The 57,671-nt window shown below is 36.2% G+C and carries 45 protein-coding genes and 1 other annotated feature (2 of these 46 cut by a window edge); of the genes, 7 read left to right on the top strand and 38 right to left on the bottom strand.

The features are described 5' to 3' along the window. On the bottom strand, positions 1-401 hold the 5' portion of the coding sequence (locus C7D97_RS10420) for a J domain-containing protein (RefSeq protein ID WP_105302014.1). 367 nt of this gene lie to the left of the window's left edge; 401 of the gene's 768 nt are visible here — the first part of the coding sequence; the start codon lies at positions 399-401; its stop codon lies off the left edge, out of view. Between the two features lie 378 nt (positions 402-779). Next, positions 780-2,549, bottom strand: a complete 1,770-nt coding sequence (locus tag C7D97_RS10415) for an ABC transporter ATP-binding protein (protein ID WP_105302013.1) — start codon at positions 2,547-2,549, stop codon at positions 780-782. Positions 2,550-2,663: 114 nt separating this feature from the next. Between C7D97_RS10415 and C7D97_RS10410 the strand changes: the two genes are divergently transcribed. Continuing rightward, on the top strand, positions 2,664-3,500 hold the full coding sequence (locus tag C7D97_RS10410; RefSeq protein WP_105302012.1) for a sulfide/dihydroorotate dehydrogenase-like FAD/NAD-binding protein: 837 nt from the start codon (positions 2,664-2,666) through the stop codon (positions 3,498-3,500). Next, entirely contained in the window at positions 3,493-4,884 is a 1,392-nt protein-coding gene (gene gltA, locus C7D97_RS10405) for an NADPH-dependent glutamate synthase (protein WP_105302011.1), read from the top strand. The genes C7D97_RS10410 and gltA overlap by 8 nt, the downstream gene beginning before the upstream one ends. 138 nt (positions 4,885-5,022) lie before the next feature. Here gltA and C7D97_RS10400 read toward each other — a convergent pair whose 3' ends face one another. The 4 genes from C7D97_RS10400 to C7D97_RS10385 all read right to left on the bottom strand — a co-directional run bounded on the left by C7D97_RS10400 (position 5,023) and on the right by C7D97_RS10385 (position 11,106). Next, complete coding sequence (locus C7D97_RS10400; protein WP_105302010.1) at positions 5,023-7,326, bottom strand: YhgE/Pip domain-containing protein; 2,304 nt, start codon at positions 7,324-7,326, stop codon at positions 5,023-5,025. Between the two features lie 9 nt (positions 7,327-7,335). Then, positions 7,336-9,390, bottom strand: a complete 2,055-nt coding sequence (locus C7D97_RS10395) for an efflux RND transporter permease subunit (RefSeq protein ID WP_105302009.1) — start codon at positions 9,388-9,390, stop codon at positions 7,336-7,338. Beyond that, on the bottom strand, positions 9,387-9,983 hold the full coding sequence (locus C7D97_RS10390) for a TetR/AcrR family transcriptional regulator (RefSeq protein ID WP_105302008.1): 597 nt from the start codon (positions 9,981-9,983) through the stop codon (positions 9,387-9,389). Before C7D97_RS10390 ends, C7D97_RS10395 begins: the two co-directional genes overlap by 4 nt. Before the next feature lie 286 nt (positions 9,984-10,269). Further along, the gene (locus C7D97_RS10385; protein WP_105302007.1) at positions 10,270-11,106 is read right to left on the bottom strand and encodes an aldo/keto reductase; all 837 of its coding nucleotides are present in this window, start codon (positions 11,104-11,106) and stop codon (positions 10,270-10,272) included. 80 nt (positions 11,107-11,186) lie between these two features. On the opposite strand from C7D97_RS10385, the gene ymfI reads away from it, so the two are divergent. Continuing rightward, complete coding sequence (ymfI, locus tag C7D97_RS10380; protein WP_105302006.1) at positions 11,187-11,915, top strand: elongation factor P 5-aminopentanone reductase; 729 nt, start codon at positions 11,187-11,189, stop codon at positions 11,913-11,915. A 295-nt stretch (positions 11,916-12,210) separates the two neighbouring features. On the opposite strand, the gene C7D97_RS10375 is transcribed toward ymfI, so the two are convergent. The 18 genes from C7D97_RS10375 to C7D97_RS10290 all read right to left on the bottom strand — a co-directional run bounded on the left by C7D97_RS10375 (position 12,211) and on the right by C7D97_RS10290 (position 28,991). Next, the gene (locus C7D97_RS10375) at positions 12,211-12,672 is read right to left on the bottom strand and encodes an SH3 domain-containing protein (protein ID WP_105302005.1); all 462 of its coding nucleotides are present in this window, start codon (positions 12,670-12,672) and stop codon (positions 12,211-12,213) included. Beyond that, the gene (locus tag C7D97_RS10370; protein WP_105302004.1) at positions 12,669-13,445 is read right to left on the bottom strand and encodes a tyrosine-protein phosphatase; all 777 of its coding nucleotides are present in this window, start codon (positions 13,443-13,445) and stop codon (positions 12,669-12,671) included. Before C7D97_RS10370 ends, C7D97_RS10375 begins: the two co-directional genes overlap by 4 nt. Further along, entirely contained in the window at positions 13,446-14,096 is a 651-nt protein-coding gene (locus C7D97_RS10365; protein ID WP_105302003.1) for a CpsD/CapB family tyrosine-protein kinase, read from the bottom strand. A 1-nt stretch (position 14,097) separates the two neighbouring features. Continuing rightward, positions 14,098-14,796 carry a YveK family protein gene (locus C7D97_RS10360; protein WP_105302002.1) on the bottom strand — a complete coding sequence of 233 codons (699 nt, stop codon included), beginning with the start codon at positions 14,794-14,796 and terminating at the stop codon, positions 14,098-14,100. A gap of 164 nt (positions 14,797-14,960) precedes the next feature. Next, entirely contained in the window at positions 14,961-15,617 is a 657-nt protein-coding gene (locus C7D97_RS10355; RefSeq protein WP_105302001.1) for an NAD(P)H-hydrate epimerase, read from the bottom strand. 2 nt (positions 15,618-15,619) lie between these two features. After that, positions 15,620-16,579, bottom strand: a complete 960-nt coding sequence (locus C7D97_RS10350; RefSeq protein ID WP_105302000.1) for an ATP-binding protein — start codon at positions 16,577-16,579, stop codon at positions 15,620-15,622. Continuing rightward, positions 16,569-17,330: a DnaD domain-containing protein gene (locus C7D97_RS10345; protein WP_105301999.1), complete on the bottom strand. Its 762-nt coding sequence runs from the start codon at positions 17,328-17,330 to the stop codon at positions 16,569-16,571. Before C7D97_RS10345 ends, C7D97_RS10350 begins: the two co-directional genes overlap by 11 nt. Beyond that, complete coding sequence (locus tag C7D97_RS10340) at positions 17,320-17,874, bottom strand: GNAT family N-acetyltransferase (protein ID WP_105301998.1); 555 nt, start codon at positions 17,872-17,874, stop codon at positions 17,320-17,322. Before C7D97_RS10340 ends, C7D97_RS10345 begins: the two co-directional genes overlap by 11 nt. After that, positions 17,867-19,198: a replicative DNA helicase gene (gene dnaB / locus C7D97_RS10335; protein WP_105301997.1), complete on the bottom strand. Its 1,332-nt coding sequence runs from the start codon at positions 19,196-19,198 to the stop codon at positions 17,867-17,869. Before dnaB ends, C7D97_RS10340 begins: the two co-directional genes overlap by 8 nt. Continuing rightward, positions 19,198-19,647 (bottom strand): 50S ribosomal protein L9, encoded by a 450-nt coding sequence (gene rplI, locus C7D97_RS10330; protein WP_105301996.1) that lies wholly within the window; start codon positions 19,645-19,647, stop codon positions 19,198-19,200. The genes dnaB and rplI overlap by 1 nt, the downstream gene beginning before the upstream one ends. Beyond that, a complete protein-coding gene (locus C7D97_RS10325) occupies positions 19,625-21,634 on the bottom strand; it encodes a DHH family phosphoesterase (RefSeq protein ID WP_105301995.1) in 2,010 nt (669 codons plus the stop codon). Before C7D97_RS10325 ends, rplI begins: the two co-directional genes overlap by 23 nt. After that, positions 21,627-22,526, bottom strand: coding sequence for a YybS family protein (locus C7D97_RS10320; protein WP_105301994.1), 900 nt, complete (start codon positions 22,524-22,526; stop codon positions 21,627-21,629). The genes C7D97_RS10325 and C7D97_RS10320 overlap by 8 nt, the downstream gene beginning before the upstream one ends. 110 nt (positions 22,527-22,636) lie before the next feature. Next, a complete protein-coding gene (ccsB, locus tag C7D97_RS10315) occupies positions 22,637-23,461 on the bottom strand; it encodes a c-type cytochrome biogenesis protein CcsB (RefSeq protein ID WP_240308921.1) in 825 nt (274 codons plus the stop codon). Then, on the bottom strand, positions 23,458-24,747 hold the full coding sequence (resB, locus tag C7D97_RS10310) for a cytochrome c biogenesis protein ResB (RefSeq protein WP_105301993.1): 1,290 nt from the start codon (positions 24,745-24,747) through the stop codon (positions 23,458-23,460). Before resB ends, ccsB begins: the two co-directional genes overlap by 4 nt. A gap of 58 nt (positions 24,748-24,805) precedes the next feature. Then, positions 24,806-26,011 carry an ammonia-forming cytochrome c nitrite reductase subunit c552 gene (locus C7D97_RS10305; RefSeq protein WP_105301992.1) on the bottom strand — a complete coding sequence of 402 codons (1,206 nt, stop codon included), beginning with the start codon at positions 26,009-26,011 and terminating at the stop codon, positions 24,806-24,808. A gap of 119 nt (positions 26,012-26,130) precedes the next feature. Continuing rightward, positions 26,131-26,874: an ABC transporter ATP-binding protein gene (locus C7D97_RS10300; protein ID WP_105301991.1), complete on the bottom strand. Its 744-nt coding sequence runs from the start codon at positions 26,872-26,874 to the stop codon at positions 26,131-26,133. Then, a complete protein-coding gene (locus C7D97_RS10295) occupies positions 26,874-27,902 on the bottom strand; it encodes an ABC transporter permease (protein WP_205408079.1) in 1,029 nt (342 codons plus the stop codon). The genes C7D97_RS10300 and C7D97_RS10295 overlap by 1 nt, the downstream gene beginning before the upstream one ends. A gap of 12 nt (positions 27,903-27,914) precedes the next feature. Beyond that, positions 27,915-28,991 carry an ABC transporter substrate-binding protein gene (locus C7D97_RS10290; RefSeq protein WP_105301990.1) on the bottom strand — a complete coding sequence of 359 codons (1,077 nt, stop codon included), beginning with the start codon at positions 28,989-28,991 and terminating at the stop codon, positions 27,915-27,917. A 281-nt stretch (positions 28,992-29,272) separates the two neighbouring features. Further along, positions 29,273-29,484: a binding site (T-box leader), on the bottom strand. A gap of 90 nt (positions 29,485-29,574) precedes the next feature. Between C7D97_RS10290 and C7D97_RS10285 the strand changes: the two genes are divergently transcribed. Further along, a complete protein-coding gene (locus C7D97_RS10285) occupies positions 29,575-31,740 on the top strand; it encodes a metallophosphoesterase family protein (protein WP_105301989.1) in 2,166 nt (721 codons plus the stop codon). Between the two features lie 64 nt (positions 31,741-31,804). Here C7D97_RS10285 and C7D97_RS10280 read toward each other — a convergent pair whose 3' ends face one another. The 8 genes from C7D97_RS10280 to C7D97_RS10245 form a co-directional block, all read right to left on the bottom strand. Next, complete coding sequence (locus C7D97_RS10280; RefSeq protein ID WP_105301988.1) at positions 31,805-35,170, bottom strand: UvrD-helicase domain-containing protein; 3,366 nt, start codon at positions 35,168-35,170, stop codon at positions 31,805-31,807. Continuing rightward, the gene (locus C7D97_RS10275; RefSeq protein WP_105301987.1) at positions 35,163-38,528 is read right to left on the bottom strand and encodes a PD-(D/E)XK nuclease family protein; all 3,366 of its coding nucleotides are present in this window, start codon (positions 38,526-38,528) and stop codon (positions 35,163-35,165) included. The genes C7D97_RS10280 and C7D97_RS10275 overlap by 8 nt, the downstream gene beginning before the upstream one ends. Then, positions 38,525-41,539, bottom strand: coding sequence for an AAA family ATPase (locus C7D97_RS10270; RefSeq protein ID WP_240308920.1), 3,015 nt, complete (start codon positions 41,537-41,539; stop codon positions 38,525-38,527). The genes C7D97_RS10275 and C7D97_RS10270 overlap by 4 nt, the downstream gene beginning before the upstream one ends. 2 nt (positions 41,540-41,541) lie before the next feature. Continuing rightward, positions 41,542-42,657, bottom strand: a complete 1,116-nt coding sequence (locus C7D97_RS10265) for an exonuclease SbcCD subunit D (protein ID WP_105301985.1) — start codon at positions 42,655-42,657, stop codon at positions 41,542-41,544. Continuing rightward, positions 42,654-43,376, bottom strand: a complete 723-nt coding sequence (locus C7D97_RS10260) for a YaaA family protein (protein ID WP_105301984.1) — start codon at positions 43,374-43,376, stop codon at positions 42,654-42,656. Before C7D97_RS10260 ends, C7D97_RS10265 begins: the two co-directional genes overlap by 4 nt. Before the next feature lie 408 nt (positions 43,377-43,784). Beyond that, entirely contained in the window at positions 43,785-44,594 is an 810-nt protein-coding gene (locus C7D97_RS10255; protein WP_105301983.1) for a metal ABC transporter permease, read from the bottom strand. Further along, positions 44,587-45,252: a metal ABC transporter ATP-binding protein gene (locus C7D97_RS10250; protein WP_105301982.1), complete on the bottom strand. Its 666-nt coding sequence runs from the start codon at positions 45,250-45,252 to the stop codon at positions 44,587-44,589. The genes C7D97_RS10255 and C7D97_RS10250 overlap by 8 nt, the downstream gene beginning before the upstream one ends. 59 nt (positions 45,253-45,311) lie before the next feature. Continuing rightward, entirely contained in the window at positions 45,312-46,439 is a 1,128-nt protein-coding gene (locus C7D97_RS10245; protein WP_105301981.1) for a metal ABC transporter solute-binding protein, Zn/Mn family, read from the bottom strand. 98 nt (positions 46,440-46,537) lie between these two features. On the opposite strand from C7D97_RS10245, the gene C7D97_RS10240 reads away from it, so the two are divergent. Further along, positions 46,538-46,966 carry a Fur family transcriptional regulator gene (locus C7D97_RS10240; protein ID WP_105301980.1) on the top strand — a complete coding sequence of 143 codons (429 nt, stop codon included), beginning with the start codon at positions 46,538-46,540 and terminating at the stop codon, positions 46,964-46,966. Positions 46,967-47,048: 82 nt separating this feature from the next. On the opposite strand, the gene C7D97_RS10235 is transcribed toward C7D97_RS10240, so the two are convergent. The 4 genes from C7D97_RS10235 to nadE all read right to left on the bottom strand — a co-directional run bounded on the left by C7D97_RS10235 (position 47,049) and on the right by nadE (position 51,983). Next, the gene (locus C7D97_RS10235; RefSeq protein ID WP_105301979.1) at positions 47,049-48,326 is read right to left on the bottom strand and encodes a dicarboxylate/amino acid:cation symporter; all 1,278 of its coding nucleotides are present in this window, start codon (positions 48,324-48,326) and stop codon (positions 47,049-47,051) included. Then, a complete protein-coding gene (locus tag C7D97_RS10230; RefSeq protein ID WP_105301978.1) occupies positions 48,313-49,176 on the bottom strand; it encodes an SDR family oxidoreductase in 864 nt (287 codons plus the stop codon). Before C7D97_RS10230 ends, C7D97_RS10235 begins: the two co-directional genes overlap by 14 nt. Before the next feature lie 208 nt (positions 49,177-49,384). Beyond that, on the bottom strand, positions 49,385-50,188 hold the full coding sequence (locus C7D97_RS10220) for a metallophosphoesterase (protein ID WP_105301977.1): 804 nt from the start codon (positions 50,186-50,188) through the stop codon (positions 49,385-49,387). Next, on the bottom strand, positions 50,181-51,983 hold the full coding sequence (gene nadE, locus C7D97_RS10215) for an NAD(+) synthase (protein ID WP_105301976.1): 1,803 nt from the start codon (positions 51,981-51,983) through the stop codon (positions 50,181-50,183). The genes C7D97_RS10220 and nadE overlap by 8 nt, the downstream gene beginning before the upstream one ends. An 82-nt stretch (positions 51,984-52,065) precedes the next feature. Between nadE and C7D97_RS10210 the strand changes: the two genes are divergently transcribed. Next, positions 52,066-52,584: a nucleoside 2-deoxyribosyltransferase gene (locus C7D97_RS10210; RefSeq protein ID WP_105301975.1), complete on the top strand. Its 519-nt coding sequence runs from the start codon at positions 52,066-52,068 to the stop codon at positions 52,582-52,584. A gap of 332 nt (positions 52,585-52,916) precedes the next feature. On the opposite strand, the gene C7D97_RS10205 is transcribed toward C7D97_RS10210, so the two are convergent. Continuing rightward, complete coding sequence (locus C7D97_RS10205; RefSeq protein WP_105301974.1) at positions 52,917-54,602, bottom strand: acyl-CoA dehydrogenase family protein; 1,686 nt, start codon at positions 54,600-54,602, stop codon at positions 52,917-52,919. Positions 54,603-54,932: 330 nt separating this feature from the next. Here C7D97_RS10205 and C7D97_RS10200 point away from each other — a divergent pair, with 330 nt between their 5' ends. After that, positions 54,933-56,150, top strand: a complete 1,218-nt coding sequence (locus C7D97_RS10200) for an FprA family A-type flavoprotein (protein WP_105301973.1) — start codon at positions 54,933-54,935, stop codon at positions 56,148-56,150. A 161-nt stretch (positions 56,151-56,311) separates the two neighbouring features. Here the strand turns inward: C7D97_RS10200 and C7D97_RS10195 are convergent, their stop codons facing one another. Further along, on the bottom strand, positions 56,312-57,671 hold the 3' portion of the coding sequence (locus C7D97_RS10195; protein ID WP_105301972.1) for an aldehyde dehydrogenase family protein. Its footprint extends 11 nt past the window's final position; only the last 1,360 of its 1,371 coding nucleotides appear in the window; its start codon lies beyond the right edge, outside the window — the gene reads right to left on this strand; it ends in the stop codon at positions 56,312-56,314.

Below are 57,671 nucleotides of genomic sequence, written 5' to 3'. Positions count from 1 at the left end.
GCCCTTCTTCTTTCTTCTTCTCTTTCAAACTTATACTTGTTAGAATAATCAGAAATAGAATCATAGCCGACTTTTCTTCCTGTCATCAAGGAATCCGCCCTATCATACATCCACTCTGTTAGGGTGTAGTTTCCGTATTTGAGCATGGATATGAACTTTGGGCCAAGGATTGGAATGATTAATATTATAAATATAACCGTCCGCCATTTCCTTGGTATGGCCAGTGCCAAAACTGGAAAGAAGAAAAATGTCGAACAACCAAATAAAAATATAAGCATGAGTAATTGTCTGATTCCCTCAAAAGTCATGGTTATTACATTCATTATGTTTATTAATAAATTAAATATACTGCCTAAAATAGTGGCAAGTAAATGTAAAATCTTACCGAAAAATTTTCCCATATTATCTCCTTATCTATTATAGGATTATACGACTTGAAGCTAATAAAATCATCGCCTTTAAGTAAAGTTTGTTAAGAAACTACTTTACTTAAAAGTCTCCAAATAAAAAGCAGGTCTCCCTGCTGAGAATATAGACAATCTAAAAATCACCCTTATTTCGACCGAACGGAGTGAGCGGAGAAATCTAATGAGATCTCTCCGCGCGTTCGTTTCACTCACACTAAAATCTAATAGTAAATATGACTTAACTATTAGTTTTAGGGTTAAATGTGCCAATTAAGGCACATTTAACTAGTCGAGATAAGGGTAAATTAAATATATAAAATTTTTAATTAAATCTACTTTTTCTACACTATGAACAGATTTTCCTGCTTCTTTTTACCCAAACAAGTCCGTATTGTTTGAATTATATAAATTGTAGTAGACTCCCTTTTTGGCAAGGAGGTCCTTGTGGTTTCCTCTCTCTACAATGCCATCATAAGTTAAGACTAGGATTTCATCTGCATTTATTATTGTAGAAAGTCTGTGGGCTATGGTAAGGGTTGTTCTTCCCTTACTTAGTTTTTCTAGGGATGATTGAACTATCGCCTCGCTCTTGTTATCAAGGGCGCTAGTCGCCTCATCTAGGATTAGGATTGGTGGATTTTTGAGAAATACTCTGGCTATAGATATTCTCTGCTTCTGTCCACCTGAAAGCTTAACCCCACGCTCTCCTATATAGGTATCAAAGCCATATGGTAGGTCCTTGATAAATTCCAAGGCTCCTGCAAGCTCTGCTGCCTTTTCGATTTCTCTATCCGTAGCATCTTCCTTACCGTATTTGATATTATCCTTAATTGTTCCACTGAAAAGATAGACATCTTGTTGGACTATCCCTATATTATCTCTTAAAGAATCTATAGTTAGGTCTTTGATATTAGCCCCATCGATTCTAATAGCACCATTATCTACATCGTAAAATCTTGGGATTAGCTTGGATATAGTGGTCTTTCCTGCACCAGATGGCCCAACTAAGGCTATATTTTCTCCTACATCAATTGTAAAGGACATATCATCTAGGACATAAGGGTCTTCCTCTTTTGTCTCAGGGTATTTGAAATAAACATGGTCAAATTCGATCTTTCCTTGAACGTCCTCTAAATCTCTTGCCTCATCCTTATCATATATATCCCTATCGAGATTCATGATTTGGACAAATCTTTCAATACCAGTTGTTCCTCTCTCATAGGTATCGGTAAAGTTAATTAGCCTTTCGATAGTTGCAACTAACATGTTTAAATACATTGTAAAGGCAATAAGATCTCCTGCAGTTATTGTCTTCTGGATTACAAAAATTCCTCCTACAAGGATTAATACTGCATACATAAAGCCAGAAAAAGCATCCTTGACACAGAAGTATTTGGCCATATTGAAGTATTGATCCTTCTTGATATCAGCAAACTTCTCATTTTCTCTGCCAAACTTTTCCTTTTCTATATTCTCATTGGCGAAACTTTTTACAACATTGATTCCAAGAAGGGTATCCTCGATCCCTGAGTTTATGTCACCAATTTGCTTTCTTGTATTCATAGTCGCCTGTCTAAACTTCTGCCTAGATTTTCTAGAAAATATATACATAATTGGTATTAGAATGTATATAATTAAGGAAAGTTGCCAATTGATAGTTAGAAGGACTACAAAGGATACAGCAAGCTTAATAGCTGCTACTAAGAATTCTTCCGGTACATGGTGGGAGAATTCTGTAATCTCGTTTAAGTCTGTAGTCATCCTTGCCATAAGCTGGCCAATTTTGGCCTCATTGAAAAACTCCGTATCCATTGTCAATAGATGGGAGAAGACGTCCCCTCTCATATCTTTTTCTATAAATGCTCCCATGATGTGGCCATAGGATTGCATGATAAATCTTGACACAACCTCTATAAACTTAGTCGCAAGGTATATTAGAGCGACCTTTCCTAGCCTAGGCATATCGAGAAGGCCTAACTGAGCCCAATCTGTTAAGTAGGATAGCAATAGAGGAAGGACTAGCTGACTTATGGTTGTAAGAGCAGCCGATATCAAATCTATAGTAAGTATTTTCTTGTAAGGTTTATAATAAGGTATAAATCTTTTAAGCAAATACTTGTTAGTGTATTTTTTCTCTGTCATATTTCTCCTTCCTTTCAATAATATCAATAATATATACTCTACTGTTTCCCTATACTTTTGCACCCTTATTGTAAATTAGCTTAGTATTTGATAATATTATATTAGGAGGATCTTATGGCAAGAATTATAGAAAAAACTAATCTAAATGATAATACAATTAAATTTGTCGTCAAGGCACCAGCTATTGCAAAAAAAGCCTTGCCTGGCCAGTTTATTATTCTTAGACTTGATGAGAAAGGCGAAAGAGTTCCCTTTACCATCTCATCAACAGATGATGAAAATGTAACTATTATTGTCCAAATCGTTGGCGGTACTACAATGAGGATGAATGCCTTAAAGGCAGGAGATGGCTTCCTCGACTTTGTAGGTCCACTAGGAAAGCCTACCGAGCTTGATTATCTAAAAGGCAAAAATGTTTGTGTAGTTGGAGGAGGCTTGGGTACAGCTATTGCCTATCCACAAGCCAAATACCTTCATGAAATCGGAGCTAATGTCGATGTGATAATGGGCTTTAAGAATAAGGATATAATAATCCTAGAAGATGAGCTTAAGGCTTCTTCAGATAATTTATACATAACAACAGACGACGGATCTTATGGCAGACAGGGATTTGTAACCCAAGTTCTAGGAGATCTCATAAAAGAAGGAAAAAAATACGACCACGTCCTTACTATTGGTCCAGCAATCATGATGAAAAATGTAGTAAATGTTACGAAACCTCACGATATACCTACAACTGTATCCATGAACTCTATAATGGTTGATGGAACAGGCATGTGCGGGTGTTGTAGGCTTACAGTTGGAGGCGAAATGAAGTTTGCTTGTGTAGATGGCCCAGACTTTGATGGCTTCTTGGTTGATTTCGATGAAGCTATGAATAGATCAAGAAACTACGCCACAGAAGAGCGTGAACATATATGCAAGCTAACAGGGGAGGTAAGAAATGGCTAAGTTTAATATGGCAAAGACGAAAGTTCCAATGCCAGAACAAGACCCTGATGTAAGAAATAAAAATTTCGACGAGGTAAGCCTTGGCTATACCTTGGAAATGGCCAAAGAAGAAGCTAGCAGATGTGTCCAATGTAAAAACAAGCCTTGTGTATCAGGTTGTCCAGTAGGAGTAAAAATCCCAGAGTTTATCCATTTGATTCTTGAAGACGACCTAGACGGGGCTTACAGAAAGATAGCAGAGACCAACAATCTTCCTGCAATCTGCGGTAGGGTCTGCCCACAAGAGGTCCAATGTGAAGGAAAATGTACTAGAGGCATAAAAGACGAGCCTGTTGGAATTGGAAGACTTGAAAGATTCGTTGCAGATTATAGAAATAATAAAAAATACAACAAGCCAGTCGAAATAACTAGCATAAACAAGAAAGTCGCAGTAGTAGGGGCTGGCCCTTCTGGTCTTTCAGCTGCAGCTGACCTTGCCAAAAGGGGATACTCAGTAGTTATGTTCGATGCTTTTCACACAGCTGGAGGAGTCTTAATGTATGGTATACCAGAATTTAGACTTCCTAAAAAGCTCGTCCAAAAGGAGCTTAAAAACGTAATAGGCCTAGGTGTCAAACTTCAGACTAATACGATCGTAGGAAGGACAATTTATATAAAAGACCTCTTCGATCAAGGCTTTGAAGCGATCTACCTTTCTACTGGAGCAGGTCTTCCAAGATTTTTAGGTATTCCTGGAGAAAACTTAAATGGAGTATATTCAGCTAACGAATTTCTAACAAGGATGAACCTCATGAAGGCCTACAAGTTCCCTGAATATGACACGGCAGTCCATATAGGAAAGAAAGTTTGTGTAGTAGGTGGAGGAAATGTGGCGATGGATGCAGCAAGATCTGCCAAGAGAATGGGAGCTGATGTAACTGTTGTCTACAGGAGAAGCTTCGAAGAAATGCCTGCAAGAATCGAAGAAAGCCACCATGCCAGAGAAGAAGGTATCAAGTTTATGAATCTTCACAATCCAGTAGAAATCATAGGAGAAAACGGCTGGGTTAAGAAGGTAAAACTTGAGAAAATGGAATTAGGAGAGCCAGATAGCTCTGGTAGGAGACGTCCTGTAGCTACAGGAGAATTTGAAGAAAGCGAGTTTGAATCTGTAATAATCGCCATAGGCCAATCACCTAATCCACTTATCAAAAACACCAACTCAGATATAGATACAGAAAGCTGGGGTGGAATTATAATAGATGATAGGACCATGACCACAAAGGAAGCTGTCTTTGCTGGAGGAGATGCAGTAAGTGGAGCTGCAACAGTTATTCTTGCCATGGGAGCAGGTAAAAAAGCCGCAGAAAATATAGATAAGTATTTAAGTGAAAAAGATAAGTAAGACAAAAGCTCTTTTAAGCTAATTAAGTCATACACTTTTCATAATAAACAATTATGGATAAGTGAGATTTAATCAAAGCTTAAAGAGCTTTTTTGGATTTTGTCTACGCTCTGACCCACTTTCGTAGGTTCTTGATTATTATTTGATCTTTTGAATTATCCTAGATCTTGTTTCGAAGTCATCGCTTGTGCCTGTAATTGAATTATTCTCTTTAGCAAGCTTACTCATTTTATCTAGGATTTCTGAAATTTCGTTTACTTCAGAAGTTTTATTGGCGATTTCATCTATTCCTTTTGCCTTGTATTCGCTTAGGCCAGATCTAAACTCTTCAAATGAAGCCATGTATTGGTCACTTCCGTCTTTTAGTTCTTTAGTAGATGAGTCTAGCTTCATTATTCCGTCATTTAGTTGGTTAAGACCTGCTGCCATTGGGTTAATAGCTTCTTCATTGATATTTCCTAAGGATGAGAGGGCCTTGCTTCTTTCGGCAAATTGTGCCAATCCTCCTGATAATTCTGAGCTACCTTCTCTTAGTCTTTGAGAATTACCGTCAAGTTCAGATACAGCAGCTGCTAAGTTTTCAACTCCTGCCCTATTTTGGCTAGTTCCTTCTTTAAGTTTAGCTGATCCTTGTTTTAGTTTTCCTGTAGCTTCATCGAGCATTACTATAGATTCTTGTAATTTGGCTAGATTACTCTTATCAAATCCTTGGCTTATTTTTTCAGTTCCTGTGGCAAGACTATTTGAAGCTGTAATCATCTTTTCTGATGATGCTTTTAATTTCTCATCGATATCACTTGCTCCCTTATAAGCTTCGCTAACTCCTCCGCTAAGCTCGCTTGCTCCTTGGGATAGGACCGCAAGAGACTCTGAGATTTGACTATAAGCGAATCCAGCTGTAGCCACGCTTTCACTTTCTTGGTAGAGATTATCTCTAACAGCTCTTAGGCTTTCGATTTGACCAGTAAGATTTCCATCTTCGTTATTTTCTTCTAAGTTTGCTATTACTGCATCAATTGCTTGAGCTTGGGCTGTAAGATCGGCTGAACTTTGATCAAGACTTGGCATGTTTTGAGTGGAAGATTGAAGATTGTTAACTCCCCCACTTAGCTCTCGGCTTGAGTCTTCAAGTTTACTTAATCCTTGGCTAAGCTCACTTACTCCTTGACTTAGTGGAGCAATTCCTGTTGATAGGCTATCAAGTCCTGTCTTTAGTTCAGTCATGGACTCAGTAAATTTGCCCAAATCTTCTTTACCATCAGCCATTCCCACTTTTTCTTTTAGTGTTGATGTTGCATTATCTAGTTTTAAAAGACCATCGTCTAGGTCACTTGCTCCAGCTTCTAGTTGTCTACTAGCTTCAGTAAGCTTTGGCATATTTTCATTAACCTTATTAACTCCGGCAGTGTATTGGTTGATACCTTGATCTAGACTGCTTCCTCCATTATTTAACATGTCAATTGCTGAAGTCATTGTTTCGACTTGGTTAGGTAGGTCCGCAAAGGCATTAGCCATTTGATCGAAAGATGATACGATTTTGCCAGAACCTGCAGAAAGCTCGCTTGCTCCGTTGCTTAACTGACCTATACCATCATTTAATCTATTACCCCCATCTGCCAATTGATTTGATCCATCAACAAGCTTTGCTGCATTTGATTCAAGCTCATCTATTCCCTTATTTAGATCATCTAGGGATGAAATATTAGCGGAATCTTGGAAGAGTTCGTTTGTAATTACTGCATAGACCTCAGTAGGCTTGTAGTCTTTTACATCCATTTCCATCTCGATCTTATCCTTGAACTTATCGAGTTTATCATCTTCAAGGATTTCTTTAAAGTTTTGTCTAAGTCCTGGTGCGAGAACTCCAGCTACAATTTCGTTTTTACCATCTTTTACGACCTTGCCGTCGTCTGTGTTTATATTTGTAACCTTATCTTCATCGAAGTTAATCTCAGCAAGTACTAGATATGGTGAAAATACCTTTTGTTCTTTACCATTTACTGTAGCCATTCCGCTTCTTTTGTTCTTAGCTGATATTTCGATTTTTAGGTGACCAGATTTTCCTTCTAGGTCTTTTGCCTTAATTTCCTTACCATTTAGAAAATATTTTACAGAAATATCTACAGGAAGGTCTTCTTCTGCTTGTCCTTGATAGTAGACATCCTTGCTATCTTCATTCCAGTTTATATATCCATCTTTTGGATTTATCTTTTCATCCGTCTTTAGGTTTTTGATATCTTTAAGATTTGACTTATCCTTAACCTTTACATTCCCATCTGAGTTAATCCAGATTGATGCTGTCTTATCTTTTATTTGATTTTCTTCTTGTGTTACATACACGGTTTCGTTTTTCTTAACTGTCCCATCTGCAAAAACAACATTTGTCACAAGCATTGACCCTGCGAGTGCTACAGATAGGCTTTTTACAAGTTTATTTTTCATATTTTCCTCCTAGTTTAATCCCTTAGTTGTCTTTTTGATAAATGGAAATGTTATGCTGATTATGGCTGGTAGGAAGAGTATTATTGAAAGCATACTTATTATAGCTCCTCTTGCCAAGAACATACATATTGTTGAAACTATTTCCATTTTTGAATACAAGCCTACACCTACTGTCGCAGCCATAAATGATAGGGCTGAAGTTACAATAGATTTTGAAGCTTCCTTTACTGTTAGCTTAAGCGACTTGTTTACATCTCCACTTTTCTTATATTCTGCCAAGAACCTGTCCATCATAAGGATAGAGTAGTCGATTGTAGATCCTAATTGGACAACACCTATTATGATTGATGTTACAAATGGGATTGTCTGACCTAAATAGAATGGGATACCCATGTTGATTTGTATAGCAAGTTCGATAACTGCTATTAAAACTATAGGAATTCCAAGTGATTTGAACACAAATGCTAATATTACAAATACAGTCGCAATTGATGCTATGTTTACCATCTTGAAGTCCCTATCAGATATTGTCGTAAGGTCTTTTGTAAGGACTGCCTCACCTGTAAGATATCCATCAGGATCGTGTTCTTTGATTATTTTGTGAATTTCATCAACTTGTTTATTTACTTCATCAGATGCTGTTTGATACTTAGAATTCATCATAAGCATTTGATAGCCATTTTTGTGGAAATTATCTTTTAGTTTATCTGGTAGAACGCTATCTGGAAGAGTTAGTCCTGTTAATGAATTTAAACCTAAAACATTATTTATTCCATCTACCTTATCAAGTTCATCCACAAGTCCATTGATATTTTGCTTGCTTAAATCATCGCTTACAACAGCAAAGTGGGTTGAAGCCATGTCATAATCTTTTTTCATCTTGTTTAAGGCTACAATCGAATCAAGATCTGCTGGAAGAGATCTATCTAGATTGTAGTAAAGGTCTGTATTATGTGCTCCATAAATAGCTGGTACAAAAAGTATCAAGAAGGCTATGAAAAATGTCTTCTTGTGATTTAGGACAAGATTTGAAGTCTTCTCGAAAGATGGTAGAAATACCCTATGATTAAATCTTTCTACTAGTTTTTCAGATATTAATATCATTGGTGGCAATACTACTACTGTAGAAATTAGTCCAAGAAGTACACCCTTACTCATTACAAGGCCGATATCTTTACCAAGTCCCAGCCTCATCAATATAAGTACTAAAAATCCTGCAAAAGTTGTAAGTGATGAAGCAAAGATTGATGCTATAGTCTTTTGCATAGCCTTATCCATGGCTAGGTTATTTGAATCACGTCTTTTCTTTTCTTCTGCATATCTGTGATATAAGAAGATTGAGTAGTCTGTCGTAACAGCAAGCTGTAAAACTGCCGCTATAGCCTTCGTTATATAAGAAATCTCTCCTAAGAAAACATTAGTTCCAAAGTTATACAAAATCGCATAGCCAATATTTAATAAGAAAAGAAATGGTATAATAGTCGATTCATTTGTAAAACTTAGGACGATCAAGGCGAGCACTACCGCGAGTCCTACATATATAGGTGTTTCGTGATCTATTAAATCCTTTGTATCCTTAACTAAAGAGGATATACCACTCAAAAATTTCTCTTTTGACTCAATAGCCTTAATCTGATCTATAGCTTGCATTGTCGTAAATGAAGAAGAGCTTTCGCTAAACTTAACCATAAGCATGGTCGAATCTTCAGCATAGAAAACATCTCTTAACTCATCAGGTAAAAACTCACTTGGAAAGCTATCTCCTACTATAGAAGATTTTGAAATAACATCTTCTACTCCCTCAATCTTTAGTATCTCTTCCTTAAGTTTGTCTGCATCATAATCATCGCCCTTAAGAATCAGCATACCTGTAGCTGCATTTTTGAAATCTTTATCTAATATCTCCTGGCCCTGGGTACTTTCAAGGTCAGATGGCAAATATGACAAGATATCATAGTTAACACCTGTATTCTTATATCCTATCCAAGATGGTATCAATAATAAAGTCATTATTAATAACACAAGTCTAGGATGGTGTGAAATAAACTTTGTTATCTTTTTCATTGTATCTCTCCTGTTCTATTAAACATTTTTTTAATATTAGCATACAAAACCGGCTTCATCTCTCCAATAGTCAAAATCGACTCATCCATTGTAGCACTCTTACAAGTACTCATTACAATTTCTAGGGTCAAAGAAAGTATATAGAGCTTCTGACTTTCGGAATAATCTCCTGTGAAGAGATTCTCATACTTACTAAGAATAAAATGTAAGGATGATTCCGCTTCTTTGAGTTTTTCATCATTTTCAATCTTAGTGTAGAGGGCCCAGGTGATATTTTTACTCACAAGGTCTAGCTCGAAAGGATGAGCTATGAGATAATCGATGATATAATCGAGAAAGTATATGTATCTTTCGATAGGATCTTCCTGATTACAGCTATCTTCCGCCTTAACAATAATATCCTTGGCTATATTTAGGACTATTTTTTCCTTAAGATCCTTCTTATCGGAATAGTAAAGATAGAAGGTCCCCAAGCCAAAGCCCGCTTCCTTCATCACATCTCTTACGGAAGTATTATCAGCTCCCTTCGATTTGAAAATCCTAAGGGCAGCCTCCATTATAGCTTTTCCCTTGTCGTTCGTAAAACTTACCATATAATCACTCCAATTTTTTCAAAATGAACGCCGTTCATTAATTGCTACAAGTATATGATACGCCCTAATGAACGTTGTTCAACTTTTCTTGTAAATTTTTTATTAAAAAAATACCAAAGAAATAAATTCTCTGGTATTTCTAACTACATATTAAATTTTAGCAAATAAGAACCATCAATCATATATTGCTTTCAAAATGATAAAAATGGACCAAAGTTTTTACAGCAGGACTAATTTTTCTCATATCATCTAACGTATTATTCATCGCTATCAAATTGGAATTTCCTTACATATTTCTAATTTCTTCTAACCAATCTTCATCTAGTGGATCATTGGAGAATCTTTGTCTCCTATCAAGGCTTGCTAGGGCGTGCATATCGCATTCTTCAAGCTCAAAATCAAAAATATCAATATTTTCCTTAAGTCTTTTAGCGTGAACTGACTTTGGAATTATCATTGTTCCTTGATCAATATTCCACCTTAGGGCTATTTGGGCTGGAGTTTTATTGTACTTATCAGACAATTCTTTTAGGATTTCTTCATCAAGTAAGCCTCCCCTAGTCCTTGCAAGTGGGCTCCATGCTTGATGTTTTATATTATTTTCCTTAAGGAAGGCCCTAGTCTCTGGATCTTGTAGGAAGAGGTGACTTTCCAATTGGTCCATTGATGGAGCTTCTCCTAGTTCGAGCAGTTTCACCAACTGTTCTGGCATGAAATTACATACAGCAATTGATTTAACTATTCCTTGGTCTTTGTAATCCATAAAGACCTTCCAAGCCTTATCGAAATCCTTGCCAAACCAGTGGAGGTGGATTACATCTAGATAATCTGTCCTTAGGTCCTTAAGGGATTCATCGATCGATCTTTTGGTCTCATCTATCCCAAAGTCTTTTGGCCAAACCTTTGTTGCTAGCATATAATCTTCTCTTTTAGCTGGAGCATTTTCCAAAGCCTTACCTATGTAGGCCTCATTGTTGTAGTATTTTGCAGTATCAAAATACTCATAACCTAGTTCAAGAGCTGCCTGAATTACTTCTTCCATTAGTTTTTCGTCTTCTATCTTATAAGTTCCCATGCCCATTGCTGGAACTTTTAGTCCGTCATTAAGTGTGTAATATTTCATATCTAATCCTTTCTTCTCTTTCTCTATTGATACCCAAAGAGCCCTATCTTAATTACAAGATTTTGTGATAGAATATAGATATGAAAACAGTATTAGTAACAGGCTCCTCACGTGGTATTGGAGCTGCCATATGTAGGAAGCTTAATAAGAATTATAAAATTATAATAAATTATAATAAAAGCGAGGAAGCTGCTCTTAAGCTTCTTAACGAACTCAGGAAAGAAAATCCCTTTGTGATTGCTGTAAAGGCAGATGTTAGTAAGGAAGATGAAGTAGAGAAAATGTTTGAGATAGGAGAAAGTAACTTCGGCCATATCGATATTTTAATTAATAACGCAGGCATATCCCACTTTTCCCTAATCCAAGATACAAAGTTCGATAAATGGAAGGAGATTCTTGCTACTAACTTAGATTCAGTCTTTCTTACTTCCAAAAGAGCAGTCCCAAAAATGTTAAGTAGAGGAGATGGAGTAATTATTAATATGTCTTCCATCTGGGGAGAAGTAGGAGCGAGTATGGAAAGTGCATATGCAGCAAGTAAGGGTGCTATCAACTCCTTTACCAAATCCCTAGCCAAGGAGCTTAGCCCTATGAATATAAGAGTCAACGCCATAGCATGTGGTATTGTAGATACGAATATGATGAGAAATGACTTCGAGCCTTTTGAATTGGAGGAACTTAAGAAGGAAGTAGGTCTTAATAGGTTCGCAAGTCCAGAAGAGATAGGAGATTTAGTAGAGTTTTTAATCTCTGACAAGGCTAAATATATAACAGGTGAAATCGTAAATATTAATGGGGGATTTTATTAAAATTGAGTAAGCAAAAACCGCTAATTCTAGGGGTCTAGAATGTAGACAAAATCGAAATCACCCTAATTTCGACCAGGTAAATAGCCATTGAATTGGCTATTTACCCCTCTGACTAGTGCGAAGCACGGAAAAGTTACTAAGTAACGAGTCAGAGTACGGAGTGAGTGGAGAAATCTAATGAGATCTCTCCATGCGTTCGTTTCACTCACTTAGTCGAGATAAGGGTAACTTAACTATAAAATAAATTTAAATTAAAGCTACTTCGTCTACTCTCTGAACCGCTAATTCTAGCGGTCTAATTTACTTCATCCAAGAGGTCTTTTCTGATAAAGCCGGTATTTCCTTCAAAGTTTAGTTTAATCCATACACCGTCTTCGGCATTTGTCTCTTCTAAGGCTTCGAATTCCCTTCCTCCTGGAACTGCTACAAGTACGTTATCTTCTTCCGTATTTGGATTAGATCTCATATTTGTAATATCACGTGTCTTGTATTTCTTTTTATTATTTGCTTCTTCTGCCTTCTTATCCTCGTTAGGATTATTTTGATTTTCTCCATTAGGATTCGCTTGATTTTCTCCCGCATTTTCATCTGGATTAGGATTGTTATCATCCTTTGGAGCATCTTTCGGTGTATTTTCAACCTTGTCAAAGACTGACTCAACCTTTACATTCTTAGCTTGGTAATCTTCTTCCTTTTTGTTACAAGAAGCAAGACTTAGGATTATAAGGGCAGAAGAGATTATATATTTTAATTTCATCTTCTTCTCCAAAAATTAAATATACTTTTCTTTTCTTTTTTCTTATTAACTTTAACCTTGTCGTATTCACTAGAGATAAACTGATCATTTATAATAAGAGAAGGATTTGTATAAGATAGCTCTTTGAACTTATCTTCCCCTATAATTTCAATAATCTCTTTTTTATAGCTAGTGATTTCAGGACTTCTCCACTCAGACTGGTGGGCATCAGTTCCTATAAGGTGGACCATATTTCTTTCAAGTAAGGTCTTGGTTATTTCTTTGTGTGACTTGATAGATGAATAGTTAATCTGAATTAGGGCTCCCTTTTTTATAAAGTCTAGAAGCCAATCTATATCTTTTTCTACATAGGGATATCTTTCTGCATGGGCAATGATTGGCACGTATCCTTCAAGTCCTAGAGAATAAAATAGTTCTTCCAAGAAATTCGGTTTATTTACAAAGGATAACTCACACAAAACATATCTAGAATCATTCAAAGTTAAAAGCTCGCCTGACTTTAACTTCTTCTCCATCCCAGCTTCTACCTGTATCTCATGGCCTGGGTGAATCTTAAAGCAAAGTCCCTTAGCCTCTATTGTTTTATTTAAAATCTCAACCTTTTCTCGGATCTCAGAGGGATCTACCATATATCTTGACCTATCGAAATGACTTGTAGCGATTATTTCGGAAAATCCTGCCTTCATATAAAGATCTACCATCTTCATACTTTCATCAAGACTCCTAGATCCATCATCAACTCCATAGATTATGTGGTTATGAATATCTATCATCTAATAATAGTTCCCGTATTTCTTTTCTTTCATTGGCATATGGGTAAGAACTGCTCCTAGGATGTGGGCATCTACCTTTTTTAGATTCTCAAGGGCTAAGGCTATATCTTCCCTCTTAGTATCAGAAGATTTGATAACAAAGATAACACCATCGCTTATAGTTGATACTAGTGATGCATCAGTAAATAGGCCCACTGGAGGTGTATCAATAAATACATAATCGTATTCTTTTGACAAATCCTCTACGAATTCCTTAAATGTATTTGATGCTAATATCTCTGCAGGATTTGGAGGAACAGGTCCTGTGAAGATCATATCGAGATTTGACTGTTCTCTATCTTTGTTAATAGCCCTTTGGATATTGACCTTGCCTGTAAGATAATTTGTAATGCCAACATTGTCGTTAATTCCTGCAATCTCTGAAATAGAAGGAGATCTTAGATCACAGTCTAGAAGTATAACCTTATCTCCATTATCAGCAAAGGACTTGGCAAGTTTATAGATAACTGTGGACTTTCCCTCGGCAGGCTTGGTAGAAGTGATAGATATTACCTTGTTTTTCTTATCCAAACTGCTAAATTGTATATTAGTTCTTACAGAACGAATCGCTTCGTCATACATGGAAGCACTATAATAATTGTTTCTACTCATATTAATTTCCTTGTTCACTATCTGGCACTATACCAATAACTGGTATATCGAAATATTCTGTAACTTCTTCGCTTGACTTGACAGATGAGTCTGCTATTTCCTTAAATAGAACAACGGCTATACCAAGTACAAAACCAAGAATAATACCAATTGCTGTATTTTTCTTGATATTTGGTGAAGAAGCTTCCTCTGGAAGGATTGCCCCATCGAGAATTTGGACATTGTCAACATTCATAATTTCACCAATAGAAGATTTAAAAATATTGGCCGTTTCATTTGCTATATCCATAGCTCTTTCTGGGATTGTATCTACAACTTTTACAGAAATAATTTGGGTATCTTTTACAGGTTCGATTGAAACTTTAGAAGAAAACTCTTCATAGTCCATATCGAGTCCTAGATTATTTATTACTCTTTCAGCAATTCCCTTTGACTTAACTATCTCTGAGTATGTAGATATTAGGGCCTTGTTGGCTTGAATTTGTCCTAGTTCTACGTTAGTTTGCGGATTGTTTGGATCGTTGTTTTGATTTGAATTGCTAACTATCATTGTTGTGTTTGAATCATACTTAGGAGTGATGACAAACTTAGATAGAAGAAAACTTGCCGCTCCTAATATAATAGAACATATAATAATCATAGGAAGATGCTTTACAATCTTCTTAGACAATTCAATCAAATCAATTTCTTGTTCATTCATTTAATTTCTCCTTGTTTATAATAAAATATAAAATCTTCATATTTATATCCATCTTATAGTTTATACTAAAATCCCTAAAATTTCAACATATATTTTACATTTTCCCTACAAATTTAGAAAAGAAAAAAGCTCGCTTAAATATTATATCCAAGCTCGCTCTAAATTTACAAAATCGCTCTAATCGCCTTTTGTGGTATGCCAATATCTTCTACTATGCACTTATCCTTGAAACGGTTCTTTTCATAGACGCCTTTTTTCATTATTTGCATAGAAACTATAAGATCACTATCTACGACTTCTCCCCAATTTCTTCCAGAATCTCCATCAAGACCTGAGGGAATATCGACAGAGATTGTATACTTCATAGTTCTATTTATAAGAGAAATCATGTAGGAATGCATGCCCCCTACGGTCCTGTTTAATCCTGTGCCAAAGATAGCATCAATTATAGTAGAGACTTCCTCTAAATTCTTTTCCATTATAGCAAGGTCTTCTATGCTTTTTGGCTCAAAGATTTTATCTGTAAGACGCTTACAAGAATCTAGATTTAGTTTAAAGTCTTGACTTTGTTTATTAAGATCTCCCACTATATAGATTTCTACATATCTTCCCATAGCTAGGAGGTTTCTTGCAATAGCAAGGCCATCTGCTCCGTTGTTTCCCACTCCTACTACAATAGCAAAGGAGGTCCTTTTTTCGAGATTAATATTTTTAATCACAGCAAGGGCTGCCCTCTCTACTAAGCATATAGAAGGAACCTTAAGTACATCTATGGCATATTGGTCAATTTTTTTCATAGTCTTACTATCTATAACAAGCATTTTTACCTCAATCTTAAATCTTCTCCAAATATTTCAAAAATCCTGCTATTATTGCCCATAATTCTCGAGAAAATCCTAGGCCCGTAAATCTCTTCTAGTCCTTCTTCATCTATATTGGATGAAAATATTATAGGCCTACCATCATTCATCCTCTCGTTAACCACATCAAAGAGATTGGACCTATCTGCTGGACGGGTAGACTCAGCTCCCAAGTCATCTATTATTAGAAGGTCACAATCGAATATCAACCTGTACTTTTCTTCTAGATTCTCTCTCCTATCCTCGAAGGCATAATGATAGTCGTTTAGGAATTTAAAGAGTTTGGTAGAAGTCATATAGACTACAGAAAAGTTCCTATCTAGGATCTCCTTGGCTATGGAATTGATTAGGAAGGTCTTTCCCCTGCCAACATCTCCGTAGATATAAATATTTCTAGTCTCGAAAGCGAAGTTATTTATATATTTTCTAACCTCTCTAATTATATATTCCATATTTTCGTAGGGGCTAACTCCATAGACCCTGTTAGTATTTTTAGAAAATAGGTTGATATTAAAAGACTGGAAGTTTTCCTCGGTGATTTGGCTTTTGATATTGGATTGGTCGTACTTTTGATCGATTATTAATTGTTTCCTACAAGAGCACATCTTAGTTCCAATAAAGCCTGTATCCTTACATTTGTCATGGAAATAACGCATATCCATATAGTCTAGGGGATAGCCATTTTCCTTTAGAATCCTCTTTTTTTCATTAGTTAGATGATCTATTTTATTTTCCAAATCCCTAGTATCGACCCCTTCAGTAATAAGAGAAAGAGTTGTAAAGCCAATTTCTTTTATCTGTTTATCTAAGCTTTTAATCTGTGGGAGTTTCTCATAGACTTCCCTAATTCTTTTTTGCTGATTTCTCTTATCACTCTTCCTTCTTTCTTCGAGTATGGCGCTAGCTTTTTGACTAGGAGTCATTATCCTCACCCCTTTGATTTATAATTCTATTGAATCTTTCTTCTTTTCTTCTTTGGATAAAGGATGAAATCTCGTCATTATCGCTCGCTTCTTTCCTAGCTGATGCTGGATTTCTCCTGTATTTACGAGGAGATCTCTTCCTTACAAGTTTATCTCTTTCCTCTTTCATCCTCAAATCATTTAGGCTTTTGATGTTTTGGTCACGCCAGGTTTTTACAAAACCAATTACATATTTAACATCGACATTACCAGAAGCTTTCGCTTGTCTAAAAGCTTCGGTTACAAGCTCAGGATCAGAATTATATTCTAGTAGTGCTTCTTGAATCCTTGTAATATCTGCAGGTGTTAGACTTCTTTCTATGATGGTTTCGATATTTGAAAACATAATTGACTTTCTTTGGGCAAGGTCGTAGGCGGCTTCTGTAGATTCATTATCCTCACTATCACCAAAATACATTTGTCTTAGGGAAACAATTTCTATAAAATCTGTCCCATTGTCGGCCCTCTTTTGCCTAAATACTCCCATATTAACCCAAAAATCGACAGCCTTATCGAATCTTTCATCAGAAAATCTAAGTTGCCTTTTAATCTTTGCACTATCTACCCTGCGGTAATTGTAGCAATCCTTATAAATCAAAAGGTAGACCTTAAGTTGGTCTCCATCAGCCATTTGTACATAGGTATTTAGAAACATATTCTCTAGAGGAGTAGTTCCCATATCTAGTTTTAAATCTTGCATCTTAAAGTCCATAATAGTCATCCTTTTTTATTTTCATTGTTAGTATTTTCGAATAAATCAGTCCTGATTTGTAAGTGAAATAGCGTGGGTCAAAGTCTATGTTTTGATTTTCAAAAACTTCTGTTAATTCACAATCATCTTTAAAGCCACACTTCTTGTAGGCCTTGTATGCTCTTTCATTAAATAAATTAACATCAAGACTTACTTCTTTTAATTTATAGTCTCTAAAAGCCTTATCTAAAAGTAAATCAATAGCTTCAGACCCGTAGCCCATCGATGTATAGGCACTGTCGAAGACTATACCAAGCTTAGCCTTTTTAGTGATTGGATTAATTTGTTTAAGACCAATAAAACCTATGAATCTATCGTCTTCATATCTTTTGACTGCAAAATACTTCTTCCTCGGTGTTGTGATAGACCCGTACCAGATTTTTATTTCAAAATCAGATAGAGAGGAATAGTTGTAGCCAACTAGCCTCGGATCTTTGAAGTCTGTCCACTCTTTAACCAAAAATGCTGTTTCGATATCAATCTTTTCAAGATATATTCTATTCATTTTTTTCTCTATTGGTGAAGTCTCTGAAGGTTGTACATGGCTTGTTGAAAAATAATTCGACTGTTCCAGTTGCACCGTTTCTGTGCTTGGCAAAAATAAGCTTTGCGACATTTGGATTATCTTCTTCGTCGTAATAATCTTCCCTATATAAGAGCATAACAACATCCGCATCTTGCTCGATTGCACCAGATTCTCTCAAATCTGATAGGATTGGCTTATGGTCTGCCCTCTTATCGGCCTCACGAGATAGCTGGGCAAGGGATAAAATAGGACAGTTGAGCTCTTTCGATAGAGACTTAAGTCCTCTAGAAATTGAGGCGATTTCATTTTGCCTGTTCTCTTGTCTACCGTCAGCCTGCATCAATTGTAGGTAGTCGATTACTACAAGATCTAGACCTGATTCAGCCTTTAATTTTTTAAGCTTACTTCTCATCTCAGATAGGGTGATTCCTGGAGTTTCGTCAACATATATGTCCTTACTGGTAATCTCTTTGGTGGCATGGATTAAAAGCTGCCAGTCCTCATCTCTTATGGAACCGCTTATAATATTTTCTAGATTTACCATAGATACCATAGACAAAAGCCTCTGATTAAGCTGGTAGGTACTCATCTCAAGAGAGAAAAAAGCAACAGACTTATCTGCTTTACAAGCATTCCATGCGATAGTAAGTCCTAGGGCAGTTTTACCCATAGCTGGACGGGCTGCAAGAAGGATAAGCTGAGATTTTTGAAGCCCTGATAGCTTGTTATCTACTGTCTCTAGACCTGTAGTTACTCCAGTAATCTCTCCGTCAGATAGGGTTAGTTCGTTTATCATCTGGAGGGTTTCGCTCATGGTTTCAGATAATCTAACTAGCCCCTGGTTGTGTGTGTCCTGGGATATTTCAAATATTTTGGCTTCTGCTTCTGATAAAATAGAGTCGATTTTGTCATCATGCCTGTAGCTTAGATCGATAATATCCTCACTTGCCCCTATTAGACTTCTTAGAATAGATTTTTCCTTGACTGATTTGGCATATGTATCGATATTTGGAGTATAAAATGAGGAGAGGGTAATCTCAGTGATAAACTCCTCCCCTCCAACTTCTTGTAATATATTTTCATTCTTTAACTGGGATATAAGAGAAATCTCATCTACCTTGATGTCTTTTTCAAACATCTTTAGGATGGATTTATATATCCTCTGAGTTCTAGAATCATAAAAGTCTACAGGTTTTATAATTTGATTTACACTATCGAAAGTCTCGTTTTTGGCAAGGATACTTCCGATTATAGCTTGTTCTGCTAAGAAGTCGTTTGGCAGGGGCCTTAGGCCCTCAGTCATTAAGCTTCCTCAGCTACTACATTAACTTTAAGATCAGCATTTACTCCTTCATAAAGTCTTGCATTAAGAACGAATTCTCCAAGACCTTCGATTTTTTCAACACCTTCGATTCTCTTTCTGTCGATCTCGATTCCTTCTTCTGCTAGGCTTTCAGCAATGTCTTTGTTTGTAACTGATCCGAATAGTTTGTCATCTTCTCCAACTCTAACCTTCTTTGTGATTGTTAAAGCTTCGATTTTTTCCTTAAGAGCTTCAGCTTCTTTTCTGTTTTCTGCTTCTTCAGCCCTTAGCTCTTCTCTCATTTTTTCAAGCTCAGCCATATTTTCTTTTGTTGCCTTTACAGCTTTTCCTTGAGGATCAAGGTAATTTCTAAAATATCCTGGCTTTACATCTACAAGGTCTCCCTTAACTCCAACTCTTACAATATTATCTGTTAGTATTACTTTCATTTTCTTCTTCCTCTCTTAAATATTCATTAATTGCTTTTCTTAACATGTCTTCAGCTTTTTCCATAGTCATATCTAGTTGGGTAGCAGCAGCTGTTAAGTGACCACCGCCTCCGATACGCTCTAGTATTAATTGTACCGATATATCGCCTAAGCTTCTACCTGAAATGTGAATTTTATTATTGGATATAGTAAGGACAAAGCTTGCCTTAACTCCCTTTATATTCAACAGATCATCAGCCGCTTGAGAAGCTATTAGTGTTGATCCATCGATATCTCTTTTGAAGTGGGCTATGGCTATGAAATCATTGACTATAAATGAATCTGCTATAACCTCTGACTTATATTTTACTATTTCAAAATCATCTTTAAACATTCTTTTGATATAAACAGAGTCGGCTCCCCATCTTTTAAGAACTGAGGCTGCCTCAAAGGTTCTAACACCAGTCTGGTAGACGAAGTTTTTGGTATCTACTGTTATACCAGCAAGGAGACTTTCCGCTATTGGAGTCCTTGCCTTAAAGTCTTCGTCTAGATATGACAAGATTTCTGTTACAAGCTCAGATGCGCTTGATGCGTAAGGCTCTATATAAGAAATAGTAGCATTTTCTATATAATCCTTGCCTCTTCTATGATGGTCGATAATGAATATATTATCGCTCTTTTCAAGAAGAGCTGGCGATTCAGTAGAATTCTTCCTATGGTTATCTGTTACTATTATAAGCGATTGGGGACTAATCTTTGCTAAAGCTTCACTTTCTGTTAGGATATTTCCCTTAAGTTCATCTAGCTCTGTAGTTACCCTATCGTACATATTCTCAATTGGTCTTGTTACTTCATTTAATACGATATAGACTTCTTTTCCCATATCAAAAGTCCCTTCATAGACTCCAAGAGATGAGCCGAAAGAATCCATATCGGGATTGTTGTGTCCCATTATGAAGATATCAGGTGATGATTGGATCATTCGCCTTAGGGCTTGGGATATTACCCTAGATCTAACCTTGCTAGTCTTTTCTATTGCTCTAGTCTTTCCACCAAAGTATTCGTAATTATCCTCAAGCTTTACAACAGCCTGGTCTCCTCCACGTGATAGGGCAATATCTACAGCCTCTCTAGAATCAGAGTAAATATCTGTTGGGTTTTTCCCCGCAATTCCTACCCCAATTGATAGGGTTGGTGGGAGGGTATTTCCCTTTTCAATATTTCTTACCTCGTCAAGGATTGAAAATTTAGTCTCATAGATATCCCTGTAATCTTGATACTCGCTTATAATCATGTATCTGTCATTTTCGTATTTACGGATTAAGCAATTGTACTTTTTAAAGTATTCATTGATAACTCTATCAATTTCTCCCAGAACCTGGGGTCTGTCGACAGATTCTGTAGAATTTCTGATATCTTCGTAGTTATCTATAAATACAGAATAAAATACTAGCCTCTTATCCTTAAAAAGCTGCTTAATAGACTCGTCGTAAGTATTATCAATCCCATAAAGGAAGGTCTGAGTCTTACCATTTTCTTCGTTAGTTATAGTCTGATAATAAAATTGCAATATCTTTCCACCTATACTGATGTTTCTAGGAAGAGTCATACCATCTTCTTTAAAGTCAACATCAGAAAAATCTGGAATAAACTTCTCTATATCACTTCCTACGATCGATTTTTTGTCAAACAAATCCCTAAAATAAGTATTATGCCACTTAATAGTCCTATCATCTTCTACTATGGCAATAGGAAAGGGCATCTCAAAAACTACATTTTTGGTGATTATATCAAAGGATACATTCATTTCATCTACATAGTTTTGAAAGTCATCTTTCTTCTTTCTGTTTATCTTTCTTAAAAAGAAAAAGAGGACAATAGTTAGGATAATCGCAATCGATCCAAGTATCTGATTGTAATAGAATATAACAAGGGAAGCTAGGACTGGTAGAGCCATTATAGCAATGACATTCTCCATACCCACATATACATCTTCTTTATTCATTTAAGCTCCTTTTCTTTCTTATATCTAGTATTATATCAATAAATCCTAAAATCACGAAAAAAATTAGCAAAAATTCCAATAAAATAATGATGAAAAACCACTGAAATCCTCTAGATACTGGAATAGATGATTTTGATATCATATAATCGTAGGCTGACAGGCCATTAAAGGCTATAACAACTAGGATAATTCCTGTAATATTAAGCTTAACATAGTTCATATCTAGCTTAAATAAAAGCGCTGATAGATAGGAAAGTCCTGCCAAAGCTACAAGGACTAATATATCCTTATACTCCAACCTAAGCTCGTTAGCTTTCTTAAGGTCATCTACTAAATCTAGCTTAATACTTACATAATTTCTAATAAGTTTTATGCCAACTAAAGAGTAGATAAAAGAAAAAAAAGCAAAAAAGCTTGGGTAAAGCCCTATACTTAGCTTAATATATTCTACCGGCAAGTCGTATTCTAGGCTTTCATCGATTATCCCCTTCATTTCATTTGCAAGATAATCAAGACTTAGACCCTCTTTTACTAAACCATAGCTAAATGATGCGACTAGGACTAGAGTTATAAGAATAAATACCGTTAGAATCTCACGCTTGTCGTTTTTTTGATATCTAATCGGTAGATAAAAGCATAAACTCATCAGAAATATCAAGCCTACTATTTGTATCAAATCTTTTATATCCATATACAAGAGCCCTAGGATAAAAGTCCCCACAAAAGTTAATAAAAAACCCTTGTATCCGTATTTAAAAATATAAATACTCAAAAGAATTGGCCCTGTAGCGAGCATTAATAATGATACATTTGATAAAAATATCAGTATACTTATCAAAGCCACCATAAAAATAGGCTCAATTACTTTTTTATAATTTTCATTAATATCCATAAATTTCCTTTCACTTAATAAATTAAGCTATAAGTATTTTACTCTATCTTTCTTTTTACTCAATCATAGAAGTTTGTATTGATAAATAAAAAGAGCCACGAAGGCTCTAATTATGCATAAGAATGTAGGGATGGAAGGAGAGTATTTACTCCAATGTAGGTGAAAATTACTGATATAAATCCTACAATTGAAAATATAGCTGCTCTTTTTCCACTCCATCCCCTAGATTTTCTAAGGTGAAGGTAGATTGCATATATGATCCAAGTAACGAGAGACCAAGTTTCCTTTGGATCCCAAGCCCAGTACCTACCCCAAGCGGATTCAGCCCAAATTGATCCTGTAATCATCACCAAAGTCAGAAATATAAAGCCAAAGACCGTTACCCTATAAGAAATAAGGTCCAAGACTTCCTTGCGAGGTAGATTCATAGCTGAAGATCCTCCCCCATTAACCCTATCTCTTAATAAATACATGGCTGATACACCACATGCTACCGCAAAGGCTCCGTAAGAAATAATGGCAAAGGAAACGTGCACTGCCAGCCACTTACTATCTAAAGCTGGCATTAGAGGCCTAACTGACTTATCTCTCATAGCCGCATAGCCTATTATCAAAAATAGGATAGGACTTACGAAAGTCCCCATGGCAAGAAGATTAAATTTCCTTTCGAATATCAAATAACAAAGCGCAATTCCCCAGGCGAAAGCTGTAGCAAACTCATATTGGTTTGATAGAGGAATTCTTCCTGCATTAATTCCCCTTACAACTAGGGCAAGGGTGTGGGATATAAAGGCTAGTAAAAATATATTCTTAGCAAGCTTCCCCAATTTCTCAATTTTATTTACAAAAAAAAGTATAAACAGAACCATGGATACCAAATATCCAAATAGTCCTATATAAAACAAGATATTTTCTAATTTTAATAAATCCATCATCTAAGCTCCATTTCTTCTAGTATTTTTTCTATTTTTCTTTCAAAAATCTTGTCGTTTTTTGCTTGATTTACATACAATCTCTTCCTATCATTTTCCTCTATTACAATCATCTCTTTAGGATTCATATAAAAGGCTAAAAATAAGCCAACAAGAAGGATTGCGCCACCGACAAGGGCAAAGAAAGTTCCAGGATCATCGGCAACTTGAAGGAGGGTAAACATCCTAGGATTTTCTAAAAGGAAAGTATACTCTTCCCATTCGATAGGATCTCCCACATGATTAAGTCCCATATCAACCCTTTCTCCATCATAAAAAAGTGCGTATAGGGCAACTGGATGTTTCAAGAAAGGAGATTTTGTCTTTGGTTTGGTTGGATTATCAGAATCGAAATCCGGATAGAAGTCTACTAATTGAAGGGCGATTTTCTTATCGTCTTCTACAAAAACCTCAGAATTATAGAGAATTTTCTCCTTATAGGACTTATTATCTTTAAATAAAAGTGCATCTACAGCCCAGCCAGTTGAGTTCTGATATACGCTAAATTTATCAAATCTTAGGGGATGGTTGACCATGGATGTACCCTCTTTTACGCTTTTTCCATCCTTATCAAGGATCGTCATCTCCGTTATATATTGCTCTACCGTAAAGTCTTCTCTAAATAATACATTATAATTATCGATTTTTATCTGATAGTCAGAATTCTCAAGCTTTAAGGTCTCTCCAGGGACTCCATAGACATATTCGTCAAATCCTAAATACCTACCGCAGCCAAAGGCGAGTATTATTATAATTATTGATAGGTGGGTAAGCCAGGAACCTAAATGACCAATCTTGTTGGAAAACTTATAGCGGATCTTCTTTCCATCTATTTCTTCTTCCTTAAATGATCCAAAGCCCAAATCCTTAAATAATTTCTCATCACTACTTCCACTCTTAATATCAATAAATTTATCCAAGTTCTTAATTATCTTACTAATATCGGGGTCTTTAAAGGATGCCCTTATTATCGGTCTTGCCCTATTAATTGAGCAAAAGAATAGGTTTACTAGTAAAAGTCCAGTAAGGGTTATATACCATTTAGAAAAGAATAAATTGTCAAAGTTAAAGGCCAGGATTATTTCAGCCATCAGCGGAGAATAGCCTTGTCTATAGAAAGTCGGATCATTTCCTTGAGGTATAACAGTTCCTATTAAGGAAGCCAGGGCTATTACGATCAAAAGAATAATTCCAAATTTCATAGTGTAAAAAGACTTAAATATTCTCTTTATTATATTATCATTTTTCATAAATCTCCCTTTAAAACAAAAGGACTCATAAGAAGTTTCCTTCCTGAGTCCTTATATTTTATTTGTACTTATCTAAAATTTCCATACCTTCATCTATCAGAGCTTCAGCTTCATCCAAGTTCTTGTGGGCACTTGTGGAATTATGGAATCCTTCTCCGTTTTCTACAAAGACAAAATCCCATTTAAACTGTGCTTTTCTGTGGATATCTTGAAGTTTTGCCTTATCTTCTTCAGATAAGTCGCCCTTTTCGATATGAAGGGCTAGTTCATCGATATATAATTTTAGTTTATCACTAACCTCATTTGTCCTATCATAGACTTCGCCTTGAACTTCTTCTACCCAAGCTATTAGCTCATCTGAAGTCTTTCCAGCGTGACAAGATAGGCAGGTATTTTCTAGAGTCTCTTTGTTTTTGAGTGGACTTGTCCAATGATGAGACTTAACCATCTTGCCATCTTCGCCTTCAACTTCTGGCATGTGACAGTCTATACAAGTAAGACCTGCTTGTTGGTGAATTGATCCGTGGAAGGTCTCAAACTCTGGGTGTTGAGCCTTAAGCACAGGTGCTTTGGTTTGAGGATGCTCCCAATCCTTAAATTCGGTCTCGTCATAATACTTTAACATATCGTCTGTTTCTAGACCGTATTTGGTTGGCATTATGACTTCTTTTGTTTCAGGATCTTGGTAGTATTCAACGTGACATTGGGCACAAGTTATGGTTTCAAGATCAGCATTATCTGGGATTTCTCCCTTCTCAATGGCCTTTTGAGTATGGCTTCTTGTAACTTGTAGACTTGGCACATCATTCATATGGCAATCATAGCAAGATATGGTTGACATATCTGGATTTTTTTCTACAAATTCATCAAAATCCATAGAATTTACATCCACTCCACCCTTTTCTAAGGCTACGACAAAATCAGCACTCTTACAAGATAAACAGCTTGCACCAGCTTTTGGCCTTTTGGTATTGAGTATATCTTCTAGAGCGTATGTATGGCCTCTCGCCCTATCGTATTGCTTGCTAAAGCCATAACCATCATAGAATTCTTTAAGGTTAGGATATTCTTCTAGATAGTCTACTTGGACAGAACCACCGAATTTAGTTTCACTCATATCGGCATTGGCCTGGTATGTAGCATAAACATCAGGATACTTTTCCTTCCAATCCTCAGCGCTTTTAATTTCACTGTCATTAGAACATGATGAAAGTAAAAATACAAATGTAATAGCAGATAGAAGGCTTAATATTTTCTTTTTCATAGGACCTCCTTTTCTTATTTTCTACTATCATTATATAATATATATAAATATTTGTAAACGATTTATCAAATTGTTTTTATACATTAGAAAACTCCCAGAAAATATTCTGAGAGTCGATTCTAATCAATATTTAATTCTTCCATTATTTCATTTCTATAATCGGTAAATTCCTTGCTCGTCCTAGATCTTGGATAAGGGAGGTCAATGTCTACAATTTTCTTAATTCTTCCAGGATTTGCCTGCATAACTAGGACTTTTGTTGACATGTAGATTGCTTCGTCTACATCGTGGGTTACCATTATATTTAGATTTTCTTCTTCTTTCCATAAGTCAAGGATTAAATCTTGCATATTCATTCTTGTGAAGGCATCGAGGGCTCCTAGTGGCTCATCCAAAAGCATTACTTCTGGTTTGTTGATTAGAGTTCTTATAAGAGATACCCTTTGGGCCATTCCTCCTGAAAGGGCCGATGGATAGACATCCTTAAACTCTTCAAGGCCTACCTTATTTAAAAGTTTTTCTACCATCTTATCATCAGTTTTCTTAGCTAAATCTCCCGAAAAGGCCACATTTTCCTTAACTGTTAGCCAAGGAAATAGTGTTGGCTTTTGAAACACCATGCCCCTGTTGCTCCTTGGCTCGGTGATTTTTTCTCCATCTAGGGTAATTTCGCCAAAGCTTGGTCCAATAAGACCTGCTATAAGTCTTAACATTGTACTTTTCCCACAACCAGAAGGACCAACTATGGATACGAATTCTTTCTCTTTGGCCTTAAAGCTAACATCCGATATGGCATGAGTTAGCCCATTTCTGTCTGCTCTTGTAAATAATTTGCCTACATTATCAAATACTAATTCTGTCATTATATTGCCCCCTCATTCTTCCAAACGAGTACCCTATCGCTTAGCTTTTTGATTAGAATATTAACTATAACGAAGGTCACAGCTAGTAGGATTATAGCTCCGTACATGGCAGTATAATCTGCCCATGAGCTCTTCCATGTTATATACCAACCAAGGCCTGACTCAACTCCCATCATCTCAGCAACGATTAGGGCGTTACAAGCAGCACTCATCGCAGATACAAGACCTTGGAAGATATTTGGACTTGCAGAAGGGATTGCGATTCTTTTAACCAAATCTTTATTAGTCGCTCCTAAAGTCCTTGCTGCCTCATAAAAGGAAGGGTCAACATTTCTAATTCCTGTAATAGTTGCAAGAGTAACTTGAAACCAAACTCCCAAGGATATGATAAATACAGCTCCTTGAAATAAATTTATAGCAAGGACCATGACAAGTGGAAGCCAGGTTGTTGTAGGAATTGGTCCAAGTAGTTTTAGAATTGGATCAATCCAGTAATTTACTTTTTCGAAGTAACCTGCTAGAATTCCAGTTACTATTCCCAAAAGTCCTCCTATAATATAACCAGTAAATAGAAGTTTGAGTGATGACACTACTGATTCTATTAAGTAAGACCTATCAGCTGCCATTGAATTTAATACCTTATCTAGCCAAGGGAAATATGGCATCTGTAATATATTAAACTTAAGTGTTAAAAGGTCAAATACAATAAATATTACAAAAATCGCCGTGTACAAAGGCCAGTAATAGTTTAAAGTATCTCTAACCTTTTCAACTTTAATAGATACTAGAAGGAAGATTAGATAAATCCCTCCTAAAATCATAAGGAAAGTTGGATACAGATTTGTAAGTTCGATATTTGGATCATAATTTTTTATATATTTGAACTCTAATAAAGCTAAGATTGCAAAGACCAAGGGAATGAAAAGCCTAATTATAGAAGGCTTTCCACCACCATTTTCAAGTTTTTCTAGGTCTTTTGCAGTTAGCTTTTCTTTTAAATTTTCATTAAGAAGTTTGCTATCCTGCATGAAATCTCCTCGTTATTCTACTATTTCGACTTCTCCATTTCCGAGTGGTCTCCAGTATTCTTCTACATATTCATCTGTAGACTTACTATCATCAATTAGTCCTAATTTCTTGTAGTCATCAAAGTAAGATCTGATTGTCTTAAGTCCTGCTTCATTGTCCAAAGTGTAGTCAAATTGTTTTAAAAGATTTACAGCAGCTTCTTCGTCTCCACCAGGAGCAAGATTTTTATCTTGGAGTTTCTTAACAGCTTCTTCTGGATTTTCAGCCATATATTTGTTTGCTTTTTCAATTTGTTCAGCTACAAGCTCTGCAATCATTGGATTTTCGTCAACGAAGTCTTTGTTAAAGGCAGTTACACAGCATACTTCATCTTTGAAGTCTTCATCTTCAAGAGATCTTATAGGTCTGATTTTTCCGGATTTTACAAATTCTTGGGCGAATTGATCATCAAGAACTGCTCCCTTAATTTCTCCACTTTCCATAGCTTGGATAACTGCAGATGACTCTACTGGTTTTACATTATATTCATCTGGTTCTATGCCATCTTTAATTAAAAATCTTAAGAATGTGTTGTGGTCAGCATTTCCTAAACCATTTGTAACAGCGATATTTTCATTTATTAAATCTTTCGTATTTTGATAAGAGCTATCATTTAATACGTAAAGTGATTTACATCCTGAATGGCTTGGTGTTGAGAACACATAGTTAAGTCCCTTAGTTGCTGGTACTAACATACCACCAAACTCACCTGTAGTGGCATCAATTTGACCAGCTCCTAAGGCATCTTTACCTGATTTAGTGTTTACAAATTCAACGTCTAAGCCAGCTTCTTCAAAATAACCTTCTATATCTGCCATATTTGGAGCAGCTATACAAAGTCCACCATTAAAAGCAAGTTTGATCTTTGTTCCATATCTTGGCTCATCTTTTATGCTGTGTTCCTTGTTTACAAGGCTTTCTCCTTGAACGCTTTCTTCTTGACTAGTCTCTGTCTTAGTATTTGCTTTTTCTTCTTCTCCATTTTTCACACAGGCTGTCAGACTTACTGAAGCTAATAGTAAAGCTGCTAATAGTTTCTTGTTTTTCATAATATCTCCTTTTGTTTACAAGATGAATCGTATCTACTTCTTCTACACAGAAGTTTGGATCATTATAGTCTATGATCTCTTACTTCTTAAAGTTTCCCTCGCTCTTAAAATCTAAAATCTCTTATTTTACTAATTTTTTCTCTCTACTTCTTACTTTGAAGTAGAACAGACAGTAAGTAAAACTAGTGAAGAAGCTATGATGATTTTTCTAGATAAATTCATATTCTCCCTCTATCCATATTCCTTTATATATTTTTTAGTATATAAAAAGCCCGTCCCTAAAAAAGGACGAGCTTAGCCGTGATTCCACCTAAATTCATTTCTATAAAAATAGAAATCTCATTTGCGATATAACACTCGCACTGTTATAGCCTAAAAATTCAGCCATAAGACTCAAAGATGCACTTCCACATAAATTTTTTTAACCTTCTCAGCTAACGGTTTTCTCTGTAAAAAAATCACTTATATGTACTTTTCTTATCAAGGTCATATATACTACTATTTTAGTATACTTTACTTTTTTATAAATTGCAAATATGATTTTCATCAGTGTAATTTAAGCCGTTCTAAGTATAATAATATTATGAAAGAGATTATTAAAGACAGAGAAAAAAATATTATAAAAGATTTTGATATATCAATTATATCAGACCCCCATTTTCTAGCAGGTGAGCTAATGGGACCTAGTGAAAGTTTCATAAAAGAGCTTAAGCTAGAAAGAAAGCTTGTCGTAGAAAGCGAGGGGCTTTTTAGGCGTGCCCTAGAAATCGTAGATAAGGCAGGCAGTAACTATCTAATCCTTCCTGGAGATATGGTCAAAGAAGGAGAGTATAAGTCTCATAAGCTAGTCGCAAGTTATTTAAGAGATTGGAAGAGTAAGGATCCTAGGAGGAAGATTTTCCTTACACCAGGTAACCACGACATCAACTGCCACAGGGCCTATGACTTTTCTAAGGATCAGAAGACTAAAAATGTTAGTCCGAGAGAATTTGAAGAAATCTACGATTTTATCTATGAGGATGATTCCATATTAGAGTTTTATAGAGATAGCCAGACTTTTAAGAATTATTTAGACTTTGTCAACAAAAAATATAACAGAGATGTAAAATACTCCTACTATGCTCATGGGTATTTTTCCTATCTAGCAAGGATAAAAAAGGACTATGAAGATAGTAATGGACTTAGCCTAATAATGCTCGACACTTCGATTTACTCTGCGGATGGGGAAGAAAAACATAGAGATGGCAGGGAAAATATTCCAGGATCTATTACAAAAGAAGAGATTTATTGGATGCTAGAAAAAATCGAAGAAGCTAAAAAGAGAAAGGATATGGTAATTGTCGTAGCCCATCATGCTCTTCTACCAAACTTTAGAAATCAAGAACTTGCCTTCTCACCCTTTATTATAAAAGAATGGAGGGATAAGTTTGAAGACGAAGATCCTAGGATCGATGGGAAGACTCCTATAGAAATACTTGCAGACAGTGGAGTTAAGTTTGTTTTTACAGGCCATCTTCACGAAAATGGAACAGCCAAATACACAAGCGAGACAGGTAATACAATCTATGATATCCAAACAGGATCAACCATAACCTACCCCCTTCCAATAAGACATATAAAAATCAATAACAAGACCTCTACAGATCATGGCTTTGAAGTTTTTGTTACAACAGAGCTTATAGATAATTTCTCCTTCACTGACTATAATGGCGAGGAAGAAATAATAGAAGATGCAATCCTTCACACAATGACCAACCAGCTAAGCCTTAAAGAGGTAATTCACAACTATATTAGGATCCAAGCCAACAACCCGCTTTTTGATAATATGGATTATAAAAAAATAATTATAGATAATTTAAAATCAAAAACCGGAATGGATATTCCGTACCAGGGATATATGAATAAGATAGTTTTTCCAAAAATTGCTGACCGCTTCCCAATCTATAGCAAATATATAGGTAGGATTGTCATAAGTAACTTAAACTATGAGTACGAGTTTAGGATTAAGGCCTTGATGAATACACTTTTTATAAAGGCTAGAAATATAGAAGATGCAATAGATATAATTATTGAACAAGCCGAAAAAATCCTAACCCCTCACTTTATAATCACTGCCATGGATAAGATTTCATCTAAGATCTTTGCCATGCCTATTGATGATAAGGGACATACTTTCTATGACTTTTCTAATTATATCTACCAATATAGGTCAACTAGCGATGAAGACCGTCCTTCCTATGTGACTAAAATGATTGATAATATAAACGATCCTGACTACGATATTATAAATATAGTGCTTGATTATGCGGCAGATGAGATAAATGAGGTCTTTGATACAGTTACTGAATCAATAATCCTTGAAAGAAATGGATCAAAGAAAGAGTTTTTTGAAAGACTCATCCAAACCAAGGGCTTTCCTGTAAACTACGCCTATAAATATCTGATAAGAAGGGTAGACACCCTAAGAGATTTACTAGATTTCTTTTCAAGATTTATCACTAAAAAGAGCTCCATCACTGGAGTAGACCTTGCAAAGACGATCGCCCACTCCAGAGCTGTAAGAAGAGCTAAGATGAATATATCTGATAAATTCTTCGGCCAAAAGTCCCTCCGTGTCTTTATCCTAGCCCTCATAGGAGAAATGAACGAAGAGATGACTACAATCTATCAAAACGCCGACCTAAATGAAATCGACCACTACTTTAACTATATCGAATACGACGATACAAAAATAATCACAGAAGAATAAATAAATGAAAACGACGAAGAAGGAACTTAGATAAGCTTTTTTCTCGTCGTTTTTTAGTTTGTTCTTATTCGATTTTAGTAAATTCCTTAAAGTTATACCAGTAGATTAGGGAAGTTTCTACCTTTTTTCCTAGAGATTTTTCTATAGCCTGTCTATAAATTTGGATTTGCTTGTCGTATAAGCTCTCTCTCTTAGTCCTATCCGTCTTAAAATCGATTAAGATTACCTTGTCATCTATCTCAAACATCAAATCTATCTGCCCATTGACATAATAGTCCTCGTAGGTCATCAGGAAGGACTCTTCCTTTCTGATATTTGTAGCCTTTTGGGATATATCTTTGATAAAAGGATCTTCGAAAAAGCCTAGGATTTTATCTAATTCTACTAGGTCCAAGCCATCTTCCTCAATCCTTTTTTCCCTAACAAGTCTATCGATTTCTTCTTTTAGGCTATCTTTATCATAATCATTAAAGTCTAGGGCTTGGAAGATTCTATGGATCATAGTTCCCCTATCGACAGCCTTGTAGGATTTTTCTTCTGATACGAAACTCGCCTTCCTAAAATCTGAAGAAAGCTCACTTTCCTCATAGTCAGGAAGCCTATAACCATCAAGGGAAGGATCGAAGTCCTTACTTATTTCTGTAACAGATCTTTTGATAGATTCCCTTGTTTGATCCTCATAAGGATATGGACTATCGAAAATTTGCTTAAGTTTATTATAAATTTCTTGATTTATATCTTCACTTTTAAGAAAGTCTGTTATATCCTTAGACTCAAACTTATCTATAGGGTCACTTTCTTCTATTACTTCAAGTGAAGCAAGGCCATCTAGGTCATCGGTCTCATAGTCTTCAAATAATTCTTCTGAGACCTTATCTCTTGACAGAATTGAAAGAATCCAATCCATGTAGGTATTCATATTAAGAAAATCAATTCGACCCTTTAATCTTCCCACTGTCTTAAGATTTCTCTCACCTGTGATAAAAAGCATTTCTTCTGCCCTAGTCATGGCTACATAAAGGATTCGCATCTCCTCTTTCTTATTTTCCTTAGTTATTTTATCATTGATGAGATTTTTCCTAAGAGATGAGAATCTCAACTTGTTCTCATAATCAGAAAGATTAATCCCAATTCCTAGATCATCATCAAAGACAATTGGTTCACGTAAGTGCTTGTTGTTAAATCTCTTGCCACAATCTGCAAGGATTACTACTGGAAATTCCAAACCCTTGGACTTATGGATGGTCATTATCCTAACTAAATCTTCCGCCTCAGAAAGCTCTCTTGTCGTTTGGATATTATCCGATTGATTCATAGAAAGTGAATCGACAAAGTCCAAAAATCCAAATAGGCCATTGTCATTAGATCTATCATACTCATCCATTATATCTATAAAGCTTTCGACATTATTTATCCTATCACTTGCCCTATCTCTTGCCAGCAAATATTCATAAAATCCTGTCTTCTCAAAGACATAGTTGGCAAATTCGTAAAGCGAAAGGAGATTTTTGCTATAAGTTAAGTCGGCAAAAATTGTCTTAAAGTCATTGATTTTCTCAACTATTTCTTCATCCTTGTCATATTCATCAAAGGCCTTGGTGAAGGAATAAGAATCAGAACTTAATCTAATTTCAACCAAATCATCTTCATCAAAATCGAAGATTTCAGATCTAATTATAGACAAAAGAGTTAGGTCATCTTTTGGATTGGCAAGATATTTTAAAAGATTAATAAAAAATGTAACCTCAACCGCCCTAAAGGAGACCTTGCTTATATCGTTAAAGAAAGGAATCTCTGCCTTCTTGAAGGCCTCTTCGTAGATATAGGATTTTCCTCCACTTCTTAAGAGAATTGCTATGTCACGATAGTCGTAGCCCATAGTCCTGATTTCTTCGATAAGTTTAACCAGATAATCTTCCTCACGAATATTACTATCTATAACCTTTATGTTGGCCCTTTCGTAAGAACTTTGCTCATTCTTATTGAAGTTAAGTCTGTGGCCTCCATCCCTGTAGTCGATGTCGCTTTCTTCCTTGGTCATTAGCCTATCGAAGATAAAGTTATCGAAGTCTAGGACGTCCTTCTGGGACCTAAAGTTCTTGTTAAGGTCAATCCTAACTGACTTATCATCTTTGTCATAAGCTTCTAATTTTTCTAGGAAAAGTTTTGGCTCAGCCCTCCTAAAGCCATAGATGGACTGCTTGACATCTCCTACAAAAAATAGATTATCTTCTCCCTTAAGCTTTTCTATAATGTAGTTTTGGATTTCGTTTGAGTCTTGGTATTCGTCAAAGAATATATATTTGTAAGTTTCCCTAAGCTTATTTCTAGCTTCTTCTATGTCGATCAAGTTGATAAACTTATGTTCCATATCAGAAAAGTCAAGGTAAGCCTTCTCTTCTTTTAGTCTCTGATAGACCTTCATGAAGTCCTTGACCAAGACATTGATTTCAGAAAGAAGGTCCTCTTCCTTCTTGGCAAAAAGCTCCATGGTTAGGCTATCTGTATTTGTTACAAACTTGGCAACACTTTTGATATCTTCCTTATATAGATCTCTCGTATCTTTGATGAAGCTATAATCTTCCTCGACATCCTTCTTGGACTTAGATATCCTTCCAAATTTAATTTTGCCAATCTTTCTTATAAACTTATCCCAATCCTTATCAAGTAAGATAGTAAGATTATTAATTTGAGAGAAGTCATCGAAGATTAGCTCTTGGTGCTTATCACGCATGCCTTGGCCCATAGTAAAGTCGTAGTTGGTCCTAGCTAAGTCTAGGATTTGATCCATTTCGCCTCTTACAGTTTCCTTAAACTTATCAAGCTTAAAGCCTTCCGAAGTCGCCTGGTCTAGCCAAGCAATTGGCCTTACTTCAGCCATGATTTTCTCGTAAGTCTTTAGTATAATATCTTTTGCCCCACTATCTGACTTATTAGTAGCGAAGTTATGGAGGAAGTTTTCGAAGGCAGGATCCATCTTTTCATATCTATTATCAAAGACCTCATCAATGGCATTTGACTTTAGGATTATTGCCGTATTTTCACTTATTACCTTAAAGTTTGGAGATAAATCGTCGAAATAATAGAAGTTTTCTCTTAGCATATCCGCACAGAAGGAGTGGAGGGTCTTGATTTGGGCATGCTTTAAGTTTTTGAGCTGGTCTTTGATAAACTTAACATCACTCCCCTTCTTCTTAAGCTCTTCTTCAAGGGCTGACCTTATCCTATCTTTCATCTCGACTGAGGCCTTGTTGGTAAAGGTAACTATAATAAAACTTGATATGTCCTTCCTATCTTCTATAAGAAGGCGGATAATCCTTGTAACTAGGACGCTGGTCTTCCCAGATCCTGCCGCAGCCGAAACTATTATATTTTTATCTCTAGTCTCTATAGCAGCCTTTTGGTCTTTGCTAAATTCCATCTTAGTCATCTTCACCTCCCAAATCCTCTATTGTCTTATCCTTATCAAAATTCCTATAACGAAGCTGGTCGATAGTTTCATCGAACTTACATATTCCCTTAAAGTCGCAATACTGGCACTCATTCCTATTTGAATCGTAGGCCAAAGGCTTAAGGCTGATATCTCCTTCTTTGATATTTTTAATAAAGACTCCCACTAAATTTTTGGCAAAGTTTTCAAGCTTGGTCACTTCCTCAGGGCTAAGGACGTCCGTATTCTTATAATCAAGGATGGTAGATTCCTTCGGACTTTCTGCATTTTTATCTATTATCTTAAAGATTTCTTCGTTAATTTTAACTATAAGGCCATTTATCCTAAACTTATCATTCAAAGCCTTCTCCAAGGTCTCTTGAGAATATCCCTCGCTATTTACTGACTCCATCTCATCGTATAGGGGCATGTAGAAGGATCCTACGGGAATCATAAGGTCTTTCTCGTTTTCTGTAGCCGACATCATATAGACTAAAAGCTGGAGGTCTAGGCCATTAAGGAGATTTATTATCTTGAAGGTCTTATTGCCTGTCTTATAGTCGATAATCCTTACGAAATTGCCAGCCTTATCGATCCTATCGATTCTTCCCCTCAGATAATTTTTATCGTCAATATAGACTTTTGGCAGATTGTCTTCATTTTCGTAACCAAAATCTTTTTCTACAGCATAGATTTTGAAGTCTCCGCTTTTTACCTGGTCGATTAACTTTTCTGAATTCCTCTTGGCAGAATTTAGGACATTATTTAAGATAAATTTATTCCTAGGATCTTCTCTTCTGGTCTTGTCGAGATTTCTAAGGGTGGCTTCCTTGAAGTTTTCTATCAATATATCCTCTAGATCACTTGCCTTAAGCTGTTCTATGTTTTTTTCAGATAAGTTTCTTGAAATATCTTCGAAAAGTTTGTGGACAATATTTCCCACTTCCATATGGTCTACTTCATAGCTTTCGTCGATATTTGGTCTTAGGCCGTAGTTTACGAAATACTTGTAAGGACACCTAGAATAACTTTCTATCTCGCTTACATTGAAGTGGTTTTTCTTATATAAAGAACCTGCCAAGTCTTCTCTAAGATTTTTCTTATCATTAGTAAAGTTTAGGCCTTTTTCTATAAGCTCATATGAGTCATTTTCCTTAAGATATTTGATAAAGGCTCTAGCAATTTCCCTATCATTTTCATCTACATTCTCATTTCTCATCATCTGTCTGATACTTCTTAGAGCTCTTACTTCCATAGTCTTGTAGGAAAATTTCTCTATGGAAAGACCCAAGTCATTGCCATAAACCATCCCGTAAGTCTTCCCTTCTCTATCTGAGAATATATCCATAATTGAATTGATAATGACGGACTTATTAATTGCCTCACTTTTCCTATTGGCAAGGGAATACGATAAGAAAAACTTATCTGATATGGTAATTAGCTTATAGAAGACAAGCTTCTCACGCTCTTCATAGTCTTCGTCGAAAACCTTTAGGTCAAGGTCAAGGGCCCTTAGCTTATCCTTTTCTCCCTTGCCTACAATGTTTTCTTCCCTATTAGTCGAAGGGAAGAAAACATCATTTAAGCCTAGGGCAAAGTTTACTCCCCTATCGGCAATCCTCGCTCTGGCAAAGCTTGTTATCTCGATGTGGTCCTTGGTAGGCGGGATAATTCCTACATTGATATCCTTACATGTAGCTTCAATCAAGGAATAAACCTTCCTAAGGCTCGAATTCCTTTCTCCCATAAGATCAACGATCTCTTCGAGTATTTCTACAAACTTATCCCAAACTTGGTCATTTTCCTTGTATTCATCAAGCCTTCCGCTTTCCTTTAAGATTTCCTGAAAGCTAGCGATTCCCCTTCTTATGTCTTTATCATCTATAATATTAAAGATTCCTATACAAATATCCTTAGTCTTTTCTTCTTTTAGCTCTAAAAGAGGATTAAGAAGGTCCAAAATCCTATCTCTTAGCTCATTTATAACTTGGTATTCGTAAGTCTTTGCCCCTAGTTTCTCTTCTCTTTTGGGATCATTCTCGTAGAGATTTTTGTAGAAATCTTCATCATAGGCAAAATATTTGTCTTCAAGAAACATCTTGCCCTTAATCTTCCTGTTTTTGATATAATTTTCAAGAATTATGGCCTTTTCCTCAAAGTTTTCTGAGAAGCTAAATAGGCCAGACCTTAGAAAATAACTTAAATCTTGACTGTTAAAATTATAAATCACAAGTCTTAAGATAGCCAAAAACGTCTTTACTATGTGATTGTCTATAAGCTTCCTATCAGAATCCATAAAAATCGGCAAATCATATCTATTGAAGACTTTTATTATTTCATTTTTGTATTCGTCTTCACTAGAAATATAAATAGCGAGGTCCTTATAGCGGTAGCCCTTATTCTTTACTAGATAATTTATAATTCTTGCAGTGTTTTCGACTTCTGTCTTAGTCGATGGATGTTCTACAAAACGAATATTATTAGGACTTCCCCCAAATTTCAAAGAATTAAATCTCTCGAAGTTTCTAGATAGATGGGCTATATCTTCTTTCGCAAGACTCGTATTATCAAGAACTGTATCGTGAATTTTCGCTATTTCATTTAGCTTTCTATAGAGTCTATCAGTAGAATCGAAAAACTCCAGGTCTGAAAAAATATTACTATTAATAAAATCTGTATCTAGATTTAAGCTAAAGAAAACTTCATTTCCCCTATTTATAAGCCCTTCTACAAAGGAGAGCTTAAGGTCTGATAGGCTATCGAACTTATCAAAGTAAAATACTGTATCGGCTAGGAAGTCACAGTACGGAAGTCTTTCTATAATATAAGATAGGCTATCCTCAGAGTCTATGAATTTGCCAGAAATTTCCTTTTCGTAGGCATCGTAGATCATCTTTACTTCTTTAAATTTAATCCTAGTAATAGGATCATCAGTCTCTTCGATTTTCTTAAAGAAGTCTTCGTCAAAATTATTGTCCTTGATAGATGAGATTAAAGAAGAAATATTATTTACAAACTCTATATTGGAATATTTGTTTTGAAATAAACTAAGCTTATCATTCATATCTTGGAGGATATTGGAAATTAGAATAATTTTCCCGTTTTTTGTAAGAAATTTCTCATTAGCCTGACCGATTTTTTCCCCAATATAGCTTTTAAGTGAGGAGAAACTTAATACCTTGGCATCCATTACCGCCTCAAAGGAAATATTTTTAAGAAAATTAATATCAGTCTGGAGGGTGTATTGCTCTGGTACTATCAAAAGAGCCTTCTTGCCTTTATTTAAATCTTCTTCAATTTTCCTATAGATATAAGTAGACATCTCCTTGGGATATCTTGAAATAATTGTCTCTATCATGCTTCTACCTCCACTTTTGATCCCTCGCTTGCCTCATAGAAAACCAAAATCTTCGCATCGATTGCTTCTTTTAATTCGTCCACATGAGAAATAAGTCCTATAAATTTATCCTCATAGGCGAGTTTTTCTATAGCTGAAATTGCATTTTCCAGATAATCCTTGGACAGACTTCCAAAGCCCTCATCTATAAAGAGGGTATCGATCCTTACTCCCCCATTTTCCATACTAATCTCGTCAGATAGGCCGAGGGCTAGGGAAAGACTTGCTAAAAAGCTCTCACCCCCAGAAAGAGTAGATACTGGACGCATCTTTCCAGTATTGGCATCGAGGATTTCTATATCAAGACCGGTCTTTGACCTTTGATCTGTCGTATCGGACTTTCTTACCATGGAGAATTGATTGTCAGTCATATCGAGAAGCCTCATATTGGCAAGCTTTAAGACCTTATCGAAATAATAGGTTAGGACGAAGGTCTCAAAGTCGATTTTCTCCCTGCCCTTTACCTTGCCGAAAGACCCATCCGCCACCTTGGAAAGTCTGGCAAGGGATTCGTTTTCTTTCATATTCATTTCATAATCTTTCCTCAAAAGCTTAAGCCTAGCTAGTACTTTAGAGAAATTATCAAGTCTAGTGTGGATCTCTGATTTTTGATTCCTTATTATGTCTCTCTCATCTTCCTTTGACTTGATTTTCCCTCTTAATTTATCTAGGTCCCTTACTTCCATATCCTTGTATGAAGCAAAGTTCTCCTCGCTTATCATAAGCTTTTCCAAATTATTGAAAAATTCTTCCATTCCTTCTTTTTTACTAGCTAATCCAGAATAATTTTCTAGAGCTTCCTTGTAAGAAGCGATATTATCAAAGTTTTCTTCTAGCTTTTTACCAAATTCTTCCTTGTACTTGTCTCTTCTTAGGTCAAGGTCTTTTATATTTTCCTTGATATTTTCTATCTTTGTTTGAATTTCCTTAATCTTAAGCTCTGCATTTTGATAGTTCCTGTTAACTTCAGTAATATCCTTATCCAAGTCTAATATTTCTTTCTCTAGGATTTTTTTCTCATCTACTAGACTTTCTTTGGATAAGTCTTTCATCTTATCCTTCTGGCTTAGGTAAGTTATCTCAATTTCTTTATTATCTTGAGCCTCCCTTTTTAGCCCATCTTCTTTTTTCTTTTTTATTTCTAGGTCGTTGTAGATTTTATCGAGTTTTTTCTTAAAGCCAATTCTCGCCTGATCTTTTTGCTTATAATTTTCCCTTAAGGATTTTATATTTTTCTCAATTTCATCTTTTCTCTTGTAGTTTTCTGTAAGGATTTTCTCAAGCTCGTTTATATTTTTATCAGAAACTATTTCTTTTCTTATTTTTTCGACTTGATCTTGTCGAAGTTTGATAGCTTCCTTACTACTTATTAGACTCTTTCTTAATTCATCAAGGTCGTAGTCCTCTATTGGGTGCTTTCCTATTGCCTCATCATGCTTACTTCCACATACCGGACATATCCCCTCTTCGTTTGTCCTATCGATAAGCTTGTTGATTATAAGTAAATCTTCATTCTCCTTGGCCTTTAGCTCAGAGGATTCAAGCTTATCCTTTTCTTTAGTTAAGGATAGGAGACTTTCTTCGTAGCTTTTTATCTCCCTTAGCTTTTTTAAGTCTTCCTCTTCTTTTCTGATATTTTCCATGAGATTTGATAGATTCTTACTCTCAGACCTTCCCTTTTCAGCAATTTCAGCCAAAAGTTCGTTATTTAGATCAAATAGCTCTCGCTCTTTTGCCAAATCTTTTTCTAGACTTTCTATTTCCTTTTGAGTTTGATCTAGTAGCTTTGTCCTTTCTTCTATTGATTTGTAGGCTATTTCAGCTTCCTTAAACTTCTCCAAGGAAAGGATAGTATTTTCTATATCTTCTGCTTTTCTTTTTAGCTTATCAAGCTTTAATCTATCCTCGGCAAGCTTTTCGTACTTTCCCCTTACTTCTTCTTTTGTTTTAAGAGCAGTTTTCTCATCTTTTTTCAAGATTTCGAGATTAGCCTTGTTATTATCGATATCTGTAAGGGCAGCTTGGTAGTTTTTCTCAAAGATAGAAATATTATTTGCGAGCTCTGATTTTCTTATTAAATCTCTTAGCTTTTCGTATTCGCTTTCTTTTTCTCTTTCTGCCCTCAGGTTTTTTTCTATTTCCTGGTATTTTTCTATATTTGTATTATCTAATTCAGCCTTTTGAAGGTCTCCCAGGTCAGATTTTATAGCCTGATCAATAGTAGATTCACTTTTCTTAAGAAGGTCAGACTTATTTTCATATCCTAATTTTCTCTCTTCGATGACCCTCTCCATTTCTGGAAAGTCGTGAGTTATAATAAAGTCCCTATCTACAAGATCCGATATTTCTTCGTTATAAGAGATGATATTTGAAAGATCATTATCTATGTATTCCATCTTTTGGATACTGTCTTTAGCCATTTCCTTAATTTTTTCTTGGAAGTTTTTATATTCATAGGTCTTAAATATATCTCCCAAAAGCTTGGCCTTGTCGGTGGACTTGGCAGATAGAAACTCTTGGAATTTCCCCTGGGCAAGGAGCATTACCTTGGAGAATTGCTTGTCATCGAGACCTATAATATTTTTAATCATCTCATCTGTCTCGGTTTTCTTCTCACTTAGAAGAGTAAGACCGTCTGTAATATCGTATAGACTTACAGCATTTGCTATATTTTGACCGATTTTAGTCTTTTTCGCAACCTGTCTTGGGATTCTTTCTATCCTATAGGTCTTATCCCCTACTTCAAAATCAAGAGATACGTAGGTGTAGGGATCTTCTTCTGATAAAAAGTCGCACCTTAATCTATCAGCGGATATGTCTCTTGCTACCTTTCCGTACAAGGCGAAATTTATTGCATCAAAAATGCTGGTCTTACCCGAACCAGTCGCCCCAGATATTAGAAATATTTTTTTCTCGAAAAGAGTCGTAAAGTCTATATCGACCTCTTCCTTGTAGGTTATAAAACCTCTCATTTTCAGTCTTCTTGGTCGCATAAGCCTATCCTTTGTATAAGTTCTATGTCTTCTTCTTTAAGGTCTTCATCCATCTTGAAGCGGAAAAACTCTGCAAAAAGCTCTAGCAAATTCTTGTTATCTATGTCCACATCGTAAGTATCTTCCCTCTCAAATACAGCCTTGTTGGCGTAAGTGATTGAGACAGCCCTAGGGAATTTCTCCTTTAACCTTGCCATGGCATTTTCATGAATATAGGAATCTTCTAGGATAAATTTTATATAATCCTCTGACCTTTCTTCCTTTAAGATTTCTTCAAACATTCCTCTTTTTGTGACAAAGTCCCTCAAGAAGGGGATTTCGATTTTTCTTATTTCTGCCTTATCTTTAAGGTCAACTAGGCTTACAGTTTTTGTAAGATTTTCCTCATCGAAGGAATATTTCATAAAGGTCCCTGAATATCTAATCTTGGGATCTAAGACGTAGTGAGCCCTATGAAGATGGCCCAAGGCTACATAGTCGAAGCCTTCAAATAAACTTGCATCCATGGCGTCAGTTCCTCCGATAGTAAGAGGCTTTTGCCCTTCGTCATAGACTTCTTTGTCAAATGAACTCATATTTGAAGCGTAGCAATGAGTAATAAGCACATTCCTATCCCTATAGTCAATAGCTTCTAGGGCATATTTATAGACATCGGTGAAATTATCTATGGATGAATCAAAGATTGTTTTCGCCTTGTTTATGGAAATAAAGGGAATGAGATAGAAGTTAACTTTCCCAAAATCATCCTCAAAGCTAATATGATTTTTGTCATATTCGCTTACTAGATAGTAATTATTGGACCTGTAGAATCTCTTGTTGATATCAAGTCTCTTAGATGAATCGTGATTTCCAGAAATAGCTAGGACCTTCTTACCTAAATCAAAGACTATCTCTTCGATAAAGTTAGAATAAAGATCCATGGCCTCAGCACTTGGAATAATAGTATCGAAGATATCTCCTGCAATCATCACTATATCGACATCTTCTTCTTTTATAATTTTGATAATCTCAGCTAGGGCAAATCCTTGCTCTTCGATTAGGGAATATGAACCGATATTTTTTCCTAGATGCAGGTCTGATAAGTGGAGGAGTCTCACGATTTTCTCCTAACAAATACGAAATTATCTCCAGTAGACAGAAAAGGATCGAAGATATATCCGTCGATTTCAATCTTCTTGATATCTTCTGGATCTTCTATCTTCTTAGTAATAATCTCCTTGAGAAACTTCCCCCTCATCTGTTTAGTCCAAGCGACGATTGATCTGAGCTTGCCATTTTTCTCATCCTTAAAATCAATAGTAATAAATTGATCATCTTCCTTAAGAAATGGCCTAATAGTCTTAGAATATTCCTTGCTAGCAAGATTAATCACAGTCTCTCCATCCCTGAAGACTTCCTTGTAGATATCATCCTTCCAAAAATCATAGAGATCGATCATCTTATTATCAAAATACAATCTATAATCTCTTATACCCGAATATGGCTTAAGGGCTCCATAGAGGGCAGAGATTATATAGACGTGCTCATTTAAGTATCTAGGATCAGTAAAGTCCTCCTCCGAAAATTGCTTAAAAACCAAGCCATCATAGGAAAAAATAGCAGGATTGTCCAAGTGATCAAAGTCAAATTCCTTGTAATCAAAATAAGCCTTCTCGGTTAGCTCATCATTGGTCTGATTGAGATTGCCTATTTCATTTAGGCTAAGCTTTTGAATCCTTTCTACAAGATCTCGAGTTTTTTCTTCAAATAAAATATTATCTGTCTTTCTATTGTCAAAATGTTTAAATCTTTTTGCTGGTGATATAATAACTTTCATAATACCTTCCTTATATATACACTATACTATAAAGTCCCTTCTCTTTTGTAGGAGATAAATCTCTACGAAAAAAGCAGGCCGCAGCCTGCCCAGATGGTAGACAAAGTATCTTAATTAAAAAATTATTCTATCTCAAAGTTACCCTTATCTCGACTAAGAGAGTGAAACGAACGCATGGAGAGATCACGTTAGATTTCTCCACTCACTCCGTACTCTGAGTCGTTACTTAGTAACTTTTCCGTGCTTTCGCACTAGTCAGAGGGGTAAATAGCCAATTCAATGGCTATTTACCTGGTCGAAATAAGGGGGATTTTGATTTTGTCTACAGTCTAAGCAAGACTATGCCTGCCTGTATTTATGTCACTAAATTTTACGATGATTTTTATAACTTCTAAATTATCCTCCAAGCTATTTCTTAACCATAATCTTTTTTCTATTAAGACTTATAAGAGAAACTAATATCAAAAATCCTATGGCTATAAGGACTATAGCCCCTCCTGGCTTTACTCCCTTATAGAAACTTAGACTTATACCTGAGATCATAAATATGAGGGATAGGATTATGGAAAGGATATAGGATGACTTGTAGGATTTACTAAGGATTAAGGAAGTCGCAACCGGTATTACCATAAGGGAGGTTATCATCAAGGCACCTACCGTCTTTGCAGATATTGCCACTGTTATTGCAGTAATCAAGGTGAAGAAGGAATCCACAAGCTCGGTCCTTACTCCAGAAAGCCTACTCATCATTGGGTTTATGGAATTATATAGGAGGGCATTATAAAAATAAAGGGAAACTACAAGTACCACTACAAATATAATCCCAATAAGAATGAGGTCATCCGCCCCTACTGTAGTAATCGAACCGAACATGAAGGATTCAAAGCTCGTTCCCCCGGGGGTGAAGTCTGAAAGAACAGCCGCAAGACCAATTCCTGCACTCATCACTATAGCTGTCGCCATATCTCCATATTGGTCGAACCTTCTTCTAATAATCTCAATAGCAAAACTTGCGAGTATACATATTATTAAGGAAGTCCACAAGGGATTGACACCAAGGATTAAACCAATAGCCACACCAGAAAGGGAGGAATGACTTAGGGCATCCCCTATCATAGAGGTCCTTCTGTTTATCATTACCACACCAATCATGGGAATAATTATAGCAAGCATAGCTCCTGCAAGAAGGGCTCTTACCATAAAATCATACTTAAGCATTAATTAGCCTCCCTTCCTTAAGAACTACTGTCCTTGTTACAAATTCCTTAATAAGATCCATCTCATGGCTTATAATTAGGATACTTATCCCATGATCTTGATTTAAATGAAGCAAAAGTTTTAGGAAATCTTCCTTATGCCTTGCGTCAATTCCTACAGTTGGCTCATCTAAGATTAATATTTCTGGTGTCGAAACTAGGGCTCTTGCAATCATGACCCTTTGTTGCTGACCTCCAGAAAGATTATTGAAGGGTCTATCCATCAAGTCTTCAATAGACAGGGATTCGAAGACATCTTCTGTCTTCTTCCATACCTTCCTTGTAGCCATATTGAAGAAATTAAACTCCTTATAAAGGCCCAGACTTACATATTCCTTGCAAGTAACTGGAAAGGCAATCTTTGCCGAGTCATTTACCTGTGGAACGTAGCCGATCTTCTCGAATTCATCGAAGTCTTCTATAGGCTTACCCAAGATATTAATCTCTCCAGCATCCTTCTTCAAAGCCTTTAATATTAGCTTGATTAGAGTCGACTTTCCTGAGCCGTTCTCTCCGCTTATAGCAAGAAAGTCACCCTTATCGAGCTCTAGGTTGATATCATTTAGTATTAAATTTTCTTCATATCCAAACTTTAAGTTTTTAATTCCTAGTAATTTCATATACTTAATTATACCCCTAGGCTCTTTATTTTTATAGTCTTTGTAAAATCATTTTTCTCCTATGATAGAGAATCGTAGATTGCTTCTAGGTTTTCCTTAATCATTTCTTGGTAGGTCTTGTTTGAAGAAAGCTCTTCGTCAGTTGCAAACTCGAGTGTGTTGATTGGCTTAGCCTCAGCACCGATTTCATCTGCTAGGGTCTTTGCCTCCTTATCAGAGCCGCCCATCTCATAGAAGACTGTCTTAATTTTTTCAGCCTTGGCTAGGTCAGATACTTCCTTAAGAACCTTAGCATCAGCTTCTCCAGTAGATGTTAGTGAATTAAGTGGGATTTGCTCTAGGTCAAACTCACGAGCAAGGTAGCCAAAGGCTTGGTGAGGAACGATAAACTTCTTATTATCTACATTTTTAAACTTATCCTTGTATTCAGTAACTATATCATCAAGTTCTTTTGCAATTTTCTCGTAATTTGCCATGTAATAATCCTTGTTGGCAGGGTCTACTTCAGAAAGCTTATCAGCTATTACCTTAGCTTGTGCCTTACCATTGGCTGGATCTAGCCATGTGTGTGGGTCAAACTCACCGTGGTGGTGATGGTGTTCATGACCTTCCTCACCATCTTCATGGTCGTGATGGTGGTCGTTATCTTCATGATCATGGTCGTGATCTGCATCCTCGTGGTCATGGTCGTGATCTGCGTCTTCATGGTCATGATCGTGATCATCTTCACTTGCCTTTATAAGGTCGACTCCCTCACTTGTATTTACTATATCAATATCTACAGTGTTTTTTACGGCTTCTTCCCACTCTTCCATGCCAGCACCATTTACAAACATAAGTTTTGAAGTAGATAATTCTGCAATTTCCTTTGCAGAAGGCTCAAATCCATGACTTTCTGTCTTAAGATTTGTGAAAGATTTCACCTCAAACTTATCTCCTGCGATTTGCTTAGTAAGATTATAGATTGGGAAAAATGAAGCATAGATTACATTTTCTTCATTAGCTTTTTGAGAATCTTGATCCTCTTTACTTTCACTAGACTTAGCTTGGTCTTTGCTATCTTCCTTTACACTGATCTCTTCTTTTGTTTCATTAGAACCAGTCTTTGCATTTTCTTGAGCATTGTTTCCACAAGCAGCAAGAACTGCACTTAGGGCTAAAACTCCTATTATATTTTTAACTTTCATTTAAAACTCCTTTTCTTTTTGCAACTAGTTTGCAACAATGATTATATTATCATTTTTTTATCTGTCAAATAAAAGTATAATGAAAAAGAGGTGAGAATTTGAAAATAGAAGATATTCTTAAGGACAAGGGCCTAAGGATTACCAAGCAAAGAAAGTTAATACTAGAAACAATCTCTAAGGAAGAAAACCCCATTTCTGCCGAAGAGATTTACGAAATAATAAAAGATAAGATAAAACTTGACCTATCCACGATATATAGAAACCTAAATACCCTAGAAGAAGCTGAAATTTTACTAAAAACAACCAACGTCGACAGTATCAGCTACTATCAGCTTAATAATGATGAACACAAGCACTTCATAACCTGCACGTCTTGCAAAAAGAGGTTCGTCATAGAAAACTGCCCAGTCCACTTACTAGAAGAAAATATAGAAAAAGAAACAGGCTTTCTAATAAACGGTCACAACTTCGAGTTCACAGGAATTTGCCCTGACTGTCAGAAGAAAAATAAGAAAAAAGTCTATTAATCAGCTCTTTAAGTCATTTAATGGACTACTTTTTTTCCACAAAAAATCGGCAAGCTTTTGATAAGCTTTTGCCGATTCATTTTTATTTTTCAACTTTTCTAATATATTTTTCCTTATCAAAGGATCCTACTGAGTTTGCTACTATTATTGTTCCAGTGGCATCTCCTGAGATGTTTATGGCAGATCTTGCCATGTCTAGGATTCTGTCGATTCCCATGATCATTGCTATTCCCTCTACTGGAAGGCCTACTGATTGGAGGACCATGGATAGGGTGATCAGACCGACAGATGGGATTCCTGCTGTTCCTACTGATGCTATTGTCGCTGTAAGTATTACTGTAGCAAAGTCTGCTGCTGTTAGGTCGATGTTATAGGCGTTTGCAATAAATACTACCGCAACTCCCTGCATGATTGCAGTTCCGTCCATGTTGATGGTCGCTCCTAGGGGAATGGTAAAGGAAGATATTTTTCTATCTACTCCCATTTCTTCTAGGGTTTTGATATTTACTGGAACTGTAGCGTTACTTGATGCAGTAGAGAAGGCGAAGGTCATTACTGGAGCAAACTTCTTAAGGAAGTTTATTGGATTTACTCTTGTAAATACTGTAAGTAAGAGCATGTAGACAAGTATAAGTTGTACGAGAAGTCCACCTAGTACAGTCGCCATGTAGGATAGCATGGAGATTATTACATCATATCCAAGAGATGCGAAGGTCCTTGATATTAGGAAGAATACTCCAATTGGGGCAAGCTTCATTACCCACATGGTCATTCCCATCATAAGATCGTTCATCTCTGTCACGACATTTCCCAATGTGATTAGCCTATCTTCCATAGAAGCTATGAGTAGACCTACTATAACCGCAAATATAATTATTTGAATCATTTCTCCATTAGCTAGGGCTCCTATTGGGTTGGTTGGCACAAAGTTTAGGATAGTTTTTGATAGGGAGAATTCTTCTCCCCCCTCTACTTCAAACTCATTAGCTCCTAGACTCATATTCATCCCCTTACCTGGGTTAATTACTCTTGCAAGCATTAGGGATAAAAATATTGCAAGAGCTGTTGTACATATATAGAATAATACAATTCTTACTCCGACCTTACCTAGGGTTTCCGTATCTCCTAAGTTTCTACAGCCGTCCGCTATAGAGAAGAATACTAGTGGAACTACTAGCATTTGCATAAGTCTGATAAAGACTTGTCCTATGGTGTAAAATATTCCTTCTACTAGGACATCATCACGGAAATGGCCCGCTGGCATGAAGTAGTGGATTAGGATTCCAACTACAAGTCCTGCAATTAAGGCTATAAATATTTGTTGGGAGAGTCCTAGTTTCTTTTTCTTATTTTTTTCCATTCAGTCCCTCCTTGTCAATGTATTCGTGCAGAGCAGATTTCCAATCATTAAACCTGTATCCACCTGTTATATCTAGGTAGTAATTTCTAATTCCTCTAAAGCTTGGCACCATGTCAACTTTACTTTCATCGATTACTTCCTCGATTTCCGCCTCTAGTCCCATATAGTTCATTACTTCTTGGGCAAATTCCTTGTGAGAGCAATAGCCTTCGCATGAAGCATGGTAGGTGCCGAAATTACTTGTTTTAATTAATTCTATTAGGAACTTACTTAGCTCAAAGGCTGGTGTTGGTGATGAGAACCTGTCTTTTGGCATTATAATCTTGCCTGTTTTTGCTTGGTCTATTATATTTTCTACAAAGGCATTTTCCCTAGAATATAGTCTAGATACTCTGATTATAAAGTAGTAGTTTGAGAAGTTTCTTACGAATTCTTCTCCTAAAAACTTACTCTTACCATAGACTGTGTTAGGTCTTGGCGTATCTATTTCCTTGAAGGGATTGATTGTATTACCGTCGAAGACATCTCCTGTCGATAGTTGAACTATTTTAGTCTGGTGACGGTTGGCTGCTATAGCTATATTTTTGGCACCAATAGCATTTAAAAGATAAGCCTCGTCAGGATTTTTCTCACATTCATTCTTCTTGGATAGACCTGAGGCATTTACGATTATGGTTGGCCTAAGTCTTTCTATGAATGTAGAAACTTCCTTTTGATTTGTAATATCGACTTCATTTTTGTCTGTTGCAACTATTTCTGCATCGATTGGATCTAGGTATCTGTAGATGGTAGAGCCGAGTCTACCGTGAGATCCTGTTATCCAAATCTTATCTCTTACTCCAAGTTTCATAAGAACCTCTTTTCTATTTTTAATGTTTCTATTGTATTATTATATACTTTAATGAAAATTTAGCAATGTTTTACAGCTATTCACTAAGGCAGAGATTATAAGATAGTTTTACTTTATAAAGAAAAAAAGTTCGACGAATCGAACTAAAATGGCAGGCCTGGAGGGAATCGAACCCCCATCTTTGGCTTCGGACACCCTTGTTCTGCCACTAAACTACAGGCCCATTTGCGATAGTAATATTGGAAAATCCTATTGGATTTAAGAATCTCAATGGCAGGAAGGTATTTCCTAGCCCACTATCGACATATATTATACCATTTTTATAGTAAAATACTCCCGAATCATAATCTGGAAGAAAGCCCTCGCCAGGACTAATGAGAGCTCCAATTAGAGGAAGCCTTACTTGCCCACCATGGGTGTGACCTGAGAAGATAAAGTCAAAGTCCCTTGTCCCCTCTGCCCTAACATCCCTTGATAGATGGCTTAAGATAATATTAATAGAATCATTTTCGGGCTTATATTTTTCATAAAATCTAGCATAGTGGCCCAGACCGTAGAGATTTATTTTATTTTCCCCTACATAAAAAGATCTTTGATCATTAAATAAATATACAATACCAAGCTTTTTAAGCTTACTTGCAAAAACATCGAGATTGGGACCTGCTTCCTCATGGTTACCGCTTATATAGTAGCAGGGAAATCCTAGACTCATCAAGTGTCTTAAGAAAAATACTGATCTTTCTATCTTTCTTTCTGTCCCATAATCTATAATATCTCCTGTAAGGATAATAAAGTGAGGGTCGAAATCCTTAATCTTACTAAGAACTTCTCCTAGATTGGCAAGGACATTGGAATGAAAGTCCGATATCTGAGTGATTCTAATAGGCTCTTTGGCTTTTTTTGAGTAAAGGGTCACCCTCTTTTCCTTGGCATAGAAACACTGTCTATCAATGTAATAGCCTAGGCCAAGACCTGCTCCTAAAAGTCCTAGGCCTATTTTTTTCTTATTCATTTAGATCATCCAAGTACAAGCCACTTTCCATATCAGATGCTATCTTAAAACCTAGCCTTGGAGAAGTTGAAAGGCCTGTGATATTTGGTCCATCGACAGCAGTTGCCCTCTTAAATTGTGATGCTGAAAATCTCTTGAAATATGAAATAAGCCATTTCTTGATAACTTCATCTTCATAATCATCCCTAAAGGCAAGTCTTGCCAAGTCATATATTTCTTTTGGTCTTCTGTGGTATTTTAAATGATGGTAGATAAAAAAGTCGATTAGCTCGTAAGGGCCTATTATATCTTCTGTTTTTTGACTAATAGTGTCACGATCTTCACTCTTAAGCTCAGGAGAAATCGGTGTATCGATTATATCTTTAAGGACTTTGCCTAAGTCTTTATTATCAGTATTTGAAGCAATATGACCTACAATAAAACGTAGATGGGTCTTAGTCAAGGTCGCATTTAGGACGTAATTACTGATATGATCCCCGTTAAAGGTCGCAAAGCCCTGCATGCATTCAGATAAATCCCCAGTACCTATCACAATTCCCCCATACATATTGGCAAGGTCAAGGAGGACTTGGGTTCTCTCTCTCGCTTGGGCATTTTCGTAGGCTGTATCTTGATTTTCTAGGTCGTGGCCAATATCAGCTAGATGGACTTTTACAGCTTCAGATATATCAATCTCAGTAAGCTTAATTCCCAAAGCTTCACATAGGATATAGGCATTGGACTTAGTTCTCTTGCTTGTCGCAAAAGCAGGCATAGTATAAGCATGGATTTTCTCCTTGGATATGCCAGCCTTTTTGTAAGCATAATCTAGGAATATAAGGGCCATGGTAGAATCGAGGCCGCCTGATACTCCGATGAAGGTATCTTCTACACCGATTTTTCTCATTCTTGTAAGAAGAGCAGACGATGCGATTTCCAATACGTCCCTTACAAAGATATCTCTATCTTCCTTTTTTGGTAAATATGGAAACTTGTCTACCTTTATCTTTTCATCTGTAAAATTATTGAAAGAGCTTAGGCTATTTTCATCTACTTCGAAGGCCTTGGTGTAATAGACTCCCTCATTTTCCTTACAAGCGATAATCTCTCCATCATCTGCTATGAGGTTAAGCCCTTGAAAGACTGTATCCGTACTTGATTCTCCCCTGCCGGTCCCAGTTGATACGTAAACTGTGTTTTTGGAAAGAAATTTAATATCTCCTACAGTCCTATGAATAGACAAAGCTTGTTTTTCGTAGGCGTTTGGGTTTAGAATAATATCTACTCCCTTATCCTTAAAGAAAAGCGAAGCCGGACTATTTGCCTTCTCATCTTCTCCTATAGCTACCCCGATTTTAAGCCCTCCGACTTCTACTGGTGAGATGATATCCGCAGGAAAGTCGCAAGAACCTAGGGTAAAATAGTTTGGAGTTTCTGTAGAAAATATCATCTTCTCGTAATCTTTTAATTCTTCTTTGACAAAGCTTGTTATAATTTCTCCTTTTTTGATGAAAATTATAGTATTGTAGAGCTTTCCCCCACTTCTTAGAGGAGCTCCCAAGCTTACTAGCAAATCATAAGCCTTGGAGAAATCAAGGAGATCTAGTATTGCCTTTTCTACCCTTTTTATTAGGACCTCTTCGTTGTAGAAGTCATACAAAGAAGCTCCCGTAAGGCTAAGCTCTGGCAAGGAGATGATATTTACCCCTTCCTTTTCTGCATTTTTGACTATATTTTTAATTTTTTCTAAGTTTTTATCGACTTGACCTAATTCAAGGTCGAAGTTAGCCGCTAGTATTTTAATATTTTTCTTCATAATTACCTCTCCTTCTATTATATTTGATAAAGGTGTTTTAGTAAATTTTTTTATCTGATATAATTAAAGCGAGGTGAAATTTATGAAAATATATTTAGGATGTGACTTGTTTACTGAAGGTCAAAGACTTCAAGCAAAAAAGGTCCAAGACGCTTTAGAAAATGAATTTAAGGAAAAAATCGACCTATACAATCCAGCAGATAATCTAGAGATCAACGATAAGTCCGCTGGTTTTGCTAGTGGGGCAGATATTTTGTTGGCAGATTATAAGAGACTTAAAGAAAGCGACTTGCTTATAGCCCTTATGGATACCAAGGACTTGGGCCTTGCAGGAGAGATGGGCATAGCTTTCGAGAGAGGAATCCCAATCTTTGAGCTTTATACAGATATTAGACTTACTGGAAATGATAGGGATGACAAGCTAAGAGAAATCAAAAAAGACGTCTTCCAAAACGACTTTCTCTATATCAACAAGCTTATTACAGGCCTTGCCTATGTAGATAAGGATGGAAATGAGTTTGATAAGCCAAGAATCTACAAGACTTCTGATGATTTAATAGAAGCCTTGATAGAGTTTATAGGTAAAAATATTGAAAAGTAAAATTAATCTTCATTAGAAATATCATTATATTGATTGAGGGAATACACATAAAAAAGAGGCCCGAAGGCTCCCTAGACTATAGATAAAATCACAATTACCCTTATTTCGACCGAACGGAGTGAGCGGAGAAATCTAATGAGATCTCTCCATGCGTTCGTTTCACTCACACTAAAATCTAATAGTAAATATGACCTAACCATTAGTTTTAGGGTTAAATGTGCCAATTAAGGCACATTTAACTAGTCGAGATAAGGGTAACTTAACTATAAAATAAATTAAATTAAAGCTACTTTGTCTACTCTCTGAGAGGCCTTGCGGCCTCCTTTATTTTCTTATGCGTTTTTAATTTCTTCTATTAGGGCTGGTACTACTTTGTGGAAGTCTCCTACTATACCGTAGTCACAGTTATCGAAGAATGCTGCGCTTTCGTCGTTGTTGATTACAACTATTGTTCCAGCTTCAGGAATTCCTCTTAAGTGTTGCATTGCTCCTGAGATACCTACACCGATATATAGTTTACCAGCAAATTTCTTACCTGATAGACCGATAAATCTATTTGTAGGAACATATCCTCTAACTTGGGAAGCTGGTCTTGATGATGAAAGTACTGAGCCTGTTTCCTTGGCAAGTTCTTTTATCATTTCAAGGTTTTGTTCTTCACCAATTCCCATACCAGCAGCTACTACTGAGTCTGCTTCTTCGATAGGTCCTTCTAGGTCCACGTCTTTCTTATCGAATGTGAATCCTTCTTTCTTTAGGGCTTCTACTAATTTCTTAGCAGCTTCTTTTTCATCTCCCTTGAAGATTTCTAGCTTTCTATCTCCTACTTGTGATTGTTTTTTCTTAGGAGCTTCTTTCTTCTTGTCTTTTTTAGCAGGTCTTGGAAGGATATAGCCTGAGATTACTAGTCTCATTATTTCGTTTGTTCCTTCGTAGATTTGTGTAATCTTAGAGTCTCTGTAGTATCTTTCTACATCTACTCCCTTGATAAATCCAGATCCACCATAAAGTTGTAGGGCCTTGCTTGTAAGTTTCTCTGCCATATCTGATGCGTATAGTTTAGCCATTGCAGCATCCTTACCATAAGGAACGTGGGCGTCTTTCTTCTTAGCTGCATCGTAGATTAATAGTCTAGCTGCCTTAAGCTCTGTTGCCATATCTGCTAGGGTAAAGGCATTGTGTTGCATTCTTGCGATTGCTTCTCCGAATTGTTCACGAGCAAGTCCGTATTCTTTGGCAGACTCATATGCTCCTTGAGCTATACCTAAGGCTTGGGAAGCTATACCAATTCTACCACCGTCTAGGATCATCATAGCGTATTTGAAGCCCTTACCTTCTTCACCTAGGAGGTTTTCTTTTGGAACCTTAACATCCTTAAAGTGAAGCTCTGCAGTAATTGATGATCTGATACCTAGCTTGTCATAAGGTTCAGAGAAGGTAAATCCTTCGAAGTCCTTGTCTACGATAAACATTGATATACCGTGGTTACCCTTGCCAGGTGTTGTAACTGCTGTTACTAGATAAGTTTGTGCTTCTGGAGCGTTAGTAATGAAAATCTTCTTACCATTTAACACATAGTGATCTCCCTTTAGAACAGCTGTAGTTTCTGTTCCAGCAGAGTCAGATCCTGCGTTTTCTTCTGTAAGTCCGAATCCACCTATGGACTTACCTGTTAGAAGAGGTCTTAGATATTTTTCCTTTTGCTCTCCTGTACCAAATTCGTTAAGTCCCCAAGTACCTAGAGATGTATGGGCTGAGCAAATTACTCCTACACCACCATCTACTCTAGATAGCTCCTCTACAGCTATAGCGTAGTGTTGGTTAGTAAGTCCTGCTCCACCGTATTCTTCTGGAAATGGTATACCCATTAGTCCCATCTCTCCCATTTCCTTTACGATTTCTTTTGGAAATTCTTTAGTTTGGTCTAAGTGAAAAGCAATTGGTCTAATCTTTTCTTCAGCAAAATCTCTTACTACTTTTCTAAATTCTTCTAAATCTTTTGGTAAATTGTATCCCATTATATCTCCTTTTAAATTCATAATAAATTACATAAGTGTTCGTCCTACCATCCATAAAACCTTAGATTAGGCATCATAAAACTATATTTCATCTTTCGTAAGATCCGTTAGATAGTTTCATAGTAGATAAGACGTGTCATCCTAAAACTCATGTAATTGTTTTCATAATATATATACCCAAATAAATTATTTCTAACATACTTTCTTGTTAAATTATAAAATATTATTTTTTTTGGATTATTGCTGATAACAATAATCATTTATATATAATTTATTTTTCTTAAATATCCGGTATAATTTAATTAACAATAAATTATCAAAGGAGTTAGAATGCATAATATTATTGAAGTACTAGACAATATCTATTGGGTTGGAGTTAACGATAGAAGAATTGACAGATTCGAAAATATGTTTGAACTAACAAACGGCGTTTGCTACAACTCATATGTTATAAAAGATGAGAAAAATGTTTTGATGGACTCTGTCGATGCTGCCTTCACTAGAAGATATATAGATAATATCAAGGCAAGTCTTGATGGAGAAGACCTTGACTATATAGTAATCGAACACATGGAGCCAGACCACTGCAGAAACATCGATTTTTGTATGAGAGAGTGGCCAAATGCTAAGCTTGTTGGAAATGCAAAGACATTTAAACTTTATGAACAATTCTACAATGATGAGTTCAAGGACAGATACTACGAAGTCAAAGATGGAGATGAGTTAAATCTTGGTAAGAGAAATCTAAAATTTGTCTTCACCCCTATGGTTCACTGGCCAGAAGTTATGATGACTTACGAAACAACAGAAGGCCTCCTCTTCTCAGCAGATGCCTTTGGTTCCTTTAACGTAATCGAAGGAAATATCGATGCAGCTAAGGTAATCCACAAGGGTGATTGGCTAGAACAAGCTAGAAGATACTATATCAATATAGTAGGTAAGTTTGGCAAGATGGTTCAAAATGCCTTCAAGAAAATCGACGGACTTCCAATAAATACTATCCTTCCTCTTCACGGACCAGTATATAAGGATGAAGAATCAATCAACTTCATCATGGACAAATACAACCACTGGTCAACCTTCACAGCAGAAGAAGACGGAGTAGTTATTGTTTATGCATCAATGTATGGAGATACTGAAGAAGCAGCCGACATCCTTGCAGTCAAACTTGCAGAACTCGGCGTAGAAAATATCAAGATTTATGACGTTGCTGACTGGGATGTTTCTTATCCAATTAGCGACTGCCACAGATTCTCTCACTCAGTATTTGCACCAATCAACTACAACTCAGGACTTTACTACAAGATGGATGCCTTCCTAAGAGAGCTTGTCGGAACAGGCTTTACAAACAAGTCTGTATCCTTCCTAAACAACTGGTCTTGGGGCGGTAGAAGTCTAGAGATTTCTAAGGAAATCCTATCTAGTGCAAAACTTGACTATGTAGGAGAAGATGTAAAAATCAACTCTGGTGTCAAAATGGAACAGGTTGATCAAATCGAAGAACTTGCTAAAGCTATCAAGGCTGATATGGATAGCAAGAATAAATAAATAAGTAATTAATTAATTAAATTAACCAGACCTTTTTATAGGCCTGGTTTTTTCGTCCAAAAATTTTATTAAGATAAATATCTCATATTAGAGGTATTCTAAGAAAAATTTGTTTCCTTTGCATACGACTAGTGGGCTTATATTATCTCATATTATTGTAATTAAAGCACTTTTTTAACAAAGTTTAATTTCCCATCTTCATAAGGAGGGTATTTTATATTTGGCTTCATACTTGATGGAGTTTCCATTATGCTTTTTTTGTTGGAGAAATTCACAAAGCTATTGTAACCGTGATATCCTCCCATACCGCTTTCTCCTACTCCACCAAATTCTAGATAAGGGCTTGCAATCTCAATTATACAATCATTGACACAGCCATTACCGAACTCCATATTATACATAATCTTTTCTATAAGTCTCTCATCTTCTGAGAAAAGATAGAAGGCAAGTGGTTTTGGCATGGTCTTAATCTTGTAAAGGATTGGGTTTATATCATCATAGGTCAAAATTGGAATAATCGGACCGAATATTTCATCTTCCATAAGCTTGCTATCAAAGTCTATTCCATCTACAATTGTAGGCATAAGCTTGAGATTTTCCCTATCGTAGGTGCCTCCTGCTATTATATCTTCTCCTTCGAGAAGTCCTAGGAGCCTGTCGAGATGGTCTTCATTGATGATTCTTCCGTAATCCTTGGATGTTAGAGGATCTAGGCCGTAAAAGTCTATCATAGCCTCTTTTAATTTTCCTATGAACTCTTCTTTAACAGCTAAATCAACTAGGATATAATCTGGTGCTACACAAGTCTGTCCAGCATTTAGAGTCTTACCCCACATGATGGACCTAGCTGCATTATCGAGATCTGCTGTTCTATCTACAATACAAGGGCTTTTTCCACCGAGTTCTAACGTAACTTTTGTGAGGTTTTCGCTGGCCTTTTTCATAATATGCTTTCCGACACTTTTACCTCCAGTGTAGAAGATGTGGTCGTATTTTCCTTCGAGTAATTCTTTATGGCTTACCTCATCATTATCTACAACATATATAAATTCTTCCTCGAAGTAATCATTTAGCATAGATCTGATAAGTTTAGAAGTCTCCTTGGTCTTAGAAGATGTCTTAAGAATTACGGTATTTCCTGAAGCAATAGCTCCTATTAGAGGATCGATTGCCAGAAGGAAAGGATAATTCCATGGAGCTATGATGAGAGTTACTCCCAAAGGCTCATATAGGCTATAAGACTTCCCAGGCATGGCAGTAAGGGGAGTCTTTTCTCTAACTGGTTTCATCCAATCACTGAGATTATCTAGGGCGAAATTTATCTCTTCCTTGGCAAAGGATATTTCACTTACATAGGCTTCGAAATTCGCCTTTCCCAAATCTAGATCTAGGGCATGGAGGATATTTTCTTCGCATAAATCTATTAAATCTCTTAGTCTTTCAAGTTTTTTCCTTCTGAAGTCTTCTGTCTTAGTGAGGCCTCCATAGAAATATTCTCTTTGTCTATCAATAATTCTGTTT

Source organism: Anaerococcus marasmi (assembly GCF_900290195.1).
In the GTDB taxonomy this organism is placed as follows: Bacteria; Bacillota; Clostridia; order Tissierellales; family Peptoniphilaceae; genus Anaerococcus; species Anaerococcus marasmi.
Note: the sequence above shows the minus strand (reverse complement) of the source record. Positions and strands in the feature narration are given on the sequence as shown.

Coding starts and splice junctions, on each gene's coding strand:
- gltA (WP_105302011.1), top strand. CDS start 3,493: ATGGCTAAGTTTAATATGGCAAAGACGAAAGTTCCAATGCCAGAACAA.
- C7D97_RS10355 (WP_105302001.1), bottom strand. CDS start 15,617: ATGCTTGTTATAGATAGTAAGACTATGAAAAAAATTGACCAATATGCC.
- C7D97_RS10345 (WP_105301999.1), bottom strand. CDS start 17,330: ATGGACTTTAAGATGCAAGATTTAAAACTAGATATGGGAACTACTCCT.
- C7D97_RS10375 (WP_105302005.1), bottom strand. CDS start 12,672: ATGAAATTAAAATATATAATCTCTTCTGCCCTTATAATCCTAAGTCTT.
- C7D97_RS10285 (WP_105301989.1), top strand. CDS start 29,575: ATGAAAGAGATTATTAAAGACAGAGAAAAAAATATTATAAAAGATTTT.
- C7D97_RS10350 (WP_105302000.1), bottom strand. CDS start 16,579: ATGACTCCTAGTCAAAAAGCTAGCGCCATACTCGAAGAAAGAAGGAAG.
- nadE (WP_105301976.1), bottom strand. CDS start 51,983: ATGAAGAAAAATATTAAAATACTAGCGGCTAACTTCGACCTTGAATTA.
- C7D97_RS10210 (WP_105301975.1), top strand. CDS start 52,066: ATGAAAATATATTTAGGATGTGACTTGTTTACTGAAGGTCAAAGACTT.
- C7D97_RS10235 (WP_105301979.1), bottom strand. CDS start 48,326: ATGGAAAAAAATAAGAAAAAGAAACTAGGACTCTCCCAACAAATATTT.
- C7D97_RS10220 (WP_105301977.1), bottom strand. CDS start 50,188: ATGAATAAGAAAAAAATAGGCCTAGGACTTTTAGGAGCAGGTCTTGGC.
- C7D97_RS10230 (WP_105301978.1), bottom strand. CDS start 49,176: ATGAAACTTGGAGTAAGAGATAAGATTTGGATAACAGGATCTCACGGT.
- C7D97_RS10340 (WP_105301998.1), bottom strand. CDS start 17,874: ATGAATAGAATATATCTTGAAAAGATTGATATCGAAACAGCATTTTTG.
- C7D97_RS10385 (WP_105302007.1), bottom strand. CDS start 11,106: ATGAAATATTACACACTTAATGACGGACTAAAAGTTCCAGCAATGGGC.
- C7D97_RS10245 (WP_105301981.1), bottom strand. CDS start 46,439: ATGAAAGTTAAAAATATAATAGGAGTTTTAGCCCTAAGTGCAGTTCTT.
- C7D97_RS10370 (WP_105302004.1), bottom strand. CDS start 13,445: ATGATAGATATTCATAACCACATAATCTATGGAGTTGATGATGGATCT.
- C7D97_RS10290 (WP_105301990.1), bottom strand. CDS start 28,991: ATGAAAAACAAGAAACTATTAGCAGCTTTACTATTAGCTTCAGTAAGT.
- C7D97_RS10270 (WP_240308920.1), bottom strand. CDS start 41,539: ATGAGAGGTTTTATAACCTACAAGGAAGAGGTCGATATAGACTTTACG.
- C7D97_RS10305 (WP_105301992.1), bottom strand. CDS start 26,011: ATGAAAAAGAAAATATTAAGCCTTCTATCTGCTATTACATTTGTATTT.
- C7D97_RS10365 (WP_105302003.1), bottom strand. CDS start 14,096: ATGAGTAGAAACAATTATTATAGTGCTTCCATGTATGACGAAGCGATT.
- rplI (WP_105301996.1), bottom strand. CDS start 19,647: ATGAAAGTAATACTAACAGATAATATTGTAAGAGTTGGAGTTAAGGGA.
- C7D97_RS10395 (WP_105302009.1), bottom strand. CDS start 9,390: ATGAAAAAGATAACAAAGTTTATTTCACACCATCCTAGACTTGTGTTA.
- C7D97_RS10280 (WP_105301988.1), bottom strand. CDS start 35,170: ATGACTAAGATGGAATTTAGCAAAGACCAAAAGGCTGCTATAGAGACT.
- C7D97_RS10205 (WP_105301974.1), bottom strand. CDS start 54,602: ATGGGATACAATTTACCAAAAGATTTAGAAGAATTTAGAAAAGTAGTA.
- C7D97_RS10360 (WP_105302002.1), bottom strand. CDS start 14,796: ATGAATGAACAAGAAATTGATTTGATTGAATTGTCTAAGAAGATTGTA.
- ymfI (WP_105302006.1), top strand. CDS start 11,187: ATGAAAACAGTATTAGTAACAGGCTCCTCACGTGGTATTGGAGCTGCC.
- C7D97_RS10275 (WP_105301987.1), bottom strand. CDS start 38,528: ATGATAGAGACAATTATTTCAAGATATCCCAAGGAGATGTCTACTTAT.
- C7D97_RS10255 (WP_105301983.1), bottom strand. CDS start 44,594: ATGCTTAAGTATGATTTTATGGTAAGAGCCCTTCTTGCAGGAGCTATG.
- C7D97_RS10325 (WP_105301995.1), bottom strand. CDS start 21,634: ATGAATAAAGAAGATGTATATGTGGGTATGGAGAATGTCATTGCTATA.
- C7D97_RS10300 (WP_105301991.1), bottom strand. CDS start 26,874: ATGACAGAATTAGTATTTGATAATGTAGGCAAATTATTTACAAGAGCA.
- C7D97_RS10410 (WP_105302012.1), top strand. CDS start 2,664: ATGGCAAGAATTATAGAAAAAACTAATCTAAATGATAATACAATTAAA.
- C7D97_RS10295 (WP_205408079.1), bottom strand. CDS start 27,902: ATGCAGGATAGCAAACTTCTTAATGAAAATTTAAAAGAAAAGCTAACT.
- C7D97_RS10400 (WP_105302010.1), bottom strand. CDS start 7,326: ATGAAAAATAAACTTGTAAAAAGCCTATCTGTAGCACTCGCAGGGTCA.
- C7D97_RS10200 (WP_105301973.1), top strand. CDS start 54,933: ATGCATAATATTATTGAAGTACTAGACAATATCTATTGGGTTGGAGTT.
- C7D97_RS10390 (WP_105302008.1), bottom strand. CDS start 9,983: ATGGTAAGTTTTACGAACGACAAGGGAAAAGCTATAATGGAGGCTGCC.
- C7D97_RS10250 (WP_105301982.1), bottom strand. CDS start 45,252: ATGAAATTACTAGGAATTAAAAACTTAAAGTTTGGATATGAAGAAAAT.
- C7D97_RS10415 (WP_105302013.1), bottom strand. CDS start 2,549: ATGACAGAGAAAAAATACACTAACAAGTATTTGCTTAAAAGATTTATA.
- C7D97_RS10320 (WP_105301994.1), bottom strand. CDS start 22,526: ATGGATATTAATGAAAATTATAAAAAAGTAATTGAGCCTATTTTTATG.
- ccsB (WP_240308921.1), bottom strand. CDS start 23,461: ATGATGGATTTATTAAAATTAGAAAATATCTTGTTTTATATAGGACTA.
- resB (WP_105301993.1), bottom strand. CDS start 24,747: ATGAAAAATGATAATATAATAAAGAGAATATTTAAGTCTTTTTACACT.
- C7D97_RS10260 (WP_105301984.1), bottom strand. CDS start 43,376: ATGAAAGTTATTATATCACCAGCAAAAAGATTTAAACATTTTGACAAT.
- dnaB (WP_105301997.1), bottom strand. CDS start 19,198: ATGACTGAGGGCCTAAGGCCCCTGCCAAACGACTTCTTAGCAGAACAA.